The organism is Pseudomonas sp. PDM27 (assembly GCF_019219205.1).
Taxonomy (GTDB): domain Bacteria; phylum Pseudomonadota; class Gammaproteobacteria; order Pseudomonadales; family Pseudomonadaceae; genus Aquipseudomonas; species Aquipseudomonas laurylsulfatiphila.
Window position 1 is genome coordinate 1 of record NZ_JAHUWF010000012.1, and the last position, 57,671, is coordinate 57,671.

The following is a 57,671-nucleotide window of genomic DNA, read 5'->3' on the forward strand; positions in this document are numbered from 1 at the left end:
TGTAGGCGCCATTGGCGCCGATGACCAGGGTGCCGACGTTGGCGATGGTCGCGGTCTGGCCCGCAGTGAAGGTGCCAGGAACGCCGTCGATGGTGAAGTTAACCACGCTGACCGGGCCGTCGACGCTCGAAGTGCCCGTCAACACACTGCCGGTCACCGGGGCATCTTCAGCGGTGGTCACACTTTCGCTGGCATCGATAAAGCTGTCGTCGACCGGGGTGACGTTGATGTTCAGGGTCGAGGTGACATTGCTTCCCGAGCCGTCGGTGACGGTGTAGCTGACGGTCGGCACCGTGCCGTTGTAGTTGGCGTCCGGCGTAAAGGTGTAGGCGCCATTGGCGCCGATGACCAGGGTGCCGACGTTGGAAATGGTCGCGGTCTGGCCGGCGTTGAAAGTCCCAGGAACGCCGTCGATGGTGAAATTCACCACGCTGACTGGACCGTCGACGCTCGAGGTGCCCGTCAACACGCTGCCGGTTATGGCCGTGTCTTCAGCGGTGGTCACGCTTTCGCTGATGTCGGTAAAGCTGTCGTCAACCGGGGTGACGTTGATGGTCAGGGTCGAGGTGACGTTGCTGCCGGAACCGTCGGTGACGGTGTAGCTGACGGTTGGCACGCTGCCGTTGTAGTTATCGGCCGGGGTGAAGGTGTAAGCGCCGTTGGCGCCGATGACCAGGGTGCCGACATTGGCGATGACCGCGGTCTGGCCCGCAGTGAAGGAGCCAGGAACGCCGTCGATGGCGAAATTAACCACGCTGACTGGGCCGTCGACGCTACTCGTGCCAGTGAGGACGCTGCCGGTCACAGCCGTGTCTTCGGCGGTGGTCACGCTTTCGCTGAGGTCGGTAAAGCTGTCGTCAACCGGCGTCACGTTGATGTTAAGGGTCGAAGTGACGTTGCTGCCGGAACCGTCAGTGACTGTGTAGCTCACCGTTGGCACCGTGCCGTTGTAATTGACGTCCGGGGTAAAGGTGTAGGCGCCATTGGCGCCGATCACCAGGGTGCCGACGTTGGCGATGGTCGCGGTGCTGCCGGCGGCGTAGGTGGTATCACCGATGGTGAAGTTGACCACGCTGACCGGGCCATCGACGCTCGAAGTGCCGGTGAGGACGCTGCCGCTGACGGCGGTGTCTTCACTGGTGGTCACGTTTTCACTGAGGTCGGTGAAGCTGTCGTCGACCGGCGTCACGTCGATGTTCAGGGTCGAGGTGACATTGCTGCCCGAGCCGTCGGTGACGGTGTAGCTGACGGTTGGCACGCTGCCGTTGTAGTTGGCGTCCGGGGTGAAGGTGTAGGCGCCATTGGCGCCGATGACCAGGGTGCCGACATTGGCGATGGTCGCGGTCTGGCCCGCTGTGAAGGTGCCAGGTACGCCGTCGATGGTGAAATTCACCACGCTGACCGGGCCGTCGACGCTGCTCGTGCCGGTGAGGACGCTGCCAGTCACCGGGGCGTCTTCGGTCGTGGTCACGTTTTCATTGAGGTCGGTGAAACTGTCGTCAACCGGGGTGACACTGATGTTCAAGGTCGAGGTGACGTTGCTGCCGGAGCCGTCGGTGACGGTGTAGCTCACGGTTGGCACGCTGCCGTTGTAGTTATCGGCCGGGGTGAAGGTGTAAGCGCCGTTGGCCCCGATCACCAGGGTGCCGACATTGGCGATGGCCGCGGTCTGGCCCGCGTTGAAAGTGCCAGTCACACCGTCGATGCTGAAATTAACCACGCTGACTGGACCGTCGACGCTCGAGGTGCCCGTCAACACGCTGCCGGTCACGGCGGTGTCTTCAGCGGTGGTCACGCTTTCGCTGAGGTCGGTGAAGCTGTCGTCGACCGGGGTGACGCTGATGGTCAGGGTCGAGGTGACATTGCTGCCGGAACCGTCGGTGACGGTGTAGCTGACGGTCGGCACTGTGCCGTTGTAGTTGGTATCCGGGGTAAAGGTGTAGGCGCCGTTGGCTCCGATCACCAGGGTGCCGACGTTGGTAATGGTCGCGGTGCTGCCGGCGGCGTAGGTGGTTTCACCGATGGTGAAGTTGACCACGCTGACCGGACCGTCGACGCTCGAGGTGCCCGTCAACACACTGCCGGTCACGGCGGTGTCTTCAGCGGTGGTCACACTTTCGCTGAGGTCGGTGAAGCTGTCATCGACCGGCGTGACGTCGATGGTCAGGGTCGAGGTGACATTGCTGCCCGAGCCGTCGGTGACGGTGTAGCTCACGGTCGGTACTGTGCCGTTGTAGTTGGCGTCTGGGGTGAAGGTGTAGGCGCCATTGGCTCCGATCACCAGGGTGCCGACGTTGGTAATGGTCGCGGTGCTGCCGGCGGCGTAGGTGGTTTCACCGATGGTGAAGTTGACCACGCTGACCGGACCATCGACGCTCGAGGTGCCCGTCAACACACTGCCGGTCACGGCGGTGTCTTCGGCGGTGGTCACACTTTCACTGAGGTCGGTGAAGCTGTCATCAACCGGCGTGACGTCGATGGTCAGGGTCGAGGTGACATTGCTGCCCGAACCGTCAGTGACAGTGTAACTCACGGTCGGCACGCTGCCGTTGTAATTTTCGGCTGGCGTGAAGGTATAAGCGCCGTTGGCGCCGATGACCAGGGTGCCGACATTGGCGATGGTCGCGGTCTGGCCGGCGACGTAGGTGGTATCACCGATGGTGAAATTCACCACGCTGACCGGACCATCGACACTCGAAGTACCGGTGAGGACACTGCCGGTTACCGGGGCATCTTCAGCGGTGGTCACGCTTTCGCTGAGGTCGGTGAAGCTGTCGTCGACCGGGGTGACACTGATGTTCAGGGTCGAGGTGACATTGCTGCCGGAACCGTCAGTGACGGTGTAACTCACGGTCGGCACGCTGCCGTTGTAGTTGGCGTCCGGGGTGAAGGTGTAGGCGCCATTGGCGCCGATGACCAGGGTGCCGACATTGGCGATGGTCGCGGTCTGGCCCGCTGTGAAGGTGCCAGGTACGCCGTCGATGGTGAAATTCACTACGCTGACTGGACCGTCGACGCTGCTCGTACCAGTGAGGACGCTGCCGGTCACGGCCGTGTCTTCGGCGGTGGTCACGCTTTCGCTGAGGTCGGTAAAGCTGTCGTCGACCGGGGTCACGTCGATGGTCAGGGTCGAAGTGACATTGCTGCCCGAGCCGTCGGTGACGGTGTAGCTGACGGTTGGCACGCTGCCGTTGTAGTTATCGGCCGGGGTGAAGGTGTAAGCGCCGTTGGCGCCGATGACCAGGGTGCCGACATTGGCGATGGTCGCGGTCTGGCCGGCGTTGAAAGTGCCAGGAACGCCGTCGATGGCGAAGTTCACCACGCTGACTGGACCGTCGACACTCGAGGTACCCGTCAACACACTGCCGGTCACGGCGGTGTCTTCGGCGGTGGTCACACTTTCGCTGAGGTCGGTGAAGCTGTCGTCGACCGGGGTGACGCTGATGTTCAAGGTCGAAGTGACATTGCTGCCGGAGCCGTCGGTGACGGTGTAGCTGACGGTCGGCACCGTGCCGTTGTAATTGGCGTCTGGCGTGAAGGTATAGGCGCCGTTCGCTCCGATCACCAGGGTGCCGACGTTGGCGATGGTCGCGGAGGTGCCAGCGGTGTAGGTAGTTTCACCGATGGTGAAATTGACCACACTGACCGGGCCGTCGACGCTCGAGGTGCCGGTGAGAACGCTGCCGGTCACCGGGGCATCTTCAGTGGTGGTCACGTTTTCACTGAGGTCGGTGAAGCTGTCATCGACCGGCGTGACATCGATGGTCAGGGTCGAAGTGACATCGCTGCCGGAACCGTCGGTCACGGTGTAGCTGACGGTCGGTACTGTGCCGTTGTAATTGGCGTCCGGGGTGAAGGTATAGGCGCCGTTCGTTCCGATCACCAGGGTGCCGACGTTGGCGATGGTCGCGGAGGTGCCAGCGGTGTAGGTAGTTTCACCGATGGTGAAATTGACCACACTGACCGGGCCGTCGACGCTCGAGGTGCCGGTGAGAACGCTGCCGCTGATGGCGGTGTCTTCGCTGGTGGTCACGCTTTCGCTGAGGTCAGTAAAGCTGTCGTCGACCGGGGTGACGTTGATGGTCAGGGTCGAGGTGACATTGCTGCCGGAACCGTCAGTGACGGTGTAGCTCACCGTCGGCACCGCGCCGTTGTAGTTGGCGTCTGGGGTGAAGGTATAGGCGCCGTTGGCCCCGATGACCAGGGTGCCGACATTGGCGATAGTCGCGGTTTGGCCGGCGTTGAAAGTGCCAGTAACACCGTCGATGGTGAAGTTCACCACGCTGACTGGACCGTCGACGCTCGAGGTGCCGGTGAGGACGCTGCCGCTGACGGCGGTGTCTTCAGCGGTGGTTACGTTTTCACTTAGGTCGGTGAAGCTGTCATCAACCGGAGTGACGTCGATGGTCAGGGTCGAGGTGACATTGCTGCCCGAACCGTCGGTGACGGTGTAGCTCACCGTCGGCACCGCGCCGTTGTAGTTGGCGTCTGGGGTGAAGGTATAGGCGCCGTTGGCCCCGATGACCAGGGTGCCGACATTGGCGATAGTCGCGGTTTGGCCGGCGTTGAAAGTGCCAGTAACACCGTCGATGGTGAAGTTCACCACGCTGACTGGACCGTCGACGCTCGAGGTGCCGGTGAGGACGCTGCCGCTGACGGCGGTGTCTTCAGCGGTGGTTACGTTTTCACTTAGGTCGGTGAAGCTGTCATCAACCGGAGTGACGTCGATGGTCAGGGTCGAGGTGACATTGCTGCCCGAACCGTCAGTGACGGTGTAACTCACGGTCGGCACGCTGCCGTTGTAATTTTCGGCTGGCGTGAAGGTATAAGCGCCATTTGCGCCGATCACCAGAGTACCGACATTGGCGATGGTCGCGGTCTGGCCGGCGACGTAGGTGGTATCACCGATGGTGAAATTCACCACGCTGACCGGACCATCGACACTCGAAGTACCGGTGAGGACACTGCCGGTTACCGGGGCATCTTCAGCGGTGGTCACGCTTTCGCTGAGGTCGGTGAAGCTGTCGTCGACCGGGGTCACGTCGATGGTCAGGGTCGAAGTGACATTGCTGCCGGAACCGTCAGTGACGGTGTAGCTGACGGTCGGCACGCTGCCGTTGTAGTTGGCGGCTGGCGTGAAGGTGTAGGCGCCGTTGGCTGCGATCACCAGGGTGCCGACATTGGCGATGGTCGCGGTGCTGCCGGCGGCGTAGGTGGTTTCACCGATGGTGAAGTTCACCACGCTGACTGGGCCGTCGACGCTGCTCGTGCCGGTGAGGACGCTGCCGCTGACGGCAGTGTCTTCCTGGGTGGAGACCGTCTCGCCGATGTCGGTGAAGCTGTCGTCGACCGGGGTGACGCTGATGGTCAGGGTCGAAGTGACGTCCGTGCCCGAACCATCGGTCACGGTGTAACTCACGGTCGGCACGCTGCCGTTGTAATTGGCGTCCGGGGTAAAGGTGTAGGCGCCGTTGGCGCCGATCACCAGGGTGCCAACGTTGGCGATGGTCGCGGTGCTGCCGGCGGCGTAGGTGGTATCACCGATGGTGAAGTTCACCACGCTGACCGGGCCGTCGACGCTCGAGGTGCCCGTCAACACACTGCCAGTCACCGGGGCATCTTCAGCGGTGGTCACGCTTTCACTGGCATCGATAAAGTTGTCGTCGACAGGGGTGACGTTGATGTTCAGCGTCGAGGTTGAGCCGTCGGTGACGGTGTAGCTGACGGTCGGCACCGTGCCGTTGTAATTGGCGTCCGGTGTGAAGGTGTAAGCACCGTCGGCCCCGATCACCAGGGTGCCAACGTTGGCGATGGTCGCCGTCTGGCCCGCGGTGAAGGTGCCAGGAACACCGTCGATGGTGAAGGTGACCACGCTCAGGGCGTTATCGATGTCGCTGTCGTTGCTCAGCACATTGCCGATCGCGGTGGTGTCTTCAGCAATGGTTTGGGTGTCGGCAGTCAAAACGCTCGGATCATCGACCGCTGTCACGGTGAGGTCCAGCGTGCTGCTCGAGCCGGTGTTGGTGGTGTACGTGACTTGCGGTACGGCACCGTTGTAGTTGGCATCCGGAGTAAAGGTGTAGTTGCCATTGGCACCGATGGTCAACGTACCGACGCCGACGATGGTCGCTGTCTGGCCTGCGGTGAAACTGCCGGTCACGCCGGCGATGGTGAAGCTGGTGACGCTGAGCGGTGTCTCGGCATCGCTATCGTTGTTCAGTACGTTGCCCGTCGCGACGCTGTCTTCGGCCAGAGTGCCCGTATCCGCGGTCAGTACACTCGGAGCGTTGAAGGTCGTGATGGTCGTGGTGTTCTGGTTGCCAGTATCGAGCGTAGTGGGAGCAGCCGTGGACTCAAGACCGGTGGTTGGGAAGCCGATGGTCGGGTCGACGCGGCCAGCCGTGGCGTCGAGCATGACGAAGCTGTGACCGCCCCCGGCGGCACCACCCGAACCTGCGGCAGTCGGGCCCGCGGCGGTGGCTTCAAGGTCTTTGGTCGGGTCGGCACCGGCGGCAATGGCCTGTTGCAGCTCTTCAACGGACGGCGCGGCTTGTGCGGTGGCGGCTGCCAGGTCAGCACTGGAGTCCGGCGCGTCAGCGCTCCATTGGGTGTCGCGGCCCAGGTCCAGGGTGCGGCCATCGGCCAGTTCCAGGGACACGGCACCGGAAAGGCCAGTGTCGATCTGGTCCCCGGCGAACAGTTTGTCGCCTTCAACGAGAACGCGGCGGATGCCCTCTGGGGACACCACGAAAACTTGACCGACAATGCTTTTGACGATGGCAACAACACTGCTCATTGAAGACTCTCCGGGGTGTCACGTTCAGTTGACTTCCATAGACCTGATGGCGCCTACGCCGACCAGACTGGACGTTCATTGCAAAATAGATGCACAAGTTTGACGCTGCAATTCGTCAATATTTTGGCTATATTTTTTCGCTATTAACTTTATGCCAAACTATTGACCTTCTTGGAGCCATCCTAAACAATCGTCCCAGTAATGTCACATTGATATTTGAGCTGTGACCCTGTCTTCGGTATGTGATCCAGTTCCGCTTTTGAGCTTTCCGACATACGGTCACTCCGCTTGCCATCTTCCGACACCGCGCGCTTTTCAGCCGTGATTCAAGACAAGAAGTCCTGGGAAATTCCTACAATGCGTTCGCCTTTGTTCATGGCTCTACCTTTCGCCCTCGCCGCGTCTTTCGTCCAGGCGCAATCCTTACCAGAAGCCATGCAACAAGCGCTGGATGTCCATCCGGAGGTCCAGGCCGGCGTCAACAGCCGGCTGGCGGCTGATTATCAGTTGAAGGCGGCGAAAGGCGGGTACTTGCCACGGGTCGACCTGCTGGGCGGATATGGTCGTGAAGGCACCGATAGCGTGACGACGCGAGACGGCAGCAACAATCACTTCGAAACCCTGAATCGCAGTGAATCGAGCTTGCGACTGACCCAAATGGTTTTTGACGGTTTTGCGACGACCAGCGAAGTCGGGCGTCAACAAGCCACCGTCAACTCCCGTGCCTATTCGCTGCTGAGTACTTCCGAGCGTACCGGCTTGACCGTGGCCCAGGTCTATCTCGACGTGCTGACCCGTCGCGAATTCGTGCGCCTGGCCGAGGACAACCTCAAGAGCCACCAACGCATTTACGACCAGATCCAGCTGCGCACCCAGCGTGGCGTCGGCAGCGGCGCCGACCTCGATCAGGCGGAGGCGCGGATGGCCCAGGCGCGCAACAACCTGATCACCGAGCAGACCAACCTGGCTGATGCCGAGACCAACTACCTGTCCGCTGTCGGCCAGATGCCCGATCAACTGGAGCGCCCGGCGAGTTTCCTGGCGCTGATGCCGGCCAACCTGAATGAAGCGCGCGCGCAGATGCTGGAAAACAGCCCGATCCTGCGCTCGGCCGAATCCGACATCGCCGCCGCCGAAAAGCAGTACGACACAGCCAAGTCGACCTTCTACCCACGCTTCGATGCTGAGCTGGGTCGCACCGCCGACAACGATATCGATGGTCAGAACGGCCACAACAACGAATGGCAGGCCATGCTGCGCATGCGCTTCAACCTGTATGCCGGCGGCAGCAACAAGGCCGACCTGGAATCCAAGTCCTACCTGTCGAACCAGGCGCTGGACATCCGCAACAACTCCCTGCGCCAGTTGAATGAAGAACTTGGCCTGGCCTGGAACGCCCTGAACAACGCCAATGCCCAGGTGCCGATCGCCCAGCAGTACGTTGATCACAGCACCGCCGTGCGTACCGCTTACCAGCGTCAGTTCACCCTCGGCGAGCGCTCCCTGCTCGATTTGCTCGACAGCGAGAACGAGTTGTTCTCCTCTTCTCGCCGTCTGGCGGAGATCAAGAACATTCAGTTATTTACTCAGTACCGAATCAAGGCGACCATGGGCGAGTTGCTCAAGAGCCAGGGAGTGGTCGCACCATTGGCATCCGTTGTGCAGAACGACGTGAAGCCCAAGGTCCAATTGCCCGGTATGAATTGAGCAGGACCTTCATTGTTCAATTGTTAGCCAAGAGTGCCGAGCGTGGAATCAGAAGTCAGTCGGGTTCAACTCATTCATGATCCGCGCGCGTTGCATGACGATCCGTTGCTGGATGGTCTGCTCGCTCTTTGCATGCTGCACCAGAAACCGGCCAGCGCGGCCATGCTCACCACCGGCCTGCCACTGCCCGAGCAGCGTTTGAGTGTCGAGCTGCTGCCACGTGCGGCGGCTCGCGCGGGGCTGCAAGGTCGGGTGCTGCAGCGCAAGCTGGAGGATATTCCAGCGATTGCCATGCCGGCATTGTTGCTGCTCAAGGACGGTCGCAGTGCCGTCCTGCTCGGCTGGCAAGGCGAAGATCAGGTACGGGTGCTGCTCAGCGAAAGCGATGGCGGTGAGTCCCTGGTCAGCCGCGAGCTGCTGGCCGACGACTACACCGGCAAGGTCTTTTTTGCCCAACCGCAGCACAAATTCGACGTCAATCACGGCACGCTGATTCCGCGTGCGCGCTCGTGGTTTCGCGACACTCTCAAGCGTTCGCGCTGGTTGTACGCCGACGCCATTGCCGCCAGCTTCCTGATCAACATCATTGCCATGGCCGCGCCGTTGTTCGTGATGAACGTCTACGACCGTGTCGTGCCGAACCAGGCCGAAGCGACGCTATGGGTGCTGGCCGTCGGCATCTCTGGTGCGTATCTCTTCGACCTGATCCTGAAAAGCCTGCGCAGCCTGTGCCTGGACCTGGCCGGCAAGAAAACCGACCTGATTATCTCGGCCACGCTGTTCGAGCGCATCGTCGGCATGACCATGAAGTACCGGCCGGCACGGGTCGGCAGTTTTGCCCAGAACATCCATGAATTTCAGAGTCTGCGCGATTTCCTCGCCTCGCTGACTCTCACCAGCCTGATCGACCTGCCGTTCACCCTGCTGATATTCATGGTTATCGCGATCCTCGGCGGCCATCTGGTGTGGATACCGGTGCTGGCATTCCCGATCGCCCTGGCCATCGGCTATGCGTTGCAGAAACCTCTGGTAGCGACCATGGAGCGGACCATGGCGCTGGGGGCCGAGCGTCAGTCGAGCCTGATCGAAACCCTGGCCGGGCTGGATGCGGTAAAGGTCAACAACGCCGAAAGCGAGCGCCAGTATCAGTGGGAACAGACCATCGGCACCCTCAGTCGCCTTGAATTGCGGGTGAAGATGCTGTCCGGCCTGGCGATGAATATCACCTTGCTGATCCAGCAACTGGCCGGGGTGATCATGATCGTCTTCGGTGTGTACCAGATCATCGACGGTCACCTGAGCATGGGCGGCCTGATTGCCTGCTACATGCTCAGTGGCCGTGCGCTCAGCCCGCTGGCGTCGCTCTCAGGATTGCTGACCCGCTATCAGCAGGCACGGGTGACCATGACGTCCGTCGATCAAATGATGGAACTGCCCCAGGAACGCAATTTCGAAGAGCGCCCGCTCAGCCGCAAGATATTGCAGGGCGCCATTGAATGCCGCCAGCTCAATTTCACCTACCCCCAACAGCAGAACCTGGCGCTGAAGAACATCAATCTGTCGATTCAGCCCGGTGAGAAAATCGGCATCATTGGCCGAAGTGGCTCGGGCAAGAGCTCGCTGGCCAAACTGCTGGTAGGGCTCTATCAGCCCGATGATGGCTCGCTGTTGGTCGATGGTGTGGATATCCGCCAGATCGACGTCAGCGAGCTGCGCTACAACATCGGCTATGTGCCCCAGGACATTCAGCTGCTTGCCGGCACCTTGCGCGACAACCTGGTTTCCGGTGCGCGGTATGTCGAGGATGAACTGGTGCTGCAAGCGGCAGAGCTGGCCGGTGTCCACGAATATGCGCGCCTGCATCCGCAGGGTTATGAGCTGCAAGTGGGCGAGCGCGGGCAGAACCTCTCCGGCGGCCAGCGGCAGAACGTGGCCCTGGCCCGTGCGCTACTGCTCAATCCGCCGATCCTGCTGCTCGACGAACCGACCAGTGCCATGGATAACACCGGTGAAGAGCGCCTCAAGCAGCGTCTGGCAGCCGTGATCGAAAACAAGACCGTGGTGCTGGTGACACACCGGGCATCGCTGTTGTCGCTGGTGGATCGGCTGATCGTGATCGACCGCGGGCAGATACTCGCCGACGGCCCGAAAGCTGCGGTGATGGAAGCGTTGAAGAAGGGGCAGATCAGTGTTGCTTAAGTCGGGTAAGGGTTCGATCCTTCGCTACTTCAAGGGCTCCTCTTCGCTCCAGGGCCAGCCGCTGCCGGAGGTCAACAAGGCGTTGATCGAAGATGCGCCGCGTGTGGTGCGGCTGACGATCTGGGCGATCATCGCGTTCTTCGTCTTCCTGATGCTCTGGGCCAACTTCGCGGTCATCGACGAAGTGACCAAGGGCGATGGCAAGGCGATTCCATCGTCGAAGATCCAGAAAATCCAGAACCTTGAGGGCGGTATCATTTCCGAGCTGTTCGTCAAGGAAGGCCAGATCGTCGACGCCGGTGCACCGCTGCTTCGCCTGGACGACACGCGATTTGCGTCGAACGTTGGTGAAACCGAGGCCGATCGGTTGTCGATGGTGCTGCGGGTCGAGCGCCTGAGTGCCGAGGTCGACGATCGTCCGCTGAACTTCCCCGAGGATGTACTCAAGGCTGTGCCAGGTCAGGCCAAGAGCGAAGAGTCGCTCTATATCAGCCGCCGCCAGCAGTTGCACGACGAAATTGGCGGCTTGCAGGAGCAGTTGATCCAGCGCCAGCAAGAGCTGCGCGAGTTCACCTCCAAGCAGGCGCAATACCGCCAGCAGTTGGGCTTCCAGCGTCAGGAAATCAGCATGTCCGAGCCATTGGTGGCCCAGGGCGCGGTATCACCGGTGGAAGTCCTGCGCCTCAGGCGTGCCGAAGCGGAGACCCGTGGCCAACTCGACGCTACCACCCTGGCTATACCCCGAGCCGAGTCGGCGATCAAGGAAGTACAGCGCAAGATCGACGAAACTCGCGGCAAGTTCCGTAGCGAAGCCCTGACCCAACTCAATGAAGCACGCACCGATCTGAACAAGGCCCAGGCCACCGGCAAGGCCCTGGAAGACCGGGTCAGCCGGACGCTGGTCACCTCGCCGGTGCGGGGTATCGTCAACAAGCTGCTGGTCAATACCATCGGCGGGGTTATCCAGCCAGGCAGCGACCTGGTGGAAATCGTGCCGCTGGACGACACCTTGCTGGTCGAGGCGAAGATCCGCCCGCAGGACATCGCGTTCCTGCACCCGGGGCAGGAAGCGACGGTGAAATTCACTGCCTATGACTACACCATCTACGGCGGTCTGAAGGCCAAGCTGGAACAGATCGGTGCCGACACCATTACCGACGAAGACAAGAAAACCACCTACTACATCATCAAGCTGCGCACCGACCGCAGCCACTTGGGCACCGACGAAAAGCCCTTGCTGATCATTCCGGGGATGGTGGCTTCCGTGGACATCATCACCGGCAAGAAAACCGTCCTCAGCTACCTGCTCAAGCCGATCATCCGCGCGCGGGCCGAGGCGCTGCACGAGCGCTAGATCTTTAGTGGATTCACTGGCCCCATCGCGGGCAAGCCCGGCTCCCACAAGGTTCGTTGTTGAAACACGATCATGTGTTTGACAAAAAAACCTGTGGGAGCCGGGCTTGCCCGCGATGGGGCCAGTAAAAACACCACAACCCTGTCAGTAAGTGACAAATAACGTCACTCCGCAATCCACACAGTCCCTTAGCAATCGCCATATCGTTATTCATTAACGGTATTTAAAATTCAATTCTTATACCTATAAAGTCAACCTCCTGCGTACCTGCCGACCAATCGGCGCGCCGCACGACACGAACCAACACGGGACCTCCGTGAGTTTCTGATCGACGCGCGCGCCATTGAGCGTGCCGTGCGTGGGAGTGATTTATGTCTGCAGCCTCAGCTTCGCCAAGCATCGCGCCACAATTCTTTGAAATCCGCCCGTTCAGCGGAGCGGTGGGCGCCGAAATCCTCGGCCTCGATTTGTCCCGCCCGATCAATGATCAGGACTTCGCACGCATTCACCGCGCGCACCTCGACCATCATGTGGTGGTGTTCCGCGACCAACGCATCACCCCCGAACAGCACATCGACTTCAGCCGTCGTTTTGGCGTATTGCAGATCCACGTGCTCAAGCAGTTCCTGCTGGCAGGGCATCCGGAAATCCTCATCGTTTCCAACATCGTCGAAAACGGCCAGAACATCGGCCTGGGTGATGCCGGCAAGTTCTGGCATTCCGATCTCTCCTACAAACAACTGCCGAGCCTGGGCTCGATGCTGCATGCCCAGGAGCTGCCCTCGGAGGGCGGCGACACCTTGTTCGCCGACATGCACAAGGCCTGGGACAACCTGCCCGAGGCGCTGCGCAAAGCGGTGGAAGGCCGCTCGGCCGCGCACTCCTACACGGCGCGTTACAGCGAAACCAAATTCGAAGGCAACTGGCGCCCGACCCTGACCCCGGAGCAACTGGCCCAGGTCGCGGAAGTCGTCCACCCGGTCGTGCGGACACACCCGGAAAACGGCCGCAAGGCCTTGTTCGTCAGCGAGGGGTTCACCACCCGCATCGTTGGCCTGCCGGAGGACGAGAGCCAGCAACTGCTGGCCGAGCTCTACGCCCACAGCGTGTTGCCGCAAAACATCTACCGCCATCAATGGCAGCCCCATGACCTGGTGTTCTGGGACAACCGTTCGCTGATCCACCTTGCTGCCGGATGCCCTAGCCATCTGCGCCGCAAGCTGTATCGCACCACCATCCAGGGCGACGCGCCTTTCTGAATTGCCGGAGAATTGATCATGTCCAAACGTCTGCCCTTTGCACCCCTGGCCGCCGCCATCGGCCTGGGTTTCAGTCTGATCGCCGGTAGCCTGGTGGCGCCGACCGTGGCCCATGCCGAAGGTGAAATCCGCATCGCCGAACAGTTCGGCATCGTCTACCTGCTGCTCAACGTGGTGCGCGATCAGAACCTGATCGAGAAGTACGGCAAGCAGGAAGGTATCGACATCAAGGTCGACTGGACCCAGCTCTCGGGCGGCGCGGCGGTCAACGATGCGCTGCTGTCCGGCTCGATCGACATTGCCGGTGCCGGTGTCGGCCCGCTGCTGACCATCTGGGACCGCACCCACGGCAAGCAGAACGTCAAGGCCGTGGCTTCCCTCGGTAACTTCCCGTACTACCTGGTGAGCAACAACCCCAAGGTCAAGACCATTGCCGATTTCACCGAGAAGGACCGCATCGCGGTGCCGGCGGTGGGTGTTTCGGTGCAGTCGCGCTTCCTGCAGTACGCGGCGGCCAAACAGTGGGGTGACAAGGAATTCAACCGCCTCGACAAGTACACCATCGCCGTTCCGCATCCCGACGCCACGGCGGCGCTGGTGGCTGGCGGCACGGAGCTGAGTGGGCACTTCTCCAACCCGCCGTTCCAGGATCAGGCGCTGGAAAACCCCAATGTACACGTGGTGCTGAACACTTATGACCTGCTCGGCCCGAACTCACCGACGGTGCTGTTCGCCACCGAGAAATTCCGCAACGAGAACCCGAAAACCTACAAAGCCTTCATCGAAGCGCTGACCGAGGCCGCACAGTTTGCGCAGAACGATAAAGGCGCAGCAGCGGACACTTACATCCGCGTGACCAAGGCCAAAATCGACCGCGCCGCGTTGCTGAAAATCATCGACAACCCGCAGTTCGAGTTCAGCGTCACGCCGAAGAACACTTACCCGTTGGCCGAGTTCCTCTACCGTGTCGGCGCGATCAAAAACAAACCGGACTCGTGGAAGGATTATTTCTTCCAGGACGCCAAGCCGCTGCAAGGGAGCTGACCGAAATGAACGCCCCTTTGCAAGGCCACACGGTCAGCAATCCGATCGCGGCAGCCCAGGCGCTGCTATCGGTCGATAACGTCAGCCTCGAGTACCGCACGCCGCAGCGGGTGGTGCGGGCGACCCATCAAGTCAGCTTCGAGATCGACCCGGCGGATCGTTTTGTCCTGCTCGGGCCTTCCGGTTGCGGCAAGTCGACCTTGCTCAAGGCCGCTGCCGGCTTCATCCAGCCCGTGGAAGGCGAGATCCGTCTGCAAGGTCAGCGCGTCGATGCGCCGGGGCCGGACCGGATCGTGGTGTTCCAGGAGTTCGATCAACTGCCACCGTGGAAAACCGTCAAACAGAACGTGATGTTTCCGCTGCTGGCCTCGAAAACCCTCAAGCGCAAAGAGGCTGAAGCGCGGGCGTTGCACTATCTGGAGAAGGTCGGTCTGGCGGCGTTTGCCGATGCCTATCCGCACACCTTGTCCGGTGGCATGAAGGCTCGGGTTGCCATCGCCCGGGCGCTGGCGATGCAGCCGAAAATCCTCCTGATGGACGAACCCTTCGCCGCCCTCGATGCGCTGACCCGACGCAAGATGCAGGAAGAACTGCTGCTGCTCTGGGAAGAGGTGCGCTTCACGCTGCTGTTCGTCACGCATTCCATCGAAGAGGCGCTGGTGGTGGGTAACCGCATTCTGTTGCTGTCACCGCATCCGGGGCGAGTGCGGGCGGAAGTGCACAGCCACCAATACGATTTGCACAGCCTCGGCGGTGTGGCGTTTCAGGAGTCGGCGCGCCGCATTCATCGGCTGTTGTTCGACGAAGGTCAATCGCCGCAAGCCGAGCATGAGCTGGATTTCGCTGACATCCGCATCGCGTATTGATCCCGTTGAGAGGAGGGCCCGATGAGCCATTTATCATCCCCGCGTGAAGCGTTCGAAACGGTTTTGCAGCCACTGACCAGCGTGCCGCTGGAGCGTGAACTACCCCTTGGGCAACGCCTGTGGCAACAGGGTTGGTTGCGTAAAAGCCTGATCCTGGTGTTGCTCGCTGTGCTCTGGGAGGCTGTTGCGCGCTATCAGAACAACGATCTGCTGCTGCCAAGCTTCTTGCAGACCGCTCACGCGCTGTACGACGGCCTGCTCAGTGGCGAGTTGCTGGGCAAGGTGTGGATCTCGTTGGTGGTGTTGCTCAAGGGTTACCTGATCGGCATCGTCCTGGCGTTTGGCCTGACGACGCTGGCGGTGTCGACACAATTCGGTCGCGACTTGCTCAGTACCCTGACTTCGATGTTCAACCCGTTGCCCGCTATCGCGCTATTGCCGCTGGCGCTGTTGTGGTTCGGCCTGGGGCAGAACAGTCTGATTTTCGTGCTGGTGCACTCGGTGCTTTGGGCCTTGGCGCTGAACACCTACGCCGGGTTTCTCGGCGTCTCGGAAACACTGCGCATGGCCGGGCGCAACTATGGTCTCAAGGGCATGCGTTTTGTGCTGTTCATCCTGATCCCGGCGGCGCTGCCGTCGATCCTCGCCGGGTTGAAAATCGGCTGGGCGTTTGCCTGGCGGACGTTGATTGCTGCCGAGTTGGTGTTTGGCGCGACCAGCGGCAAGGGTGGGTTGGGCTGGTATATCTTTCAGAATCGCAATGAGCTGTACACCGACAAGGTGTTTGCCGGCCTGGCGGTGGTGATTCTGATTGGGTTGCTGGTGGAGAACCTGGTGTTTGATTCGTTGGAGCGGGTGACGGTGAAGCGCTGGGGGATGCAGCGCTGATCGCATGCCTCTGTAGGAGCTGCCGAAGGCTGCGATCTCTTGATCTGCTAGCATTGCACCTGGATCAATCCTGATCGGCCATGAGTGCCCTGCATGCAACTCCCGGACATGAACCTGTTGGTCGCCCTCGACGCCTTGCTCGACGAGGGCAGTGTGGTGGGGGCGGCGCGGCGGATGAACCTGAGCCCGGCGGCCATGAGCCGGACGCTGACGCGCATCCGCGAGGCCATTGGCGACCCAATCCTGGTGCGCGCCGGCCGCGGCCTGGTGCCCACACCCAAGGCGCTGGAATTGCGCGAGCAAGTGCGCAGCGTGGTGGAGCAGGCCGGGTTGCTGTTTCGGTCGGCCGATGCGGTGGAGCTGAGTTCGCTGCGGCGGCGGTTCAGTATTCGGGCCAATGACTTCTTTGTCGGTGTCTACGGCGGCAGGTTGTTCGACACCCTCGACCGGCAGGCGCCGCACTGCGAATTGCGTTTCGTCCCGGAAGGCGATGGCGATGATGAGGCCTTGCGCGAAGGGCGGATCGATCTGAGCGTCAGCAACACACGGCCGTTGACCCCGGAAGTGAAGGTTCAGAACCTGTTTTCCACCCACTTCGTCGGCCTGGTGCGCGAGGATCATCCGCTGCTGGACGAAGAGATCACGGCTGAGCGCTATGCCGGTTATTCCCATATCAGCATGTCCCGGCGCGGCATTGCCCGGGGGCCGATCGATACCGCGCTCAATGCCCTGGGCCTGGAGCGGCGGGTGGCGGTGATCGCGCCAAGCTTTCATGCGGCGATGTTTGCCTTGCCCGATTCCGACCTGATCCTGCCGGTGCCCAAGGAAGCCTTGCTGAGTGTGCGGCGGCTGGGGTTGAAACTGCGCTCATTCAACCTGCCGATTCCGTTGCCGACCCTGATGCTGACCCAGGCCTGGCACCCGCGCTTCGACAAGGACCCGGCGCACCGCTGGCTGCGTGAAACCCTGAAAACCTGCTGCGATGAGACGTGGCTGGCGGCTCAACCTGAAGGTCACCACTGAACCCCTGTGGGAGCGAGCCTGCTCGCGAAGGCGTTGGGTCAGTCAGTATCAATGTTGAATGATAAACCGCATTCGCGAGCAGGCTCGCTCCCACAGAGGTCCTTCATCATTGCGTCTGGCGCACTTATAACCTGCCAATAAGTTGATTTTCGTCAGGCATCACGCTTTTTAGAATGCTTCGGTCTTTCCACGCCGGAGCTCGCAGTACATGACTTCCCTTACGGTCACGGCACCCGTTGCTGCAGCCGCACCGCCGGTCTTCGGCCCACGGATCATCATCGGCCTGGTGGGCGTGCTGCTGGCGGTGCTGGTGTCGGGCCTGAACGAGATGGTGACCAAGGTCGCGCTCGCCGACATCCGCGGTGCATTGGCCATCGGCTACGACGAAGGCACCTGGCTGGTCGCCTGTTACACCGCGACGTCGGTGGCGGCCATGGCGTTTGCGCCGTGGTGTGCGGTGACGTTCTCGTTGCGGCGTTTCACCCTGTGCGCCATCAGCCTGTTCACCCTGTTGGGTGTGTTGTGCCCCTTCGCCCCGAATTACGAAAGCCTGCTGTTGCTGCGCACCTTGCAAGGCCTGGCGGGCGGCGCACTGCCCCCCATGTTGATGACCGTGGCCCTGCGGTTTCTGCCCGCCAACGTGAAATTGTATGGCCTGGCCGGTTATGCCCTGACGGCGACGTTCGGCCCGGGCCTGGGCACGCCATTGGCCGGGCTGTGGACCGAATACGTCGGCTGGCAATGGACCTTCTGGCAAATCATCGCACCGTGCCTGATTGCCATGGCCGCGGTAGCGTATGGCCTGCCCCAGGACCCGCTGCGCCTGGAGCGCTTCAAGTCCTTCAACTGGCGCGGATTGCTGTTGGGCTTTCCCGCCATCTGCATGCTGGTGATCGGCATCCTGCAGGGCAACCGTCTGGACTGGTTCGAGTCGAACCTGATCTGCGGATTGCTCGGTGGCGGGCTGTTGCTGCTGGTGCTGTTTTTGAGCGGCGAGTGGTCGCAGCCGATACCGTTTTTCAAGATGCAAATGCTCGGCATCCGCAACCTGTCTTTCGCCCTGCTGACCCTGGCGGGCGTGCTGGTGGTGTTGCAGGCGGTGATCATCATTCCGTCCAGTTACCTGGCGCAGGTCCAGGGTTATCGCCCGGTACAGACCGCACCGATCATGCTGCTGGCGGCGCTGCCGCAATTGATCGCACTGCCGTTGGTGGCGGCCCTGTGCAACTTTCGCTGGGTTGATTGCCGCTGGGTGTTGGGCATCGGCCTGGGCATGCTGGCGTTGTCGTGCGTCGGCGGCTCACAACTGACGTCCGCGTGGATTCGCGACGATTTCTATGTGCTGCAATGGCTGCAGATTTTCGGTCAGCCCATGGCGGTGTTGCCGCTGCTGATGTTGTCCACCGGTAGCATCAACCCAATGGAAGGGCCGTTCGCATCGGCCTGGTTCAACACCGTCAAAGGCCTGTCGGCAGTCATCGCCACCGGGGTGATCGAAGCGCTGACCACGGCCCGTCTGCATTTTCACTCGACCATGCTGGTCGATCGCCTCGGCAACTCGCCGCTGGCCGAGCGCGACAGCGCAAGTCTCGCTCATCGTCTGCATGAGCAAGCGCTGGTGCTCACGTCCTCTGATCTTTACCTGTGCATGGCCGGTCTCGCCGTGACCTTGATCCTGCTGATTTTCTGGCTGCCGACGCGGATCTATCCGCCGCGCACACCGACCTGAATGCTCCACTGAAACAGAAGGTTTTTATGAACACCCAAGCAAAGCAGAAAGTCGCGGTGGCCGTGGCCGTCGCATTGGCCGTCGGTGGGGCGCTGTACCTGGCAATGCCCGGCCTGTTCGGTAAGCGTACCCAGCAGAACACCAACGATGCTTACGTCTCGGCGGATTTCACCTTGGTCGTGCCGCGGGTCGCCGGGTTTATCAAGGAAGTGCTGGTCGAGGACAACCAGCAGGTCAAGGCGGGGCAGTTGCTGGCGCTGATCGACGACCGGGATTTGCGCGCCGCCGCCCAGGCCGCCGACGCCGAAACGCTGGTGGCCAGGGCGCAACTGCAAAACGCCCGGGCGACTCTGGAGCGCCAGGCATCGGTGATTGCCCAGGCGCAATCTTCGGTGGTTTCGGCCAAGGCGGAAATGGCCTTTGCCGAGCATGAATTGAACCGCTACAAACACCTCGCCGGGGTGGGCGCCGGCACGGTGCAAAATGCGCAACAGGCGCAAACGCGCATCGACCAGGCCGGCGCACGTCTGGCTAACGCCACGGCAGTGCTGGCGGCGGAGCGCAAGCAGGTGGAGATCCTGACGGCCCAGCGCGATGCGGCGCAAGGCGGTCTGAAGCGGGCGCAAGCGAAGCTGGAAATGGCCAGCTACGAGTTGTCCTATACGCGGATCGTGGCGCCACAGGACGGCATGGTCGGAGAACGCGCGGTGCGGGTCGGTGCCTACGTGACGCCGGGCAGCAAGATCCTCGCCGTGGTGCCGCTGGCGCAGGCTTATGTGATGGCCAATTTCCAGGAAACGCAACTGACGGATGTGCAGCCGGGGCAGGCGGTGCAGGTGCGCGTCGACAGCCTGGGCGGTGCGGCACTCAACGGTCGTGTCGAAAGCATTGCACCGGCCACCGGGGTGACGTTCGCCGCGATCAAACCGGACAATGCCACCGGCAACTTCACCAAGGTGGTGCAGCGGATACCGGTGAAGATCGTGCTGGAGCCGGGGCAGTCGCTGGCCGAGCGCTTGCGGGTGGGGATGTCGGTGGAGGCGAGTATTGATACGGCCACCGCCGAGGCGAAAGAGGTTGTTCAGCGATGAAGATATTCGTTGATCGCGCTGACGCCTTCGCGAGCAGGCTCGCTCCCACATTCAAACGCATTCCCCTGTGGGAGCGAGCCTGCTCGCGAAGAGGCCTGTGGCAGCCACTCACCTTCAGTGCCTTGCTCGTCATGAGCCTCAGCGCCTGTACCGTCGGCCCCGATTTCCAAAAGCCCGAAACCCCACAAATCACCGAATGGACAAAACCATCAAAGGCAGCCACCAGCCAGGCCATCGCCGAAACAATGGCCGAGCGCTGGTGGGAAGTGTTCCACGACCCGAAACTCTCGGCCTTGAGCCAGCGCGCCCTGACCGACAACCTCGACCTGAAGCTGGCCGGCAGCCGTTTGCAGCAAAGTCGTGCGGTCCGCCGGGTCATCACTGCCAACCGCTACCCCAACACGGCCGCCAGTGGCAGTTACGGGCGCAATCGCAGCAGTGCTGAAGGCTTGAACGACCCGTCGGGACACAACGGCCAATCCGCTTTCAACCTGTGGAATGCCGGCTTTTCCGCTTCCTGGGAGCTCGACTTCTGGGGCCGCGTGCGTCGGGAAACCGAAGCAGCCGACGCCACCTTGGAGGTCGCCGAGAACGACCGGCGTGGTGTGCTGCTGTCGGTGCTGGCCGAAACCGCCCAGGACTACATTCAATTGCGCGGTGTGCAGAACACCCGGCTCGTCACCGAACAGAACCTCGACGTCGCCCGCCATAGCCTGAAGCTCTCGCAACTGCGCCTGGCCGACGGCGTCGCGACGGATCTGGATGTCGCCGAAGCCGCCGCGCAGGTGGCGGCCATCGAATCGCGCCTGCCCGCGCTGGAGCAGCGCCAGTGGCAACTGATCAATGCCTTGAGCCTGTTGATGGGCGAAGCACCCCAGGCATTGGCGGCGGAGTTATCCACAGACGCCCCGGTGCCACAAACGCCCCGCCAGGTCGCCATTGGCTTGCCCTCGCAACTGGCTGAGCGTCGACCGGACATTCGCCAGGCCGAAGCGCGACTGCATGCCGCCACGGCCAGCATTGGCGTGGCCAAGGGGGATTTCTATCCGCGAATCATCCTGTCGGGGAACATCGGCTCCCAGGCCATGCAGCTGAGCGATTTTGGCTCCTGGGGTTCGCGTTCATTCGGGATCGGCCCGCAATTGAGCTTGCCGTTGTTCGACGGGGGCCGATTGCGTGGTGTGCTCCAATTGCGTGAAGCACAACAACAGGAAGCGGCCATTGCCTATCAGCAAACCGTGTTGCGCGCCTGGCATGAAATCGATGACCAACTGACCGCCTACAACGCCAGCCAATTACGCCGCGACAGCCTCGCCGAAGCCGTGCGTCAGAACCGCATTGCGCTGGACACCGCGCAACAGCAGTACGTGGAGGGCGTGGTGGATTTCGTCACCGTACTCACCGTGCAAGGGGCGTTGCTGGCCACCCAGGAGCAGTGGGTCGAGAGCTCGACCGGCGTGTCGCTGGCGGCCGTCGGGTTGTACAAGGCGTTGGGTGGGGGGTGGGAGTCGGTGTATCCGTTGAGCGAGACGGCGCAGCGTTAATACACAGGCAATGATGGCCATCTGCTTGACGCTAGTCACCGCTGTCGTAGACTCCGTGGATCCGAAAGGGAGTGCGGTCATGCGGATTTTCTGTGTGTTGGGGTTGGGATGGGTCCTTGTCGCGAGCGTTGCCCAGGCGCAAACGCCTGGGGTAGACGATCCGCTTGCACAAATGGATGCAGGCGCCAGTGCTGCGACCAGCACCGAGGCCCGTGGTGTATTGCGCGCCAGGGACCAGGCTGTACTGGCCAGTGAGGTGCCCGGGCGGATTGTCGAATTGCCATTCAGCGAGGGGGAGTCGTTCAAGAAGGGCGATACTCTGGCGCGGTTCGATTGCTCGGCCTATCAGGCGCAGCTCAATGCCGCTCAAGCGGCCAGCCGTGGCGCAGGTGAAGAACTGGCGCACAACCGGCAACTGGCCGCGCTGAATTCGGTCGGGCGTTTCGAAGTGGCACGTGCCGAGGCCAAGGTCAGCGAAACCCAGGCGCAGTCCCAGGTGTATCAAGTGCAGGTCAAGCGTTGCAGCGTGCTGGCGCCGTTCGATGGCCAGGTCGTCGAGCGCAAGGTACAGCGCTATGAAAGCGTTCCTGCCGGCGCGCCATTGCTGGACGTGGTCGATAATCGCACCCTGGAAATCCACCTGCTGGTGCCCTCGCGCTGGATGGCCCGACTCAAGCCCGGCCAGACCTTCAGTTTTGTTCCCGATGAAACCGGCAAGCCGTTGGACGCGACGGTCAAGCGCCTGGGCGCGCGAATCGATGAAGGCAGTCAGACCTTGCTGCTGGTGGCCAGCGTGCCCGATGCCAGTGGGTTGCTGGCGGGCATGAGCGGCACAGCGCATTTCGCGGAGTTCAAGTGAACGCGCCGGTGAGCGGCGGTGCCGAACAGGTGTTCGCACGTTTTCTTGATCTGGAGCGCCAGACCCGCGCAGCCCGAACGCCCGCCCAATTGGCCTACAGCCTGGTCAATGATGGCCAGGCACTGTTTGGCTTTCGCCATGCGGCCCTGTTGATCGCCGGGAAGGTGCAGGCCGTGACCGGTGTCAGCGCGGTGGAACCGAATTCGCCGTTTGTCGCGTTCGTCGAGCAGGCGGTGGCGCAATTGTTCAAAGGCGAGCAGTTGCAGCAAGCGCGGGTCATTGCCGCCGACCTCCTCAGCGAATCGCTGCAGATGGAATGGCAAAGCCTGTCGGCTGCGCAGGTGTTCTGGCTACCGCTGATCGATCGCCAGGGCGCAGTGTTCGGCGGATTGTGGCTGGCCCGGGATGTTCCGTGGAACCCTGGCGAACAAGTGCTGCTGTCGCAATTGGGCGATACCTACAGCCACGCCTGGCAGGCGTTGCAACCGCGCAAGCCGTGGCGCCTGCGCTGGACGCGCAAACGCCAGGCATTGCTGGTGGCAATGCTATTGCTCGGGCTGTTGATCCCGGTGCGCCAATCCGTTTTGGCGCCAGCCGAAGTGGTGCCGCTCGGTGGTCGGGTGGTGGCGGCGCCGCTGGACGGTGTGATAGCCGAATTCCTGGTCAAACCCAACCAGACGGTGAAGGCCGGCGACCTGTTGCTGCGCTTCGAAAGCACCACGCTCAAGGCTCAGGCCGATGTCGCCGGACGCGCCCTCGGGGTTGCCGAGGCGGAACTCAAGGCCAACTCCCAGCGCTCGTTCGCCGATGCCGAGTCCAGCTCGAAACTGGATTTGCTGGCCGCCCGGGTCGAACAGAAACGCGCCGAGCGTGACTACGCCCGTGAGCTGCTCAAACGCAGCGAAGTGCGCGCCGAGCGCGATGGCATCGCGGTATTTGCCGATGCCGAGCGCTGGACCGGCAAGCCCGTGCAGACGGGCGAGCGGTTGATGGAAATCGCCGATCCGGCTCAGGCGCAATTGCGTATCGAACTGGCCGTGGGCGATGCGATTTCCCTGGAGCCCGGTGCCGAGGTCGCCTTGTTCCTCGACAGTGACCCGCTGCAACGGCATCTGGCCAGGCTCGAACGTTCGGCTTATGAAGCGCAGCCCACGGCGGGCGGGCAATTGGCCTATCGCCTGGATGCGATTTTCGACGCGGTACCCCCGCGCATCGGTTTGCGCGGCACGGCGAAAATCTTCGGTGACCGGGCGCCGCTGGCGTTGTACCTGCTGCGTCGACCCCTGGCCGGTTTGCGTCAGAGCGTGGGCCTGTAAATGAGCCTGCCCGGCCTGCGTGCCGACCTGCAATTATCCCCGGCAGCGCCGGCACTGGACGGCGCGCCCTGCTGGACGCTGGCCGACCCGGTGCGGGGGCGTTACTTCAAGCTCGGTACCACGGCCATGCGATTGTTGCGCCACTGGTCACTGGGTGAGCCCGAGCAAGTCCTGCAAGCGGCCAATCGCGAGCCGGGACTGGCGCTGGACGCTGCAGATCTTGAGCAGTTGCTGGTGTTCTTGCGCGGCCACGACCTGATTACCGCCCTCGATCCCCAGCAGCGAGCCAGTTACAGCCTTAAAGCGGCTGCCCAGCACCAGAGTCTGTGGCAGCAGCTGCTGCATCAATACCTGTTTTTTCGTATTCCGCTGTGGCGTCCCGAGCGTTTTCTCAACCGTGCCTGGCCATGGCTGGAGCGCTTTGGCCCGCGGGCGCTGCGCTACGGATTGCCCGCTGTGCTGGGGTTGGGGGTGTTTCTGGTGTCGCGGGACTGGCAGCGGTTTATCGCGACCTTTCCGCATTTGTTCAGCCTTGGCGGAGCATTGGCGTTTGGCGTGGCCCTGTTCTTCGCCAAGCTCTGCCACGAATTCGGTCATGCGTTCATGGCCAAGCGCGCCGGGTGCCGGGTTCAGAGCATGGGCGTGGCGTTCATGGTGCTGCTGCCGATGTTCTATACCGATGTCAGCGATGCCTGGCGGGTCAATGATCGCAAGGCCCGGTTGCTGATTGGCGCGGGCGGTGTGCTGGCCGAGTTGCTGTTGGCGTGCATGGCCTTGCTGGCGTGGTCGTTGCTGCCCGACGGGCCGGCTCGCACCGCGGCGTTCATGCTCGCCAGTGCTACGTGGATCACGACGTTGGTGGTCAACCTCAACCCGTTCATGCGCTTTGACGGTTATTTTTTGCTCAGCGATTTCTGGCAGGTCGATAACCTGCAAGGCCGGGCGTTTGCCTTGTGCCGTTGGCGCCTTCGCGAGTTTTTGTTCGGCTACGGTGCCACGGCGCCGGAGCCTTGGTCGCCGACGATGCAACGGCGTTTGCTGATCTGGGGGTATGGCTCGTGGTTATGGCGCGCGGCATTGTTTTTCGGGATCGCTCTGGCGGTCTACCACCTGTTCTTCAAGGTGTTGGGGATCTTCCTGATGCTGGTGGAACTGGTGTGGTTCATCTTTCTGCCCATCATGAGTGAATGGCGCCAGTGGTGGAGCCGCCGCGAGCAGGCGCATGGGCCGCGGGTGCTGCTCAGCAGCCTGGTGGTGTTCGGGCTGTTGCTGCTGCTCATCCTGCCGTGGCGCAGTGCCGTCGAGGTGCCGGCCATGCTCGAAGCGGGACGGGTCAGCACCTTGCATGCGCCAGTGGCAGCACGGATCAAGGCTGTGAATGTCTATGACGGGCAGGCGGTGGCGCAGGGCGATGTCCTGATCGAACTGGAGTCTCCGGATCTCGATTCGCGCCAGGCCATCGCGCGCCGGGAGATCGAGATTCAGCAGTTGCAGATGCGTCGTCAGGCCGGCCGCAGCGAAACGGCTTCCGATGCCGGGATCGTCGAGCAGCGCCTGGCCGAAGCGGTCGCGGAATACCGGGGGCTGGCGGCTCAGCGCGAGCGTTTGCTATTGCGCGCGCCCCATGCCGGCACCGTGCGTGACCTGCTGCCGCAATGGGCGGTGGGGCGCTGGCTGTCGACCCGGGAGCCGCTGGCCCGGGTTGTCGAGCGGGGTGTGCGCTTGCGCGGCTATCTGGCCGAGGCAGAGCTCTGGCGCGTGGCACCGGGTGCTACCGGACGGTTTATCGCGGACGATCCGATGCACCCGGCGATTGCCGTGCAGTTGAGCGAAATCGATACCAATGGTGCGGCGTTTGTCGATCAGGAGGCGCTGACGTCCGATCACCACGGGCCGATTGCCGTGCGCCGCGATCAGTATCAACGGGCCGAGCCGGTACAGGCGCAGTACGGTGCGCGGTTGATGACCCTCGAACCGGCGCCGACGCCGGTGCAGCCATTGCGTGGCGTGGCAGTGTTGCAGGGCAGCGGCGAGTCGTTATTGGGGGTCGCCTGGCGGCGCATGGCGGCGCTGGGGGTCAGGGAAAGCGGTTTTTAAGGAGAGCGACGATGGCGAACAACAGTGCTGTGGCAGCCGAAGGCTTGGTGGTACGGCCTTCGCTAGCCAGTGACGGGCCTTTTTTGCAGCGCCTGTATCAATCGGCCCGACCGGACCTGCAATGGATCGACGACAGCGTGGAGGTGGTCGAGCAGGTTGTGGCCCAGCAGTTCCAGGTGCAGGAGCAAGGTCTGGGTGAAAACTTCCCCAATGCGATGCATTACGTGGTTGAGAAGCTTGGCACTGCGATCGGCGCGTTGAGCACTGATTTCGGGGCGAACGAGATCCGCGTGCTGTATCTGGCCTTTATCCCGGCGGCGCGGGGGCAGGGGTATGGGCGGGCGGTACTGCAGGGGGTGCAGAAAGCCGCCCAACAGATTCGTTGCCCGGTGGCGACGGTGGTCTGGGCCAGCAATCCCCATGCGCTTGGGCATTACCTGGCCCTGGGCTTTGCCGTGCAGGAATACAACGTCGCGGCAAAACGACTGGTGTGGTATCCGCAAGGCTGAAGGCACTGCGAGCCAGAATAGGGTCAGTTGAAGGCGATGTAGAAGTAGCCTCGCTGCGGATCACGTCCCATCGACGGCACCCGGGAAACGAAAATGTTTTCCACTTTGCCCAGTTCCGGCAATTGCAGCGTGCATAACCCGTCCACAAAATCGGTCGGGACCAGGCTGTTGAGCTCGACACTGAATGGCATGCGCTCACTGTTGCGCATGCGGGCGCGGGGTGAGTCCTCAAGGTGTTCGATCTGCACCGACAATTCGCTGCCGTCGGGCAGGCGTAGGGCGACGGTCTGACCCAGCAGGGTCTGGAAATGATGGCTTTGAACCGCTTGCAACATGATCAGGCTCCGAAAAGTGAACAGTGCCGGGGGCGCGCGGCCCCCGGCGAACCCTCAGCCACGCGATGGAAAATACCCTTGCAGAGCGATGCTGAAGTTGATGACCAGGAACGGGTTCATCACGCTCATGGGCTGGGTCCCGCCAGTGGAGGCAATCTCACCGGTGACGGTGGTGCTCACGCCCTGGAGTGCCACTGCCGTTGCTCCTTGTTGATCCGAATAGATATTCGCCGTCCCCGGTCCGCCACTTGAAGCGCCGATGAACGAGTTGGTTGCCGTTGGCACGTTCACGGGATTGCTCGCAGGGTTGGCCAGTTGCAGGGTCGTGGTGGCGGTCAGTCCGGACATCTGGTGGGTGTGGTTGGGCATGTTGGCGATGGTCGCGGTGACGTTTTCGGTGCCGGAAATCTCGCCAATGGTGCGCGTGCTGAGATTGGTGCCGGTGCCTTGGGCCATCGGTAATCGACCTTGCAGGTTGGGTAGCATGAAGGTGGTCTGGCCGTTGCCGCCGTAGTTCACGCCAATCAGCGAGAACAATGCACTCCATTGCGAAATGCTTAACGTCTGGCCATTGCAAAGGGCCCAGTTCTGGGGGGCGAAATCAAAGGCGAAAGGCTGGATAGTGCCGATAAATACTTCCATGAATCCTCATCCTTCAGGTTGGTGGTTGGCGCGCCACGCGGCTGCCAGACACTGGGGTGTCGACTCCTTTTCCTTTACGTGGCTCGGTCACGCCACGCCACAGCGTAGACGCAGATTATGGGTGTCGTGGCGAGGCTGTGTTTGCCCGATGGACGCATGGGTTGCGCAAAGCTCTGTATCAAGCTGGTTTAGCTTCAAATTGATATCAAAACACCACTAGTCGAAACTTCAGCGATCGACTACGCTTTGTCCTACAAAAAGGACTTAATGCCATGGTGAAGGAATTGCACCAGTTCCACTTTATTTCCGGTTTGCCACGCTCAGGCTCGACGCTACTTTCTGCCATTCTTTTGCAGAACCCGCGTTTCCATGCCGGAATGACCAGCCCCGTGGGTTCCCTGTTTTCCGGTGTTCTGGACCAGTGCAGCGCTGGCAGCGAGTTCGGCGCGGTGATCGACATCGACATGCGCCGCCGCCTGTTGCGCGGTCTGTTTGATTCCTTCTACGCCGACAAGGCCGACAAACCGGTGGTGTTCGACACCAATCGCCTTTGGAGCGCCAAGCTGCCGGCCATCAACGATCTGTTTCCCAAGGCCAAGGTGATTGCCTGTGTGCGCAATGTCGCCTGGATCATGGACAGCATCGAGCGTCTTTACCGCGCCAATCCCTATGAAAACACCAAGCTCTTCGGCGATGCCGTCGAGCGCAACACCGTCTACAGCCGTTGCGAAACCCTGGCCCAACGCAATCGCCTGGTGGGTTTTGCCTGGGCGGCGCTCAAGGAAGCCTATTACGGCGAACACGCCGACTCCTTGCTGATCATCGACTATGACCTGCTGACCCAGGCACCGGAGCGGGTGTTGCGGCTGGTCTATGACTTTATCGACGAGCCCTGGTTCGAGCACGACTTTGAGCACCTGGCGTACGACGCCCCGGAATTCGACCAGGCCCTCGGGGTAACCGGCCTGCACAAGGTCAGACCCAAGGTTGCCGTACAGGCCCGGCGCACCATTCTGCCGCCGGATCTGTTCAAGCAATACTCAGATTTGTCCTTTTGGCTCGATGGCTCTGCCAGCGCCGCCAACGTCATTCGTATGAAGTCCGACGCCGCGAACATTTGATCGCGGCGTTTTTCATTGATGCGTTACGTACATTCGTTCGAATTCGGGTGAGCAGCATGTGGTGGAGCATTTTTGGCGGAGCAAAGGCAAAGTCGCGGGTAACCGAAGGCCAGCGGACGCCAGCGGCGCCCATGATCATGTCCCTGGAACCGCGCATGCTGTTCGACGGTGCCGTCGCCGCCACAGTGGCCGATACCGCCGCCCAGGCCGACAGCCATTCCACAGCCGATGCCGCCAAGGCGCCGACCGCCGAGCGCCCGACGGCGAGCAAGGATACCCACGGCCAGGCCGATGCCACGCCGGCGGCCAGTCCCGTTGCGGTGCCGGGGCAGAGCGTGGTGTTCGTCGACTCCCGGGTGAAAGATGCCGACAGCCTGCTTACAGGCGTCGCCCCCGGGACCCAGGTCGTGAAACTGGACGCGGGCAAGGATGGGCTGCAACAGATTGCCCAATACCTGGATCAGCATCAGGGCATCAGCTCGGTGCAGATCATCGCCCACGGTAACGCCGGCGACCTGTGGCTGGGCAACAGCTATCTGTCGGCCGACAACGTCGCCGCCCGCAGCGCGGTGCTGGCGGAAATCGGCAAGGACATCAACGCCGGCGGCGACATCCTGATCTACGGCTGCTACACCGCCGAAGGCGAGCGTGGCCTGAGTTTCGTCGATTCGCTGGCGCAAATGACCGGCCGCGATGTAGCGGCTTCGAACAACCGCACGGGTATTGGCGGTGACTGGGATCTGGAAATCGCCACCGGCAACATCGAGAGCGCCAACGTCCTCTCGACCATGGCCATGAGCGACTATCAGTGGGGCCTGGCCACCTGGACCGCCACCAACAACGCCAACACCGGAGTCGGTTCGTTGCGCGCAGCGCTGGCCTCGGCGCAGAACGGCGATATCGTCACCTTCAACAGCAGCATGACGGTGCAGTTGACGTCCGAGTTGCTGATCAACAAGAACATCACCGTTGATGGCGACTTGAACAACGACGGTGCGGCCGACGTGATTCTTGACGGCCAGTACAGGACTCGAGTGATTGAAGTGGCGTCCGGCAGCACCGTGACCCTCGATGGCCTGGTGATCACCCGTGGCCTGGTGTCGGGTACGGGCGGCAACGGTGGCTACGGTGCCTCGGGCGCGATGGCCGGGGGGATTTTCAACGCAGGGATTCTGACCCTGAACAACGTTACCGTGACCTCCAACGCCGCTTCTGGTGGCGGTGGCGGCGGCGGTGTCACCGGCGCTTTTTACGGCGGTGGTGGGGGCGGTGGCGGCGGTTTGGGCGGCCAGGGCGGCGGGCATGGCGGTTCGGCAGGGCCGGGTACCGGCACATTGGGCGGCCAGGCGGGCGGCGGCGGTGCCGGGGGTTACGGCGGCGGTTATGACGCCACCCACATGGGCGGTCGCGGCGGTACCACCACTGGCGGGGCTGGCGGCGTAGGCGTTTCCTATTACAGCAACGGCGGTAACGGTGCGACGGCCACCAATGGCACGATTTCCATTGGCGGTGGTGGCGGCGGAGCCGGTTGGGACAAGGTGGGTGGCGCCGGTGGCAATGCGGTGGGCGGGATCTACAACGCCAGCAGCGGCACCATGACCATCATTGGTACGTCGACCATCACCAACAACATTGGTGCCGGCGGTGGCGGCGGTGGTGGTGGTGGCCAGGGCAGCAATGCCTCCAATGGCGGCGCGGGCGGCAGGGGCGTCGGTGCGGTCTGGAACAAAGGCACGCTGCTGATCACGGCCGCCAACTTTGCGGCCCTGGCGGGTAATGCTGCGGCGAGCGGTTCCGGTGGCGTTGCCCTGGGTGGTGGGACCACCGGCACCTCGCCAACCTCCGTAGCGACAATCTACAACGATGGCGGCACACTCAACACCGCCTATGCACCGCCACCGACCGCGACCATTGTGGTGTCGGACAATGCACTGAAAATCGGCGAAACCTCGCTGGTGACGATCACCTTCAGTGAAGCGGTGACCGGTTTCACCAATGCCGATCTGACCATCGCCAACGGCACCTTGACCGCGGTAAGCAGTAGTGATGGCGGCATCACCTGGACAGCAACGTTCACGCCGTCCGCCAGTATTTCCGATACGACCAACGTCATCACCCTGGACAACACCGGGGTGATAAACGGTCTGGGCACTGCCGGCGTCGGCACCACCAACTCCAACAACTACACGGTCGACACCGTACGCCCGACCGCCAGCATCGTGTTTACCGACACGGCGCTGAGAGTCGGCGAAACCTCTCTGGTGACCATCACCTTCAACGAAGCGGTCAGCGGTTTCACCAATGCCGACCTGACCATTGCCAACGGCACCTTGACCTCGGTGAGCAGCAGCGATGGCGGCATCACCTGGACGGGGACTTTCACGCCGAGCGCGAGCATCACCGACACGACCAACCTGATCACCCTGGACAACACCGGGGTCAGTGACCTGGCGGGCAACGCCGGCAGCGGCACCACCGATTCGAACAATTACGCCATCGATACCGTGCGGCCAACGGCGACCATCGTGGTGGCGGACAACGCGCTGAAAATCGGCGAAACCTCGCTGGTGACGATCACCTTCAGTGAAGCGGTCAGCGGTTTCACCAACGCCGACCTGAGCATTGCCAACGGCACCTTGAGCGCGGTCAGCAGCAGCGACGGCGGGATCACCTGGACCGCGACCTTCACACCTTCCGCAAGCATCAACGACTCGACCAACCTGATCACCCTGAACAACACCGGGGTCAGCGATCTGGCGGGCAATGCCGGTAGCGGCACCACCGATTCGAACAACTATGCGATTGATACGCTTCGTCCGACCGCCACCATCGTGGTGGCGGACAATGCGCTGAGAATCGGCGAAACCTCGCTGGTGACCATCACCTTCAGTGAAGCGGTCAGCGGTTTCACCAACGCCGACCTGACCATTGCCAACGGGACTCTGACAGCGGTGAGCAGCGGCGATGGCGGCATCACCTGGACCGCGACTTTTACCCCCACCGCCAGCATCACCGACACGACCAACCTGATCACCCTGGACAACACCGGGGTCAGCGATGTGGCGGGCAACGCCGGTAGCGGCACCACTGATTCGAACAATTACGCCATCGATACCGTGCGACCAACGGCAACCATCGTGGTGACGGACAATGCGCTGAGAATCGGCGAAACCTCGCTGGTGACCATCACCTTCAGTGAAGCGGTCAGCGGATTCACCAACGCCGACCTGACCATCGCCAACGGCACCCTGTCTGCGGTGAGCAGCAGCGACGGCGGCATCACCTGGACGGCGACCTTCACACCTTCCGCGAGCATCAATGACACGACCAACCTGATCACCCTGGCCAACACCGGCATCGCGGATCTGGCGGGCAACGCCGGCAGTGGCACCACCGATTCCAACAACTATGCGATCGACACGGTGCGTCCGACCGCCACGATTGTGCTGGCCGACACAACACTGACAGCAGGTGAAACTTCGCTGGTGACCATCACCTTCAGCGAAGCGGTGAGCGGATTCACCAACGCCGACCTGACCATTGCCAACGGCACCCTGACTGCGGTGAGCAGCAGTGACGGCGGTATCACCTGGACCGCGACCTTCACGCCAACCGTCGGCGTGAGTGACCCGAGCAACGTCATCACCCTGAACAATACCGGTGTGGCCGACATCGCCGGCAACACCGGCAGCGGCACCACGAGTTCCGGCAACTACACTATCGATACGGTGCTGCCGACAGCCACCATCGTGGTCGCCGACAATGCGTTGAAAATCGGTGAAACGTCGTTGGTGACCATCACTTTCAGCGAAGCGGTCAGCGGCTTCAGCAACGCCGACCTGACCATCGCCAACGGCACGTTGAGCGCGGTGAGCAGCAGTGATGGCGGCATCACCTGGATCGCCACCTTCACCCCGACTGTCAGCATTACCGACGCTACCAACCTGATCACATTGGACAACACCGGTGTGCAGGCTGCCGGCACCGGTAACGTGGGCAGCGGCACCACCGACTCCAACAACTATGCGATCGACACCGTGCGGCCAACGGCAACCATCGTGGTGGCGGACACGGCGCTGAGAATCGGTGAAACCTCGCTGGTGACCATCACCTTCAGTGAAGCGGTCAGCGGTTTCACCAACGCCGACCTGACCATCGCCAACGGCACCCTGTCTGCGGTGAGCAGCAGCGACGGCGGCATCACCTGGACGGCGACCTTCACACCTTCCGCGAGTATCAATGACACGACCAACCTGATCACCCTGGACAACACCGGCATCGCGGATCTGGCGGGCAACGCCGGCAGCGGCACCACTGATTCCAACAACTACGCCATCGACACCGTGCGTCCGACCGCCACGATTGTGCTGGCGGATACAACACTGGCAGCGGGCGAAACCTCGCTGGTGACCATCACGTTCTCCGAGGCGGTGAGCGGATTCACCAACGCCGACCTGACCATTGCCAACGGCACCCTGACTGCGGTGAGCAGCAGTGACGGCGGTATCACCTGGACCGCGACCTTCACGCCAACCGTCGGCGTGAGTGACCCGAGCAACGTCATCACCCTGAACAATACCGGTGTGGCCGACATCGCCGGCAACACCGGCAGCGGCACCACGAGTTCCGGCAACTACACCATCGATACGGTGCTGCCGACAGCCACCATCGTGGTCGCCGACAATGCGTTGAAAATCGGTGAAACGTCGTTGGTGACCATCACTTTCAGCGAAGCCGTGACCGGTTTCACCAATGCCGACCTGACCATTGCCAACGGCACCTTGACCTCCGTCAGCAGCAGCGACGGCGGCATCACCTGGACCGCGACCTTCACCCCGACCAGCGCCATCACTGACACCAGCAACGTCATCACCCTGGACAACAGCGGTGTGCAAAACGCCTCGGGCAATGCCGGCAGCGGCACCACCGATTCCAACAACTACGCCATCGACACCGTGCGTCCAACGGCGACCATCGTGGTGACTGACTCGGCACTGGCGGTGGGTCAGACATCGGTGGTGACTATCACGTTCTCCGAGGCGGTGACTGGCTTTACCACGGCCGACCTGACGGTGAGCAACGGTACTCTGAGCAATCTCAGCACCAGCGATAACATCACTTATACCGCGACCCTGACGCCGACGGCGGGCATCACTGATGCAACCAACCTGGTCACACTGGACAACAGCGGTGTGCAGGATGCAGCGGGTAACACCGGCAGCGGCACCACCGACTCCAACAACTACGCCATCGACAGCCAGCGCCCGACGGCCACCATCGTCCTGGCGGACGCGACCCTGAGTGCCGGCGAAACTTCACTGGTGACGATCACCTTCAGCGAGGCGGTGACCGGTTTTGACAACAGTGACTTGAGCATCGCCAACGGCACGCTCAGCGTAGTCAGCAGCAGCGACGGCGGGATTACCTGGACCGCGACGTTTACGCCAACCGCAGGCATAAGTGACGCCAGCAATATCATCACCCTGGCCAATACCGGCGTGACCGACATAGCCGGCAACACCGGCAGCGGCACCACCAATTCCGGCAACTACACCATCGATACGGTGCTGCCGACGGCGACCATCGTGGTCGCCGACAATGCGTTGAAAATCGGTGAAACGTCGTTGGTGACCATCACCTTCAGCGAAGCCGTCAGCGGTTTCTCCAATGCCGACCTGACCATCGCCAACGGCACCTTGACCTCCGTCAGCAGCAGCGACGGCGGCATCACCTGGACCGCGACCTTCACCCCGACCAGCGCCATCACCGACACCAGCAACGTCATCACCCTGGACAACAGCGGTGTGCAAAACGCCTCGGGCAATGCCGGCAGCGGCACCACCGATTCCAACAACTACGCCATCGACACCGTGCGCCCGACGGCGACCATCGTGGTGACGGACTCGGCGTTGAGCATTGGCGAAACCTCATTGGTGACGATCACCTTCAGTGAGGCGGTCAGCGGTTTCACCAACGCCGACCTGACCATTGCCAACGGCACGTTGACCTCGGTGAGCAGCAGCGACGGCGGCATCACCTGGACGGCAACCTTCACGCCTTCGGCGAGCATCAACGACACGACCAACCTGATCACCCTGGACAATACCGGGGTCAGCGACCTGTCGGGCAACGCCGGCAGCGGCACTACCGACTCCAACAACTATGCCATCGACATGGTCCGCCCGACCGCCACGATTGTGCTGGCCGACGCGACGCTGAGTGCCGGTGAAACCTCGTTGGTAACCATCACCTTCTCCGAGGCGGTGAGCGGATTCGACAATGCCGACCTGTCCGTTCCCAACGGCACGTTGAGCGCGGTGAGCAGCAGCGACGGCGGCATTACCTGGACGGCGACGTTCACGCCGAACGTTGCGATCAACGACACGACCAACCTGATCATCCTGGACAACAGCGGCGTCACCGATCTGGCCGGCAACGCCGGCACCGGCACGACAATTTCCGCCAACTTCACCATCGACACCGTGCTGCCGACGGCCACCATCGTGGTCGCCGACAACGCCTTGAACGTTGGCGAAACCTCGCTGGTGACCATCACGTTCAGCGAAGCCGTCAGCGGTTTCACCAATGCCGACCTGACCATCGCCAACGGCACCTTGACCTCCGTCAGCAGCAGCGACGGCGGCATCACCTGGACCGCGACCTTCACCCCGACCAGCGCCATCACCGACACCAGCAACGTCATCACCCTGGACAACAGCGGTGTGCAAAACGCCTCGGGCAACGCGGGCAGCGGCACCACCGATTCCAACAACTACGCCATCGACACCCAGCGCCCGACGGCGACCATCGTGGTGACGGACACGGCACTGAGCATCGGCGAAACCTCGCTGGTGACGATCACCTTCAGTGAAGCGGTCAGCGGTTTCACCAACGCCGACCTGACCATTGCCAACGGCACGTTGACCTCGGTAAGCAGCAGCGACGGCGGCATTACCTGGACTGCAACCTTCACGCCTTCGGCGAGCATCCACGACACGACCAACCTGATCACCCTGGACAATACCGGGGTCAGCGACCTGTCGGGCAACACCGGCAGCGGCACCACCGACTCCAACAACTACGCCATCGACACGGTTCGCCCGACGGCCACCATCGTCCTGGCCGACCCGACGCTGAGTGCCGGTGAAACCTCGTTGGTAACCATCACCTTCTCCGAGGCGGTGAGCGGTTTCGACAACGCCGACCTGTCCGTTCCCAACGGCACGTTGAGCGCGGTGAGCAGCAGCGATGGCGGCATCACCTGGACTGCGACGTTCACGCCGAACGTTGCGATCAACGACACGACCAACCTGATCATCCTGGACAACAGCGGCATCGCCGACCTGGCCGGCAACGCCGGTACCGGTACGACCAATTCCGCCAATTTCACCATTGACACCGTACTGCCGACAGCCACCATCGTGGTCGCCGACAACGCCCTGAACGTCGGCGAAACCACGGTGGTGACCATCACGTTCAGCGAGGCAGTGACCGGCTTCAGCAACGCTGACCTGAGCATCGCCAACGGCACCTTGAGCGCTGTGAGCAGCAGCGACGGCGGCGTCACCTGGACGGCGACCTTTACGCCCACCGCCAACATCACCGACGCCAGCAACCTGATCATCCTGGACAACAGCGGCGTGCAAAACGCCTCCGGCAATGCCGGCAGCGGCACCACCGATTCCAACACCTACGCCATCGACACCCAGCGCCCGACCGCCACCATCGTGGTCGCCGACACTGCCCTGAACGTCGGCGAAACCTCGCTGGTGACCATTACCTTCAGCGAAGCGGTGAGTGGTTTCAGCAACGCCGACCTGACCATCGCCAATGGCACCCTGAGCGCGGTGAGCAGCAGCGACGGCGGCATCACCTGGACGGCCACCCTGACACCGTTGGCTGCTATCACCGGCACCAGCAACCTCATCCAGCTCGATAACAGCGGTGTTCAGGATGCGGCGGGCAACGCCGGCAGCGGCACCACGGACTCGAACAACTACACGATCGACAGCCAACGCCCGACCGCGACCATTGTCATGGCCGACACCGACCTTCGTCCCGGCGAAACAACCCTGGTGACCATCACCTTCAGCGAAGCGGTCAGTGGTCTGGACAGTTCCGATCTGAGCGTCGCCAATGGCAGCTTGAGCGGGTTGAGCAGCAGTGACGGCGGCGTCACCTGGACGGCGACCTTTACGCCCACCGCCAGCATCACCGACACCACCAACCTCATCACTCTGGACAACACCGGTGTCACCGACGCGGCAGGCAACGCCGGGAGCGGGGTGACCAACTCGGCGAATTACCTGGTGCAAACCAGTGTGCCGACCGCCAGCATTGTGATCGCCGACACGGCGCTCAAGGCCGGCGAAACGACGCTGGTGACCATCACCTTCAGCGAGGCGGTGAGCGGTTTCAGCAACGCCGACCTGGCCATCGTCAACGGTACATTGAGCAACGTCAGCAGCAGCGACGGCGGCATCACCTGGACAGCGGTCTTTACGCCAACCTCGAACGTTACCGACGCCAGCAACCTGATTACGCTCGACAATAGCGGCGTGGCCAATGGGTCGGGCAACATCGGATCGGGCACCACCGATTCGAACGGTTTTGCCATCGACACCGCACTGCCCACCGCGACCATCGTGGTTGCCGACTCGCAGCTCGGCATCGGCGAAACCACCACTGTGACCATCACCTTCAGCGAAGCGGTGAGCGGTTTCGACCTGTCGGACATCAGTGTTGCCAATGGCACGCTGTCGAACCTGAGCAGCAGCGATGGCGGCGTGACCTGGACCGCGACCCTGACACCGACCGCCAATGTCAGCGATGCAACCAACCTGATCGTGCTCGACACCGGTCGCGTGCAGGACGTTGCCGGCAACTTCGGTGCGAGTATCGCCATCTCCAACAACTTCGCGCTCGATGCGACCCGGCCGACGGTGAGCATCGTGGTTGCCAACCCGAACCTCGGTATCGGCCAGACCACTACGGTAACCTTCACCTTCAGCGAGGCCGTCAGCAACTTCGATCTGACTGATTTGAGCGTGACCAATGGCGACCTGAGCAATCTCGCCAGCAGCGATGGCGGCAAGACCTGGACCGCGACGTTCACACCAACGGCCAATGTCACCGACCCAAGCAACTTCATCGCCCTGGACACCCGCAACGTCACCGATCTGGTGGGCAACACCGGCAACACGGTCGCGGTGTCGAACAATTACACCCTCGACAGCGAACTGCCGACCGCCACCGTCGTGGTCGCCAATCCGAACCTGGGCGTGGGCCAGACCTCGCAGGTGACCATCACCTTCAGTGAAGCGGTCAGCGGTTTTGATTTGTCCGACATCAGTATTGCCAACGGCACCTTGTCCGACCTGCGCAGCAGCGATGGCGGCAAGACCTGGACCGCGATGCTGACGCCGACCGCCAACGTCAATATCGCCAGCAATGCGATCAGCATCAACCGCGCCGGTATCAGCGACATGGCCGGCAACAGTGGCAGCGGCGTCAGCCAGTCCGGCAACTTTGTCATCAACACGGTGCCGACCTCGTCGGTTGTCGTCGTAACGGTAGACCCCGAGTTCCAAAGCAGCACCCCGGTGACGCTGCCCGATGTGCCTAACGTGCCGCTGCAACCGACCATTTTCACGCCTCCGACGGGCAACCTCACTTCACCATTGACCTTCCAGCCGTTGTTCGAACAACGGGTGATCGGCAACGGCATCCGGCCGTTGGGCGATATCTTCATGAACCACGGCGCATTGACCCCGAGTTTCATTGCACAGGTTTTCACCAGCAGTGACAGCGGAGGCGATGGCTCGGGGCATGGTTTCCTCGGTTTCGGTGGCGGCGACGGCGGTGTGTTCGGCACCAGCACGCTGTCGAGCCTGTTCAATCAGGACAGCAGTGCAGAGCGCGATTCGTTGAACGCCTTTGGCAGTCAGTCGATCAAGTCCGGCGATGTTTCCCAAGGCCTGCGTGGGGTATTTGGCGCACCGACCCTGGGTCAGCAATTGCAACAACTCAAAGACAACGAGCAGCAGCAGGTCGACAAGCTGGCCGCCGCTCTGAAGCTGGCCGGCATCAGCGAAATGCAGGCCTGATGAAAACTTTCACTTTTGATGCGGCACCCAGGGGCGATGCAAGGATGAAAAAAAGTCATAAGTTGTTCGGCGCCAGCCTGCTGTCGCTGGCGATCAGCGGATGCGCAGTCACCAGTGAGCCGATCGAACGCAGTGTCAGTGAGCAGCGGGCCAAAAGTGACCTGCAAGCCATGTACAAGGGGCAGGAGCCCCTTGGTGGCCCGTTGACCCTGCACCAGGCCATGGCCCGCGCGGTGAAATACAACCTCGAAGGCCGGTTGAAAATCATGGAAGAGGCCCTGGCCAAGCGTCAGCTCGACCTCGCCAGTTTCGACATGCTGCCGCGCATGGCGCTGGACGCCGGATACGTGGGGCGCAACAACGTCAACGCCTCCAGCAGCCAGAGTGTGCGCACCGGCACGCAGTCCCTGGAACCTTCGACCTCCCAGGACCGCGACCGTGATGTAGCGGACCTGACCATGGTCTGGAACGTGCTCGATTTTGGTGTCAGTTACATCAGCGCCAAGCAGCAGGGCGACCAGCGCCTGATCGTTCAGGAGCGTCGGCGCAAGGTGATCAATACCATCGTCCAGGACGTGCGCTCGGCGTACTGGCGGGCCATGGCCGCCGAACGCCTGCTCACACAGATCGACAGCCTGATGGCGCGGGTTGAAACCGCGCGCAACAACAGCCAGAGCATGAGCCAGCAACGCATTGGCGACCCGGTGCAGGCCCTCGGTTATCAGCGCTCGCTGATCGAGGCGACCCGCCAGCTGGAAGAGCAGCGCCGTGCGTTGTCACTGGCCAAGACCGAACTGGCAACCCTGATCAACCTGCCGATGGGCACGGAGCTGACCCTGGCGACCGATAACGGTTATGAGATTCCCGAGCTCAAGGTCGATCTGGCCAGCCTCGAACAGGAAGCCTTGACCAGTCGTCCGGAACTGCGCGAACAGGATTATCAGACCCGTATCAGTGCGGCCGAGACCCGCAAGGCCATGTTGCGCCTGCTGCCGGGCCTGGAGTTCTCCGCCGGCGGACATTACGACAGCAACTCGTTCCTGGTGGAGCAAGGCTGGGCCGATTACGGCGTCAAAGTCACCTGGAACCTGTTCAACGTGATCTCGGCTCCGGCGGCGATTGACGTAGCCAAGGCTGGTGAAGAAGTCGCCACGGCGCGCCGTCAGGCGATGTCGATTGCGGTGCTGGCGCAGTTGTATGTGGCCAATGCCAACTACCGCGAGGCCTTGCGCCAGTTCAAGACCAATCAGCAATTGTCGGACATCGACGGGCAAATCGTCGGTCAGTTGCGCAACCGTCACCAGGCGGACGGTATCGGCGAGCTCGATCTGATCCAGGGGGAACTCAACACCTTACAGGCCGATCTGCGTCGTGACCTGTCCTACGCCGACCTGCGCAACGCCTATGGGCAGATTTTCGCCAGCGCCGGTCTCGACCCGCTGCCGGATCAGGTGCAATCGACGCAAGTCCAGTCCATCGCCACGGCCCTGGCCAACCGCGAAGCGGCCTGGGCGGCAGGTGATATTACAGTGCCGGTGACGCATGCCCCGGTGCGCTGACGTGAAGGCCCCGACCGCCAGCGTCAGCCGGGCTCAGCGCGAGCGACGCAACGGTCATCGCGGCGCGGCCATCCTGCTGACCGGCCTGCCGGCGGCAGGCAAGTCGACCCTTGCGCAAGCGCTGCACGCCGAGTTGTTTGCCCGCGGACTGCAAAGCGTGGTGCTCGATGGTGATGGGCTGCGGGTGGGGCTCAACCGAGACCTGGGCTTTGGCGACAGCGATCGTCAGGAGAACATCCGCCGCGCCAGCGAACTGGCATCGTTGCTGGTGGAGAACGGACACATCGTGATCATGGCGATGATCGCGCCCTTGGTGGAATTGCGTGATGTGTTCGCCCGGCGACTCGGTGACGACTACCGGGAAGTCTGGTGCAGCGCGGCCCTGGCGGTGTGCGAGCAACGTGATCCGAAAGGTCACTATGCCCGTGCCCGACGTGGAGAGCTGACCGGCTTTACCGGGGTGTCTGCGCCGTATCAGGCGCCCGTCGATGCGGCGCTGGTGCTCGACACCGGGGTACAAACGGTCGAGGCCTGCCTTGATCGACTGCTGACCTGGCTCGCTGAATCCGAAGTGCTGCCCAGGTCCTGACCGATCGGCGTTCAGGGTTTCGACGACAAGTCAGCCATGCCCTTGAGCAACTCGATCGGCAACGGAAAGACGATGGTCGAGCTCTTGTCGCCGGCAATCGAACTCAGGGTCTGCATGTAGCGCAGTTGCATGGCCCCCGGTTGGCGGCCCAGCATTTCGGCGGCCTGCATGAGTTTTTCCGAGGCCTGCAATTCGCCTTCGGCGTGGATCACCTTGGCGCGCCGTTCCCGCTCGGCTTCGGCCTGCTTGGCAATAGCGCGGACCATCGACTCGTTGAGGTCCACGTGCTTGATCTCGACGTTGGCGACCTTGATGCCCCAGGCGTCGGTCTGGGCGTCGAGCACTTGCTGGATGTCCAGGTTCAACCGTTCGCGTTCGGCCAGCAGTTCGTCCAGTTCGTGTTTACCCAGCACCGCCCGCAACGTGGTTTGCGCCAATTGGCTGGTGGCGGCCAGGAAATCCTCGACCTGGATGATGGCCTTCTGCGGGTCGAGCACGCGGAAATACAGCACCGCGTTGACCTTGACCGACACGTTGTCGCGGGTGATCACGTCTTGCGGCGGCACGTCCAGCACCACGGTGCGCAAGTCGACCCTGACCATTTGCTGGACCACCGGAATCAGCAGGATCAGGCCGGGACCCTTGACCTGCCAGAAGCGCCCGAGCTGGAACACCACCCCGCGCTCGTACTCGCGCAGGATGCGGAACGTCGACCCCGCCAGTGCGATGAGCAACAGCAGCAGCGCGACAAGACCCAATTGCAAACCCATGACTATTCTCCGCCCGGCGCCGCGTCAGCCGCGGCCACTTGCAGCAGCAAGCCCTTGCGCCCCACCACCCGCACCTGTTGTCCGGGTTGCAGCGGCGTCGCGCTGAGCACTTGCCATCGTTCTCCTTGCAGATGAATCCAGCCGCCATAGGCGTTGCCGGCCTGCAAAGACGTCACTGCCGTCACGCTGCCGAGCAGCCCGGCATCACCACTGACGATGTGGCGCGGTCGGGTTTTCAAGGCGTGTATCACCAGGTAGATCAGTAGCAGCGCGCTGACCACTGCCAGGCCGATCATCAACGGCACGGGCACTTCGGTGTTGGACAGGATCACCGCGCCGATCACGAACATCACGATGCCGCCCAGGCCGATCACGCCGTAATTGGGCAGGGCCGCTTCGGCGATCAGGAACGCGATGCCGAAGGTGATCAGCCAGATCCCCACGGGATTTGGCACCAGCAACACAACCGTGTCGGCAGCGAAGGCCGATCCGCTCAACGCCAACAGCAACGCAATTGCACAACAACGCGTGTTCACCTGACCCTCCGGGAGAGTCGTGGAGTGGCTCTGAGTACAGTTTAGTTGAGCCTCGACCTGTATGAATTTTGCTCAATTGTCGTCGTCGGCCGATGGGCGGATTTCCCGCCGGATCACGCCGGTGGGCCTAGACTTTTACTACGCAAGCAACGCTTTAACCATCGTCTGCCAGCGATCACGGCGGACACCGAGGTGCATCATGCGTATGGCAAGAACCGTGCAGCGAAGCCTGGAAAAGGCTCAATGCGAATATGACATCGTCAGCCACCCCCACTCGGCCAGCAGCCTCGAAACGGCGCGGGTCGCCGGTATTCCTGCCGAACGGGTGGCCAAATCGGTGATCCTCGACGATCACCATGGGCACTACCTGATGGCCGTGCTGCCCGCCAGCCGTCACCTTGACCTGAGCAAGGTCCGCAGCAGCGGTGAGTGGCAGGTTTCCCGGGAAAGCAACCTGGCGCACCTGTTCGACGATTGCGAACGCGGTGCCGTACCGGCGCTGGGTGAGTCCTATGGGTTGGAGGTGGTCATCGACCCGCTGCTGACCCGGCAGAAAGACATCTATCTGGAGGCCGGCAACCACGTCAACCTGGTGCGCATGGACATGCCCGAGTTCCTGAAAATGGTGCCCCATGCGGAGGTGCGGGAGTTGAGTCATTAGGTCTGCAGCGTCTTCGCTGCCGTCATCGCGAGCAAGCTCGCTCCCACAAGGGTCTGTGTCGATCACAAAACCTGTGGGAGCGAGCTTGCTCGCGATGACCGCGTAGCGGTCCCTAAATTGGTCCCCAGGAGTTCGACATGGAAAACCCAACCCACAACCTCCCTTCGCTGTTCAAGCAACTCGGCCTGCCGGACGACGCCGAAAGCATCGATAAATTCATCGCCACCCATTCACCGCTCAAACCGGAACTGCACCTTGCGGATGCATTTTTCTGGAGCCCGAGCCAGGCGGAGCTTCTGCGTGAGGAGATACTCGATGACGCAGATTGGGCGGAGGTGGTGGATCAATTGGATGTGATGTTGAGGAAGGGGCGGGGGGTGTGAACCGTCATCGTCCGGGCGGCCACTGTCGAGAAGTATGGACCAGGGCGAGTATCCAGATGGCGTCCAGTCCCTGTTCATAAACAATGCGGTAACTCTGATGTGGAATCAGCTCGCGAGTGCCTGAAATGATCCCGGCAGGGCCGCTTTCCGGGTTTTGGGCAAGCCGGGATAGTGCATCGCTGAACCGGTTGTCCATGTCGATGGCTGCTTTCGGGTTAACGGCATGCAGGTAATCCCAAATGTCTGCACGGTCCTGTGCTGCTTCTTTCGTCCATATTATTTTCATTCTTGTCGCTCGGCCCGCCTGCGCCTGGCAGCGAACTCTGCCTCGATTTCATCATTTGTCAGCCCGTCGCCGGCGCGCATCGAAGCGCGTGCGGTGTCGACCTTGCGCTGCAGGAATGCTTCGTACTCGCGAGCCTCCCGTTGGGTTTGAACAAACTGACGCATCATTTCCCGGACGATTTGCGAGGCGGGGCGATGAGCGGCGTCTGCCTCTGCCATGAACTGTTCACGCAATTCAGACTCAAGTTTCATTGTAAAAACGGCTTGTTTAGACATGGCTGCCTTCTCGGTTGTCGTAATGACAAAGTATATACATCTTCAGTACGTTGGCTGATTCACCTCTATGGCTTCGCGACGGATGGCAGCCAATTTGTTTCAAAACTTGACGGAAAATCCTCTCCAATGCAATATTGATAGTTAGCAAACTAACAGTGTGTATTTTCCCTCGTGCCGAACAACCTCGACGTTCTCCAGATGAACATCAGCAGTGCCATGGTGGTGGCCGCCAGGCATTGGCGCAAAATCTGCCAGACCACGCTGGTCAACTATGGAATCTCCGAAGCCTGCGCCGTTCCGCTGTTGATGATCGGGCGCCTGGGCGAGGGCGTGCGCCAGGTGACGGTGGCGCAAGCCGCAGGGATGGAGAGCCCATCGCTGGTGCGCCTGCTGGATCAACTGTGCCATTCCGGATACGTCTGCCGGACCGAAGATACCCAGGACCGCCGCGCCAAATGCCTGAGCCTGACCGAAACCGGCCGGGAGCTGGTGCAGGCGGTTGAAGTGGAACTGGTGCGCTTGCGCCAGGAAGTCCTGGAAGGCATTGACCAGAGTGATCTGGAAGCTACGCTGCGGGTACTGAGAGCTTTTGAAGCGGCCACGCCGCCATCGGTGGCCAACTCTTGAACGGATTTTTTGCTGGCATGCCCCCGGCGCGAGACTGGTTCTATGGGGTCCGCACCTTCGCCGCCTCGATGATCGCGCTGTACATCGCCTTGCTCATGCAAATGCCGCGTCCGTACTGGGCGATGGCCACGGTGTACATCGTTTCCAGCCCGTTTCTCGGCCCTACCAGTTCCAAGGCGTTGTACCGGGCAGTCGGCACCTTTATCGGCGCTGCGGCGGCGGTGCTGTTCGTGCCGATGTTCGTGCAGAGCCCCTACGTGCTGGTGGTGGTGATTGCGCTGTGGACCGGCACGCTGCTGTTTCTGTCCCTGCATTTGCGCACTGCGAACAACTACGCCTTGATGCTTGCCGGTTATACCTTGCCGTTGATTGCCCTGCCGGTGGTGAACAACCCGCTGGGGGTGTGGGACGTGGCCGAGGCGCGGACCGAAGAAATCTTTCTCGGCATCGCCGTGGCGGCAGTGGTCGGTGCCATGTTCTGGCCGCGGCGCCTGGCGCCGGTGTTCAATGATTCGGTGAGCAAATGGTTTACCGATGCATCGACCTACAGCCTGCGTTTCCTCAGTCGCAACGTGCAGCCTGAAGAAGTCAGTGCGTTGCGCGCATCGATGGTCGCCACCTTCAACTCCCTGGAGTTGATGATCGGTCAGTTGCCACACGAAGGTTCGCGTCCGCAGACGGTGCGCAATACCAAGGAGTTGCGTGGGCGGATGATTCATCTGCTGCCGGTAGTCGATGCCCTCGACGATGCGCTTTATGCCCTGGAACGACGTACGCCCGAGCTTGTGGACAAGTTCGCGCCGTTGCTGACGGCCACCACCGAATGGCTCGCGCACAAGGATGCCGACCTCGACCGCTGGCAAGCACTCAAGGATCAACTGGAAGCCCTGCAACCCGCCCCCGAAGCGCTGGATGACCGCAAGCAGCTGCTGTTCTCCAATGCCATCTACCGTCTCGGCGAGTGGATCGATTTGTGGCAGGACTGCCGCAGCCTGCAATACGCCATCCAGTGCGAAAGCCAGGACAGCTGGCGCGCGGTGTATCGGCACTGGCGGCTGGGGCGGCTGTCCCCGTTTCTGGATCGCGGCCTGATGTTGTATTCCGCGGCCTCCACCGTCACCGCGATCATCGTGGCCTCGGTGTTGTGGATACTGCTCGGCTGGACCGATGGCGGCAGCGCCGTGATCCTGGCAGCGGTGGCGTGCAGCTTCTTCGCCTCGATGGACGACCCGGCGCCGCAGATTTACCGGTTCTTTTTCTGGACGGCGATGTCGGTGGTGTTCGCCAGCCTTTATCTGTTTCTGGTGCTGCCCAACCTGCATGACTTTCCGATGCTGGTGCTGGCGTTTGCCGTGCCGTTCATTTGCGTCGGCACCCTGACGGTCAAGCCGCAGTTTTACCTGGGCATGCTGCTGACCCTGGTCAACACATCGTCCTTCATCAGCATCCAGGGGGCCTACGACGCCGACTTCCTCAGTTTCGCCAACTCCAACCTGGCCGGTCCGATGGGGCTGCTGTTCGCGTTCATCTGGACCCTGATCGCCCGGCCGTTCGGGGCCGAGCTGGCAGCCAAGCGCCTGACCCGTTTCAGCTGGCGTGACATTGTCGGCCTCTCCGAGCCGGCCACGTTGTCCGAACATCGGCTGCTGGGCATAAAGATGCTCGATCGGCTGATGCAGCACCTGCCGCGCCTGGCCATGACCGGCCAGGACTCCGGCGTGGCGCTGCGGGAAGTGCGGGTGGCGCTGAATCTGCTGGACCTGCTCGCCCATACGCCGCGGGTCCTCGGTGTGCCGCAGGTGCTGCTGCGCCAGGTAGTCGCCGAGGTTGGCGAGTACTTCAAGGCCTGTCTCAAGGCCGGTGAGCGCTTGCCGGCACCGAGCCCGCTGCTGATGACCCTCGACCGCACGCGTCGCGCCCTCAGCGGTGCCGGCGATGACGAAACCCGTCGGCATCTGCTGCACGCCCTGAGCGGCCTGCGCCTGGCACTGTTGCCAGGTGTCGAATTCGTCGGTGCCGCCGAGCCCGAAGAACCGCTTCCCCATGGCATTGATGGAGCGCCTTTATGATCGGTGACCTGGATCTCAGCGGGGTGTTTCTGCCCACGCTGCTGGTGCTGATGGGCATTACCTATGTGTTGTACCTGTTGGTGCACGGGGTGCTGACGCGCCTGCACTTTTACCGTCTGGTCTGGCACCGGGCATTGTTCAACGTGGCCCTCTACGCCCTGCTGCTTGGCGCCGTGGACTCACTCAGTCGATACCTGATGACATGAAAAAACCCTTTCTAACCCTTGGTCGCGTGGTGTTGACCCTGCTGATCGTGAGCTTCGCCGTGGTCGTGGTCTGGCGCATGGTGATGTATTACATGTTCGCGCCCTGGACCCGCGATGGGCACATCCGTGCCGACATCGTGCAAATCGCGCCGGATGTTTCCGGGTTGATCCAGCAAGTGGAGGTGCGCGACAACCAGTTGGTCAAGCGCGGCCAGGTGCTGTTCAGCATCGATCCGGACCGCTTCAAGCTGGCACTGCGCCAAGCGAAAGCGGCTGTCGCCGACCGCGAAGAAACCCTGGCCCAGGCCCAGCGCGAGGCCAAGCGAAACAAGGGCCTCGGTAACCTGGTGCCGGGTGAGCAACTGGAAGAAAGCCAGTCGAAAGTGGCCCGCGCCCAGGTGGCCTTGATGGAAGCCCAGGTGGCGGTGGACAGCGCGCAGCTCAACCTCGACCGCTCGGTGATCCGCAGCCCGGTGGACGGCTACGTCAACGACCGTGCGCCACGGACCCAGGAGTTCGTCAGCGCCGGGCGTCCGGTGTTGTCGGTGGTCGACAGCAATTCGTTCCACATCGACGGCTATTTCGAAGAAACCAAACTGAACGGCATCCATATCGGCCAGAACGTCGACATCCGGGTGATCGGCGACAATGCACGCTTGCGCGGGCACGTAGAAAGCATCGTTGCCGGCATCGAAGACCGCGACCGCACCAGCGGCAACAACCTGCTGCCCAACGTCAACCCGGCCTTCAGCTGGGTGCGCCTGGCCCAGCGGATTCCGGTGCGCATCGCTTTCGATGACGTGCCGGAAGATTTCCGCATGATCGCCGGGCGCACCGCCACGGTATCGATCATCGACGATCAGCAACGGGAGCCGGCGCAATGAGCAAGGCCTCGGGTTTGGCGGTCGCCGGTTTAGGTTTGCTGCTGTCGGCGTGTCAGATGGTCGGGCCGGATTATCACTTGCCCGAAGAGGCGGCTGTCCATCGTCCAGATATCCAGGGCGATCTGGCGGTCGACGGCAAAACGGTGGTGTCCGCACCGGTGCCGGCCGATTGGTGGCGCCTGTACAAGGACCCGCGACTCGACCAGCTGGTACAGCAGGCCATGGCCTCCAACACCGATTTGCGTGTGGCGGCGGCCAGCCTGTCGCGGTCTCGCGCTCAGGTGGATGAGGCCGAAGCGGCAGGTGGCTGGAGCGGCGGCGTGCAGATGGGCGCCCAGCGCTTGCAGGAGTCCGGCCAAGCGTTCCTGCTACCGGAAAAAGTGCCGGTGGCCAACATTGGCGACATCGGCATCAGCGCGTCCTACCAGTTCGACCTGTTCGGGACCTTGCAACGCGGTATCGAAGCGGCCAAGGCCAATGCCGATGCGACGCAGGCCGCCGCCGATACGGCACGCATCACCGTGGTGGCCGACGTGGTACGGGCCTACACCCAGGTGTGCGCGGCCAATGAAGAGCGGGAAATCGCCCAGCACTCCCTCGACCTGCAAGCGCAAAGCACCACACTGATCCAGCGCCTGCGCGATGCCGGGCGTGGCGACGAAACCCAGGTCACCCGCTCGCAAACCCAATTCAAATCCCTGCGCGCCGACATGCCGCGCTATGAGGCCTCACGTCAGGCCGGGCTGTATCGCCTGTCGATGTTGCTGGCCAAGCCGGTGGACCAACTGCCGGCTGGCACCGCGACCTGCGACGAGCTGCCGAAAATCGCGCAATTGGTCCCGGTGGGCGATGGCGCCGCGCTACTCAAGCGTCGCCCGGATGTGCGGCAGGCCGAGCGGCGGCTGGCGGCCGCGACGGCCGGTATCGGTGTCGCCACGGGTGAGCTGTACCCGAATATCAGCATCGGCGCGACCATCGGTACCGTCGGTATCCTCGACGATCTCGGCGACCCGTCGACCAACCGCTGGGGCTTCGGCCCGTCGCTGACCTGGAAGGTGCCGACCAACGGCGCCCGGGCGCGCATCCGCGAAGCCGAAGCGGTGACCCAGGCAACGCTGGCGCATTTCGATGGGGTGGTGCTCAACGCGATTCGTGAAACCCAGACCAGCCTTGCCCAATACACGGCCTTGCTGCAACGCCGCGACGCCCTGGCCGATGCCGAGCAATCGGCAAAACTGGCGGCTGAACAGACCCATCGCTTCTTCCAGGCCGGTCGCGAATCGTTCCTGGCGGACCTGCAAGCGACCCGCACTTACACGGATGTCACGGCGCAATTGGCCGCTGCCAACACCCAGGTAGCCGCCAGCCAGATCGATTTGTTCCTTGCGTTGGGCGGCGGCTGGGAAAGCGGACGAACGCAAGCGTCGAACTCCGGCAAACCCTGAGGCCGTTGCTATGCTTTGAAGTGTTGGAGGGGCGCCTCGTGCAAAGCGCCCTTTCTTCGCACAAGGCTCGCGCAGATCAGGGGGAAACCAATAATGAAAAACCCTTATGCTCTCGGCTTCTGGTGCGCCATCGTGGCGTTGGTGCTGCTGTCGGCCACCTATTTCTACGGCGTCATGCTGGCCCACCAGATCGACAAGGCTCTGGTGTTCCTCGACAGTGCCGTCGCGTTGATAGCCGTGATGTCCGTTGCGGTGGTGGCCTGGGCGTCGGTCCAGAATCAGCGCATCAAAAAAAGACAACTCGAACAAGGCAAGACCCTGGTCCTGATCTGGGATACCAAGGTGGCGTTGCGTCGTGTCGAAACGGTGTTCGACCGTTATTTCTGGGGCAGTTACTGGCAACCGGGGCGCACGTTCCAGGAAGTCATGGGCGAATTGACCGGCACGCCGCTGGAAAAAAGCCTCGAAACCCTGAAAAAACAATGCCTGGCACTGGATCGGCAAGTGGCTGACGACGGTCGGCACTGGCTCAGCAATGCCCGGGAGCTGGCCGATGTCGCCACGGCCATGGCCCGTGAACGTTATCAACTGGACGTCTGCGACCCCCGCGCGGAAGTGACGGGCGGAGCGGTGATCAACCGCGACTTCGAAGTGCTGGTGTACACCTGGACGGCGCGGCTTAAAAGCTTTGATCATCAACTGGACGAGATCGAAGTCCAGTATTCCTGATTCTGTGTTGGCTGTTCTGACGCCTTCGCGAGCAAGCCCGCTCCCACATTGGAATGCATTCCCCTGTGGGAGCGGGCTTGCTCGCGAAGGCGATTGAATGCACAGCGAAAATTTCGAACCCTGCGCCCCCCCCAAGACACTCTTTCACCTTTAATCATTGGGCCGTTCGTCGCGCCTGATGCTAATCTGCATTCCACTTTCAGCACAGTCGAGCCGCAACCCGTCATGGGTTCAGGGAAGACGACCACACTTTCAACAACGGACATTGAACGGGTCATACATGAACAAATCAGCAGGCGTGCTACTGGGAATTGTTGTCGCAATCGGTGCCATCAGCGCAGGCGGAGCCTGGTTTACCGGCACCAAGCTCGAAGGTGTGTTGAACTCTTCGATTGCCGATGCCAACAAGGAGCTGCAAGCGGCCATGGTCGGTTCCAACGGCACCGCGTCGCTGGAGCTGGTGTCGCTGGAGCGTCATGTATTCAGCAGCACCGCGCACTATCGCCTCAAGGGCGAAGGTGAAATGTTCGGCGAAGCACCGGTCGAGTTGCTGTTTGTCGATCACATCGAACACGGCCCGTTGCCGTTCTCGCGGTTGATGTCGCTGAAGTGGCTGCCGGTCCTGGCGACCAGTCACTACGAACTGGAAAAGACCCCGTTCACCGAGAAGTGGTTTGCCGCCGCCAAGGACAAATCCCCACTGACCGGCGTGGTCAACATCGGCTATGACAACGCCACCAATGGCACCTTCGAGTTGCAGCCGCTGGAAATGGCGCTGGATGACAAGTCGAGCATGAAATTCTCCGGCCTGAGCATGGACGTCGACGCCAGCGCCAAGGCGCAGAAGGTCAAGGCCAGCGGCTACATGGACAGCCTGAAAGTGACCACCGTTTCCGAAGACCAGGCACCGGTGCAGGTTGAGTTCAACGGCCTGACCCTGGCCAGCAACCTGACCAAAAGTACCTACGGTTTCTATGTCGGCGAGAACGTCCTTGAGCTGGCAAGCGGCAAATCGACTTTTGGCGTCAAGCAGTCGGTGCTGGACTTCAAGAAATTCGAGATGAAAAACCTGACGGAAGAAAAGGGCAGCAACGCTTCCGGTCGTGCGGACTACAAGGTCGGCGAAGTGTCCCTGAATGGCAAGGCCATCGGTTCCGGTGCGCTGACCATGAGCGTGAAGAACCTCGACATTCCGGCCACGATGTCGTTGATGCAGGTCTACCAGAGCAAGCTGCAGCCGTATGAGCGTGAGGCGGCCGAAGCGACGGCAGCGGGCCTGCCGGCACCGGAGCTGAAACTGACCGAAGCCGAAGAGGCATTGCTCAAATCCAGCCTGGAAAAACTGCTGGCGGCCGGTCCGCAGGTAGCCCTGGAAAACCTGTCGTTCAACACCGCCAACGGTGAGAGCCGGGCCAACATGGTGCTCGACCTGACCAAGCCACAAACCATCGACCTGCCGACCGATCAGTTGGTCAGGCAGTTGATCGCGTTGCTGGACTTCAAACTGAAAGTGTCCAAACCCATGCTGGTCGATGTGCTCACCGTGCAGTCGCAAATCGACGGTCAGACCGACGCCAAGCTGATTGCCGATCAGGCCACCGCCACCGCGGACATGTTCAGCAGCATGGCGGTCGGCAGCCAACTGGCAAAACTGGACGGCAACAACATCGTCACCAACCTGCGTTACGCCAACAATCAGGTGGACTTCAACGGCCAGAAAATGACCGTCGAAGAGTTTGCCGGTTTTGTCATGAGCAAGTTTGCGGAAACTGGCGCCACCGAATAACGGCGGCTGTTTACCCGGTAACGCCCGGCCTCTGCATCGCGCAGGCGCCGGGCGTTTTGCTGTCCAGTATCGCTAGGGAACGTCACGGATCAGGCGCCATGCCTCTTCCCAGGGCAAGGGTTGCTTCATCCGCTCGGCAAGCATCGCCATGGCCCGGTCCATCTCGCAGGCTAGCGCCGCCGACACCACGCCATTTTTTCCGAACAGGCCGATGAAAGGCGGATCGTAAGGGTCACCCTTGAACTCGACTTCGTCCCAGGCCTCGGCGTGCCCGAGGTAGTCGTAGGTCTTGCCGAAATGCCAGGTCCAGAAAAACGGCACGTCGAGGTAATGCTCGTCCCCGCCCAGCATATTGGCCGCTGCGATCCGCGCCTGCTGTTGGGCCAGTCGCCAGTGTTCGATGCGCACGTATTGGTTGTTCAGCGGGAAGGTGGCGATATCGCCAGCCGCCCAGAGGCCGTCGGCCACGCGCATTGCGCCGTCGACACGCAGCGACTGATCCTGCTCTTTCGCCAACCCGGTGAAGGCGGCGGTGGCTGGAGTGACGCCAATGCCGACCAGCACCAGATCGGCCGCCAGGCGTTGGCCGTTGTCCAAGTGTACGGCTTCGACCTTGTCGGTTCCTTCGATCTGTACCGCATTGCCCTGGGTATGAAACACGACGCCATTGGCTTCATGCCGCGCGCGGATAGCCTTGCCGACCGTTTCGCCGAACTGTTTGGCAAAAGGCACTGCGTGGCGGGCCAGCACGGTCACGTCCAGGCCAAGCTGGCGCAGGGACGAGGCGGACTCCATGGCAATGAAACTGTCGCCGATGATCACCACCCGTTGGCCGGCGCTGGCGCTGTTCAGAATCTGCTGCGCATGGGCTCTGGAGCGTAAAACGAACACCTGCGGCAAGTCGGCGCCGGGCAGCGTCAACAGCTTGGGTTCGCCGCCGGTGGCCAGCAGCGCGGCGTCGTAGGTCAGTGATTGGCCGTCAGTCAGCCGCAGTGTGCGGTTTGATGCGTCCAGGCTGGCCACTTCGCCCTGCAGGCGCTCGATCCGCTGCTCGCGGTAAAACGCCTCGTCGCGCAGCGGCGGGACTTCCTGCGGCGGCATTTCCCCGGCGATCACGTATTTGCTGAGCGCGGTGCGGTCGTATCCGGCCTCGGCTTCGCGGTCGATCAACAGCACCCGGCCACCGAAGCCTTTCTCGCGCAACGCCGCCGCTGCCGCCGTACCTGCTGCGCCAGCGCCGATAATAATGAAGGTTCGTGGATCGTCGGCCGGTGGCGTGTGGGCGTCCGATAATGGCTGGTCGCCGACCCAGATTTCGCCGTCACGGATTTCGAGGGGATAGCGCTTGAGACTGTCCAGGGCTGGCGGTTCGCACAGGCCGCCATCCTCGATCCGAAACTGCGCCTTGTGCCACGGACAGGTCAGGCGTCCGTTGCATACCGCACCATCAGCCAGCGGGGCGCCGGCATGCGGGCATTCGGCCTGATAAGCGCGAAGTTGCTCACCGGCCCGCAACAGTAGAATCTTGCTGCCCTGGACTTGCACTTCCAGTCCCCGGTCTTCGGGCACATTGGTGACACGCGCAACGCGATGCAGAGTCATGATTGCTCTCCAGACAGACGTTTACTTATGAGTCTGGCGCTTATCGCGAGGTTCAGCCAACTCCCCCTGCCACGGCGTGAACGGTCCGGCTATAGTTTGCACGCCGACGACGGCCCAACACGCACAAGGTGCTCCGGAATGACCCGATTGACCTCAATCAACGCTTGGCTCGCAGCCGCCGCTGTCGCCCTTTGCGTGCAGTTCCCGGCGCAGGCCCAGGAACGCTTCACCCTGAACATTCCCGGAGTTTCCGATGACCGTCTGTTCACGTCGGCCGCTGCGAGCGATTCCGCGGGCTGTGGCGGACACAACATTTCCCCGGCATTGAACTGGAACACCGGCCCGGCCGCCACCCAAAGCTACGCCATCGTCATGCACGACCCGGACGGCCAGAAAGGCCAGGGCATCGATCAGTGGGTGCATTACGGCATCAAGGCCGGTACCCACCAAATCCCGGCCGGTGCCGGGAGCAAACCCGGCCTCGAGGGCGTTGGCGGTACCAACAGCCAGAACACCACCGGCTACATCGGCCCTTGCCCGCCCGTTGGCGACAGCGCGCACCACTACATCATCCAGATCTACGCCCTGGACCTGGCCCCGGACGCCTTGCCCGCCGGCCTGACCCGTGCGCAACTGCTGGAAAAAATCAAAGGCCACGTCCTGAGAAACAGCAGCGTGGTGCGGCGCTATCACCGCTAAAGGCGGATTTACAGAAAACTGAAGTGCGCAGCATGGCTGGGATTTGGCATCCGCCCCCGAAAGCGCGCACTATCAGGCCATAGCCGATGCGTTGGAGGATGCCGTGGCAAAAAAAATCGACCGCATCGCCCAAATGCTCAACTGCCCGCAAAAGGGTGAAGAACTGCGGCGAGCGATTACCGAGAGTCGCAAGGATTTTCTGCTGAACCAGCCGGAAGAAGAGGTTGTTGAAGACGACGACCTTGAAGAGGAGCTTTTCGAGGACGACGAGGATGATGATGAGTACGACGAGTTCGACTGGACCACAGAATGAAAAAAACCGCCTTTGGCGGTTTTTTTTGGGTCCAGGCAAAAGCCCTGAAGTGCTGTGACTGGCGTACTTACAAGTGTTACAGCCCGTTGGGGAGAAACTTGGTTGCGCCGCTGACATCATCGATTTTCTTGATGCGAAAGGCTTTCAGGCAAGTGTCGTCGCGGGTGTTGGTGTCGGAGCAATATTGCTTGATGAAATCGGCAAAGATCATCTCCTGGCCATTAACGGTGAGGACGCGCTTGTAATATTCACCATTGATACCCTGGGCTTGACGACTGTCAGTCATCTCCTGATCCACCACCAGGCGTCCGTGCAGGTCGACAGCTGGAACCTGGGCTTTGGGATCTTCTTTGGAGCAGGCGCTCAGGAGCAGGCCTGCGGCAATCAGCGTACATAAACGCAGCATAGGAATTCATCTCTGATAACGGATGCCCCGGACCTGGGTCCGGGGCAGATCGATAGGAGGATTACTCGCCGAACAAGCGGCTGGAGCGATTGACTTCAGCCTTGCCGGCATCTTCCAGCAGGGACTTGGTGCCGGAGGTCACATTGCGTGCCGAGTCGGCTTCAGACTGGATCACGTCGGTGCGTGCCGCGCTGTCACGCAACTCCGCATCGATGTAGTCGTTGGCGCGTGCGGTGCGCGCGCGCTTCGCCTGCAGTGCCAGGCGGCGCTCTTCCAGCTCCAGTGCGCGCAACTCGTCTTCGTAGCCTTCTTCTCGGGTTTGAACACGCTTGTGTTCAAGTTCCTGTGACTTGCGCTGCTCAAGGGCCTTTTGCTGCGCAGCTTGCTGTGCCGCTGCCCGTTGCCGACGATCAGCCGCGATACGAGCATCCTCGCGTGCCCGTTCGGCTGCCGCCTGGCGGACGCGTTCGGCCTGAGCGGCTGCTTCAGTCTGTTTGGTCTGCTGTTCGACTTGATACAGGCTGTCGAACTGGTTTGCCAATGCCGGCAGGGTGAGCAGTGCGAGGGCGGAGCCCAGAACAATATGTTTCATGTCCGACCCCTTAGCTCTTCTTGGGTTCTGGACAGGTCGCATTCGGCTGAATGCGTGTTTCGTTGGAGACCGTCATCACCATCAGGGAGATTTCGCCAACCTTGAACTCACAAGGGCGACCCACCTGGGCAGACGTGTAGATCTTGCCGCTTTCGGAATAACCGATCAGCACACCCGGTACCAGGGTGGTGTCATTGACCAGCGAGCCTGCCATGGCGCCTGCAGCGCCACCGGCTACACCGCCGACGATGGCCGTGTCAGTGTTCTTCGTGTTGCCCAGTGCGGCACCACCGATCAGACCCAGTACCCCACCCGCCATCATCGCGGCTTTTTTGTTCTTCTCGTTGCTGACTTTTATCTTGCTCGGCGAAATCGTCAGGATTTTTACGGTTTTAGCTTCCTGCTGGCTGTTTACCTGACTGGCGTCGAATACATCTGCTTGATACTCCTCACCGGACGTTTGGCAGCCAGCAAGAACAGCAGCGATCGAAAGCACCAGGCAGCGTTTTAACATCATCATTTCCAATATCTCTATGAGCGTAAGAAATCCCGAGCGGGACAATCCATTGTGATTTGAGGCAATGTGCCACCATTCTAATCAAACTGAAGAAGGTAAGGCCAAGAAAACTTTGGAGCGAGGGAGGATCGGGGGGTACCAGCCAGGAGCCGGGCAGCGCGTTATTAAGCGCAACGTTCGGGGGGGAGTTTTTCTAGAAGGGTGACTGCATCCATGACGGCGAACACACGCCCACAAAAAAGCCCCAGGCCCATAAGGCCTGAGGCTTTCTCGTTACAACGTATGGTGCACCAGGCGGGATTCGAACCCACGACCCCTGCCTTCGGAGGGCAGTACTCTATCCAGCTGAGCTACTGGTGCAGCGGGCGCCATGATACTCATATGCACTGCGGGCGTCCATGCTGCTGAATCGCCTGCGTTTTTTTAAAGCTGTAACGCGCGTTTGCTACGTTGATCAGAAAATACAGGCAAAAGCGTCGTTTTCGTTCTTTTTTTCGAACAGCCTATTGTCCTTTACCCCCTTTGATCCTAGGATTCGTTTGAGATTTCAAACGCTCTTGTCTGGGTGCTGAACCGCACGATTTGAATCAGTGCGCTATTTATGTGCTTCAGCCCGGTGAATGATTTCCCTGACGGCAGCCTATCGAGGCGCCTTTCTACAATCATAATTTGCTCCGCGCGTGCGCGGTGCTGTTAAGGAAAGCCGACATGCAGCTTAAAGACACCCAGTTGTTCCGCCAGCAAGCCTTTATCGATGGCGCGTGGGTTGATGCGGACAATGGTCAGACGATCAAGGTCAACAACCCGGCAACGGGCGAAATTCTGGGCACCGTGCCGAAAATGGGCGCTGCCGAAACCCGCCGTGCGATCGAAGCCGCTGACAAAGCGCTGCCGGCCTGGCGTGCACTGACCGCCAAAGAGCGTGCAGGCAAACTGCGTCGCTGGTACGAGCTGATCATCGAGAACCAGGACGACCTGGCTCGCCTGATGACCCTGGAACAGGGCAAGCCATTGGCCGAAGCCAAGGGCGAAATCGTTTACGCCGCTTCCTTCATCGAGTGGTTCGCCGAAGAAGCCAAGCGCATCTACGGTGACGTGATTCCGGGCCACCAGCCAGACAAGCGCCTGATCGTGATCAAGCAGCCAATCGGCGTGACCGCTGCAATCACCCCGTGGAACTTCCCGGCTGCCATGATCACCCGTAAAGCCGGCCCGGCCCTGGCCGCCGGTTGCACCATGGTGCTCAAGCCTGCTTCGCAAACCCCGTTCTCCGCTTTCGCCCTGGCCGAACTGGCCCAGCGTGCCGGCATCCCGGCTGGCGTGTTCAGCGTTGTTTCCGGCAGCGCCGGCGACATCGGCAGCGAACTGACCAGCAACCCGATCGTACGCAAGCTGTCCTTCACCGGTTCGACCGAAATCGGTCGTCAACTGATGTCGGAATGCGCCAAGGACATCAAGAAAGTGTCCCTGGAACTGGGCGGCAACGCGCCGTTCATCGTGTTCGACGACGCGGACCTGGATAAGGCCGTCGAAGGCGCGATCATTTCCAAGTACCGCAACAACGGTCAGACCTGCGTCTGCGCCAACCGCCTGTACATTCAGGATTCGGTCTACGACGCGTTCGCCGAGAAGCTGAAAGTGGCTGTGGCCAAGCTCAAGATCGGTAACGGTCTGGAAGACGGCACCACCACTGGCCCGCTGATCGACGAAAAAGCCGTGGCCAAGGTGCAAGAGCACATTGCTGACGCTGTTTCCAAAGGCGCTACCGTGCTGTCCGGCGGCAAGTCGATGGAAGGCAACTTCTTCGAGCCGACCATCCTGACCAACGTGCCGAACAACGCTGCCGTGGCCAAGGAAGAAACCTTCGGTCCATTGGCTCCACTGTTCCGTTTCAAAGACGAAGCCGATGTGATCGCGATGTCCAACGACACCGAGTTCGGTCTGGCCTCGTACTTCTATGCTCGCGACCTGGGCCGGGTGTTCCGTGTGGCTGAAGCCCTGGAGTACGGCATGGTCGGCGTCAACACCGGGTTGATCTCCAACGAAGTCGCGCCATTCGGTGGCATCAAGGCTTCGGGCCTGGGCCGTGAAGGCTCCAAGTACGGCATCGAAGATTACCTGGAAATCAAATACCTCTGCCTGGGCATCTAAGCCGGGAAGAGCATTGCTTCAAGCGCAAAGGGCACGAGAGCGCTGTCCCTTTGCGCCGCTTCAAACCGGAATTTTCTCTGTGGTCGGGAAAGCTGTGGCAG

At 61.7% G+C, this 57,671-nt stretch carries 42 protein-coding genes and 1 tRNA gene; 31 read left to right on the forward strand and 12 right to left on the reverse strand.

The window, feature by feature from the left end; translation table 11 throughout:
• Positions 1 to 6,796 (reverse strand): retention module-containing protein (locus KW838_RS22470; RefSeq protein WP_218503637.1); only part of this gene is annotated, 6,796 nt, incomplete at its 3' end.
• 357 nt (positions 6,797 to 7,153) lie between these two features.
• Here KW838_RS22470 and KW838_RS22475 point away from each other — a divergent pair.
• The 15 genes from KW838_RS22475 (at position 7,154) to KW838_RS22545 (ending at position 26,281) form a co-directional block, all read left to right on the forward strand.
• Entirely contained in the window at positions 7,154 to 8,503 is a 1,350-nt protein-coding gene (locus KW838_RS22475) for a TolC family outer membrane protein (protein ID WP_218503638.1), read from the forward strand.
• Between the two features lie 42 nt (positions 8,504 to 8,545).
• A complete protein-coding gene (locus KW838_RS22480) occupies positions 8,546 to 10,702 on the forward strand; it encodes a type I secretion system permease/ATPase (protein ID WP_102702432.1) in 2,157 nt (718 codons plus the stop codon).
• Complete coding sequence (locus KW838_RS22485; RefSeq protein WP_102702431.1) at positions 10,692 to 12,056, forward strand: HlyD family type I secretion periplasmic adaptor subunit; 1,365 nt, start codon at positions 10,692 to 10,694, stop codon at positions 12,054 to 12,056. Before KW838_RS22480 ends, KW838_RS22485 begins: the two co-directional genes overlap by 11 nt.
• A 371-nt stretch (positions 12,057 to 12,427) precedes the next feature.
• A complete protein-coding gene (locus tag KW838_RS22490) occupies positions 12,428 to 13,315 on the forward strand; it encodes a TauD/TfdA family dioxygenase (protein ID WP_218503639.1) in 888 nt (295 codons plus the stop codon).
• An 18-nt stretch (positions 13,316 to 13,333) separates the two neighbouring features.
• Positions 13,334 to 14,359 carry an ABC transporter substrate-binding protein gene (locus KW838_RS22495; protein ID WP_218503640.1) on the forward strand — a complete coding sequence of 342 codons (1,026 nt, stop codon included), beginning with the start codon at positions 13,334 to 13,336 and terminating at the stop codon, positions 14,357 to 14,359.
• A 5-nt stretch (positions 14,360 to 14,364) separates the two neighbouring features.
• Positions 14,365 to 15,225 (forward strand): ABC transporter ATP-binding protein, encoded by an 861-nt coding sequence (locus KW838_RS22500; RefSeq protein WP_102675794.1) that lies wholly within the window; start codon positions 14,365 to 14,367, stop codon positions 15,223 to 15,225.
• A gap of 21 nt (positions 15,226 to 15,246) precedes the next feature.
• Positions 15,247 to 16,113, forward strand: coding sequence for an ABC transporter permease (locus KW838_RS22505; protein ID WP_007977620.1), 867 nt, complete (start codon positions 15,247 to 15,249; stop codon positions 16,111 to 16,113).
• A gap of 93 nt (positions 16,114 to 16,206) precedes the next feature.
• Positions 16,207 to 17,136 carry a LysR family transcriptional regulator gene (locus tag KW838_RS22510; RefSeq protein WP_218503641.1) on the forward strand — a complete coding sequence of 310 codons (930 nt, stop codon included), beginning with the start codon at positions 16,207 to 16,209 and terminating at the stop codon, positions 17,134 to 17,136.
• Positions 17,137 to 17,344: 208 nt separating this feature from the next.
• A complete protein-coding gene (locus KW838_RS22515; protein ID WP_218503642.1) occupies positions 17,345 to 18,865 on the forward strand; it encodes an MFS transporter in 1,521 nt (506 codons plus the stop codon).
• Between the two features lie 26 nt (positions 18,866 to 18,891).
• Positions 18,892 to 19,956: an HlyD family secretion protein gene (locus KW838_RS22520; protein WP_218503643.1), complete on the forward strand. Its 1,065-nt coding sequence runs from the start codon at positions 18,892 to 18,894 to the stop codon at positions 19,954 to 19,956.
• Entirely contained in the window at positions 19,953 to 21,500 is a 1,548-nt protein-coding gene (locus KW838_RS22525) for an efflux transporter outer membrane subunit (protein WP_218503644.1), read from the forward strand. Before KW838_RS22520 ends, KW838_RS22525 begins: the two co-directional genes overlap by 4 nt.
• Positions 21,501 to 21,579: 79 nt before the next feature.
• A complete protein-coding gene (locus KW838_RS22530) occupies positions 21,580 to 22,359 on the forward strand; it encodes an efflux RND transporter periplasmic adaptor subunit (RefSeq protein ID WP_218503645.1) in 780 nt (259 codons plus the stop codon).
• Positions 22,356 to 23,675, forward strand: a complete 1,320-nt coding sequence (locus KW838_RS22535; protein WP_218503646.1) for an HlyD family efflux transporter periplasmic adaptor subunit — start codon at positions 22,356 to 22,358, stop codon at positions 23,673 to 23,675. Before KW838_RS22530 ends, KW838_RS22535 begins: the two co-directional genes overlap by 4 nt.
• Positions 23,676 to 25,772 (forward strand): biotin/lipoyl-binding protein, encoded by a 2,097-nt coding sequence (locus KW838_RS22540; RefSeq protein ID WP_218503647.1) that lies wholly within the window; start codon positions 23,676 to 23,678, stop codon positions 25,770 to 25,772. It begins immediately after the preceding gene.
• Positions 25,773 to 25,783: 11 nt separating this feature from the next.
• Positions 25,784 to 26,281 carry an N-acetyltransferase gene (locus KW838_RS22545; protein WP_218503648.1) on the forward strand — a complete coding sequence of 166 codons (498 nt, stop codon included), beginning with the start codon at positions 25,784 to 25,786 and terminating at the stop codon, positions 26,279 to 26,281.
• 23 nt (positions 26,282 to 26,304) lie between these two features.
• On the opposite strand, the gene KW838_RS22550 is transcribed toward KW838_RS22545, so the two are convergent.
• The gene (locus tag KW838_RS22550; protein ID WP_102702420.1) at positions 26,305 to 26,616 is read right to left on the reverse strand and encodes a hypothetical protein; all 312 of its coding nucleotides are present in this window, start codon (positions 26,614 to 26,616) and stop codon (positions 26,305 to 26,307) included.
• Positions 26,617 to 26,670: 54 nt separating this feature from the next.
• Positions 26,671 to 27,258: a phage tail protein gene (locus KW838_RS22555; protein ID WP_218503649.1), complete on the reverse strand. Its 588-nt coding sequence runs from the start codon at positions 27,256 to 27,258 to the stop codon at positions 26,671 to 26,673.
• 275 nt (positions 27,259 to 27,533) lie between these two features.
• Between KW838_RS22555 and KW838_RS22560 the strand changes: the two genes are divergently transcribed.
• The 4 genes from KW838_RS22560 to cysC are packed head-to-tail and all read left to right on the forward strand — an operon-like array spanning position 27,534 to position 40,633.
• Complete coding sequence (locus KW838_RS22560) at positions 27,534 to 28,379, forward strand: sulfotransferase (protein ID WP_102702434.1); 846 nt, start codon at positions 27,534 to 27,536, stop codon at positions 28,377 to 28,379.
• A 56-nt stretch (positions 28,380 to 28,435) separates the two neighbouring features.
• On the forward strand, positions 28,436 to 38,485 hold the full coding sequence (locus tag KW838_RS22565; protein ID WP_218503650.1) for an Ig-like domain-containing protein: 10,050 nt from the start codon (positions 28,436 to 28,438) through the stop codon (positions 38,483 to 38,485).
• A 44-nt stretch (positions 38,486 to 38,529) separates the two neighbouring features.
• Positions 38,530 to 40,044, forward strand: coding sequence for a TolC family protein (locus KW838_RS22570; protein WP_102702595.1), 1,515 nt, complete (start codon positions 38,530 to 38,532; stop codon positions 40,042 to 40,044).
• The gene (cysC, locus tag KW838_RS22575) at positions 40,028 to 40,633 is read left to right on the forward strand and encodes an adenylyl-sulfate kinase (protein ID WP_102702594.1); all 606 of its coding nucleotides are present in this window, start codon (positions 40,028 to 40,030) and stop codon (positions 40,631 to 40,633) included. Before KW838_RS22570 ends, cysC begins: the two co-directional genes overlap by 17 nt.
• Before the next feature lie 11 nt (positions 40,634 to 40,644).
• On the opposite strand, the gene KW838_RS22580 is transcribed toward cysC, so the two are convergent.
• Together KW838_RS22580 and KW838_RS22585 are read right to left on the reverse strand one after the other, a co-directional pair.
• Positions 40,645 to 41,403, reverse strand: coding sequence for a slipin family protein (locus KW838_RS22580; protein WP_007975649.1), 759 nt, complete (start codon positions 41,401 to 41,403; stop codon positions 40,645 to 40,647).
• A 2-nt stretch (positions 41,404 to 41,405) separates the two neighbouring features.
• Positions 41,406 to 41,939 carry an NfeD family protein gene (locus KW838_RS22585; RefSeq protein ID WP_218503651.1) on the reverse strand — a complete coding sequence of 178 codons (534 nt, stop codon included), beginning with the start codon at positions 41,937 to 41,939 and terminating at the stop codon, positions 41,406 to 41,408.
• Between the two features lie 199 nt (positions 41,940 to 42,138).
• On the opposite strand from KW838_RS22585, the gene KW838_RS22590 reads away from it, so the two are divergent.
• Both KW838_RS22590 and KW838_RS22595 read left to right on the forward strand, forming a co-directional pair.
• On the forward strand, positions 42,139 to 42,600 hold the full coding sequence (locus tag KW838_RS22590; RefSeq protein WP_007975646.1) for an aminoacyl-tRNA deacylase: 462 nt from the start codon (positions 42,139 to 42,141) through the stop codon (positions 42,598 to 42,600).
• Between the two features lie 137 nt (positions 42,601 to 42,737).
• On the forward strand, positions 42,738 to 42,983 hold the full coding sequence (locus KW838_RS22595) for a DUF2789 domain-containing protein (RefSeq protein ID WP_046040688.1): 246 nt from the start codon (positions 42,738 to 42,740) through the stop codon (positions 42,981 to 42,983).
• Between the two features lie 4 nt (positions 42,984 to 42,987).
• Here the strand turns inward: KW838_RS22595 and KW838_RS22600 are convergent, their stop codons facing one another.
• Complete coding sequence (locus tag KW838_RS22600) at positions 42,988 to 43,269, reverse strand: type II toxin-antitoxin system RelE/ParE family toxin (RefSeq protein WP_102702592.1); 282 nt, start codon at positions 43,267 to 43,269, stop codon at positions 42,988 to 42,990.
• Entirely contained in the window at positions 43,266 to 43,544 is a 279-nt protein-coding gene (locus KW838_RS22605; protein ID WP_102702591.1) for an antitoxin of toxin-antitoxin stability system, read from the reverse strand. The genes KW838_RS22600 and KW838_RS22605 overlap by 4 nt, the downstream gene beginning before the upstream one ends.
• A gap of 198 nt (positions 43,545 to 43,742) precedes the next feature.
• Between KW838_RS22605 and KW838_RS22610 the strand changes: the two genes are divergently transcribed.
• The 7 genes from KW838_RS22610 (at position 43,743) to KW838_RS22640 (ending at position 51,290) form a co-directional block, all read left to right on the forward strand.
• Positions 43,743 to 44,171 carry a MarR family winged helix-turn-helix transcriptional regulator gene (locus KW838_RS22610; RefSeq protein ID WP_218503652.1) on the forward strand — a complete coding sequence of 143 codons (429 nt, stop codon included), beginning with the start codon at positions 43,743 to 43,745 and terminating at the stop codon, positions 44,169 to 44,171.
• Positions 44,168 to 46,240, forward strand: coding sequence for an FUSC family protein (locus KW838_RS22615; protein WP_218475554.1), 2,073 nt, complete (start codon positions 44,168 to 44,170; stop codon positions 46,238 to 46,240). The genes KW838_RS22610 and KW838_RS22615 overlap by 4 nt, the downstream gene beginning before the upstream one ends.
• The gene (locus tag KW838_RS22620) at positions 46,237 to 46,446 is read left to right on the forward strand and encodes a DUF1656 domain-containing protein (RefSeq protein WP_007987399.1); all 210 of its coding nucleotides are present in this window, start codon (positions 46,237 to 46,239) and stop codon (positions 46,444 to 46,446) included. Before KW838_RS22615 ends, KW838_RS22620 begins: the two co-directional genes overlap by 4 nt.
• Positions 46,443 to 47,330: an HlyD family secretion protein gene (locus KW838_RS22625; RefSeq protein ID WP_218503653.1), complete on the forward strand. Its 888-nt coding sequence runs from the start codon at positions 46,443 to 46,445 to the stop codon at positions 47,328 to 47,330. Before KW838_RS22620 ends, KW838_RS22625 begins: the two co-directional genes overlap by 4 nt.
• A complete protein-coding gene (locus KW838_RS22630; RefSeq protein WP_102675672.1) occupies positions 47,327 to 48,775 on the forward strand; it encodes an efflux transporter outer membrane subunit in 1,449 nt (482 codons plus the stop codon). The genes KW838_RS22625 and KW838_RS22630 overlap by 4 nt, the downstream gene beginning before the upstream one ends.
• 93 nt (positions 48,776 to 48,868) lie before the next feature.
• Positions 48,869 to 49,504 (forward strand): NADH:ubiquinone oxidoreductase subunit N, encoded by a 636-nt coding sequence (locus KW838_RS22635; RefSeq protein WP_102702586.1) that lies wholly within the window; start codon positions 48,869 to 48,871, stop codon positions 49,502 to 49,504.
• A gap of 280 nt (positions 49,505 to 49,784) precedes the next feature.
• Entirely contained in the window at positions 49,785 to 51,290 is a 1,506-nt protein-coding gene (locus KW838_RS22640; RefSeq protein WP_218503654.1) for a YdgA family protein, read from the forward strand.
• A gap of 72 nt (positions 51,291 to 51,362) precedes the next feature.
• On the opposite strand, the gene KW838_RS22645 is transcribed toward KW838_RS22640, so the two are convergent.
• Positions 51,363 to 52,892 (reverse strand): apoptosis inducing factor family protein, encoded by a 1,530-nt coding sequence (locus tag KW838_RS22645; protein ID WP_218503655.1) that lies wholly within the window; start codon positions 52,890 to 52,892, stop codon positions 51,363 to 51,365.
• A 138-nt stretch (positions 52,893 to 53,030) separates the two neighbouring features.
• Between KW838_RS22645 and KW838_RS22650 the strand changes: the two genes are divergently transcribed.
• Positions 53,031 to 53,591: a YbhB/YbcL family Raf kinase inhibitor-like protein gene (locus KW838_RS22650; RefSeq protein ID WP_102700138.1), complete on the forward strand. Its 561-nt coding sequence runs from the start codon at positions 53,031 to 53,033 to the stop codon at positions 53,589 to 53,591.
• A gap of 43 nt (positions 53,592 to 53,634) precedes the next feature.
• On the forward strand, positions 53,635 to 53,904 hold the full coding sequence (locus tag KW838_RS22655; RefSeq protein WP_256358945.1) for a hypothetical protein: 270 nt from the start codon (positions 53,635 to 53,637) through the stop codon (positions 53,902 to 53,904).
• Positions 53,905 to 53,980: 76 nt separating this feature from the next.
• Here KW838_RS22655 and KW838_RS22660 read toward each other — a convergent pair whose 3' ends face one another.
• The 4 genes from KW838_RS22660 to KW838_RS22675 form a co-directional block, all read right to left on the reverse strand.
• A complete protein-coding gene (locus tag KW838_RS22660; protein ID WP_102700140.1) occupies positions 53,981 to 54,310 on the reverse strand; it encodes a hypothetical protein in 330 nt (109 codons plus the stop codon).
• A gap of 61 nt (positions 54,311 to 54,371) precedes the next feature.
• Positions 54,372 to 54,902: a DUF5384 family protein gene (locus KW838_RS22665; RefSeq protein WP_102700141.1), complete on the reverse strand. Its 531-nt coding sequence runs from the start codon at positions 54,900 to 54,902 to the stop codon at positions 54,372 to 54,374.
• Between the two features lie 10 nt (positions 54,903 to 54,912).
• Positions 54,913 to 55,422, reverse strand: coding sequence for a hypothetical protein (locus tag KW838_RS22670; RefSeq protein ID WP_102700142.1), 510 nt, complete (start codon positions 55,420 to 55,422; stop codon positions 54,913 to 54,915).
• Between the two features lie 280 nt (positions 55,423 to 55,702).
• Positions 55,703 to 55,779, reverse strand: a tRNA-Arg gene (locus KW838_RS22675).
• A 348-nt stretch (positions 55,780 to 56,127) separates the two neighbouring features.
• Here KW838_RS22675 and gabD point away from each other — a divergent pair.
• Positions 56,128 to 57,570 carry an NADP-dependent succinate-semialdehyde dehydrogenase gene (gabD, locus tag KW838_RS22680; RefSeq protein WP_218503656.1) on the forward strand — a complete coding sequence of 481 codons (1,443 nt, stop codon included), beginning with the start codon at positions 56,128 to 56,130 and terminating at the stop codon, positions 57,568 to 57,570.
• Positions 57,571 to 57,671: the final 101 nt, after the last annotated feature.

Coding starts and splice junctions, on each gene's coding strand:
- KW838_RS22490 (WP_218503639.1), top strand. CDS start 12,428: ATGTCTGCAGCCTCAGCTTCGCCAAGCATCGCGCCACAATTCTTTGAA.
- KW838_RS22640 (WP_218503654.1), top strand. CDS start 49,785: ATGAACAAATCAGCAGGCGTGCTACTGGGAATTGTTGTCGCAATCGGT.
- KW838_RS22515 (WP_218503642.1), top strand. CDS start 17,345: ATGACTTCCCTTACGGTCACGGCACCCGTTGCTGCAGCCGCACCGCCG.
- KW838_RS22630 (WP_102675672.1), top strand. CDS start 47,327: ATGAGCAAGGCCTCGGGTTTGGCGGTCGCCGGTTTAGGTTTGCTGCTG.
- cysC (WP_102702594.1), top strand. CDS start 40,028: ATGCCCCGGTGCGCTGACGTGAAGGCCCCGACCGCCAGCGTCAGCCGG.
- KW838_RS22545 (WP_218503648.1), top strand. CDS start 25,784: ATGGCGAACAACAGTGCTGTGGCAGCCGAAGGCTTGGTGGTACGGCCT.
- KW838_RS22520 (WP_218503643.1), top strand. CDS start 18,892: ATGAACACCCAAGCAAAGCAGAAAGTCGCGGTGGCCGTGGCCGTCGCA.
- KW838_RS22620 (WP_007987399.1), top strand. CDS start 46,237: ATGATCGGTGACCTGGATCTCAGCGGGGTGTTTCTGCCCACGCTGCTG.
- KW838_RS22635 (WP_102702586.1), top strand. CDS start 48,869: ATGAAAAACCCTTATGCTCTCGGCTTCTGGTGCGCCATCGTGGCGTTG.
- KW838_RS22645 (WP_218503655.1), bottom strand. CDS start 52,892: ATGACTCTGCATCGCGTTGCGCGTGTCACCAATGTGCCCGAAGACCGG.
- KW838_RS22570 (WP_102702595.1), top strand. CDS start 38,530: ATGAAAAAAAGTCATAAGTTGTTCGGCGCCAGCCTGCTGTCGCTGGCG.
- KW838_RS22505 (WP_007977620.1), top strand. CDS start 15,247: ATGAGCCATTTATCATCCCCGCGTGAAGCGTTCGAAACGGTTTTGCAG.
- KW838_RS22530 (WP_218503645.1), top strand. CDS start 21,580: ATGCGGATTTTCTGTGTGTTGGGGTTGGGATGGGTCCTTGTCGCGAGC.
- KW838_RS22475 (WP_218503638.1), top strand. CDS start 7,154: ATGCGTTCGCCTTTGTTCATGGCTCTACCTTTCGCCCTCGCCGCGTCT.
- KW838_RS22510 (WP_218503641.1), top strand. CDS start 16,207: ATGCAACTCCCGGACATGAACCTGTTGGTCGCCCTCGACGCCTTGCTC.
- gabD (WP_218503656.1), top strand. CDS start 56,128: ATGCAGCTTAAAGACACCCAGTTGTTCCGCCAGCAAGCCTTTATCGAT.
- KW838_RS22660 (WP_102700140.1), bottom strand. CDS start 54,310: ATGCTGCGTTTATGTACGCTGATTGCCGCAGGCCTGCTCCTGAGCGCC.
- KW838_RS22610 (WP_218503652.1), top strand. CDS start 43,743: ATGAACATCAGCAGTGCCATGGTGGTGGCCGCCAGGCATTGGCGCAAA.
- KW838_RS22580 (WP_007975649.1), bottom strand. CDS start 41,403: ATGGGTTTGCAATTGGGTCTTGTCGCGCTGCTGCTGTTGCTCATCGCA.
- KW838_RS22600 (WP_102702592.1), bottom strand. CDS start 43,269: ATGAAAATAATATGGACGAAAGAAGCAGCACAGGACCGTGCAGACATT.
- KW838_RS22500 (WP_102675794.1), top strand. CDS start 14,365: ATGAACGCCCCTTTGCAAGGCCACACGGTCAGCAATCCGATCGCGGCA.
- KW838_RS22555 (WP_218503649.1), bottom strand. CDS start 27,258: ATGGAAGTATTTATCGGCACTATCCAGCCTTTCGCCTTTGATTTCGCC.
- KW838_RS22525 (WP_218503644.1), top strand. CDS start 19,953: ATGAAGATATTCGTTGATCGCGCTGACGCCTTCGCGAGCAGGCTCGCT.
- KW838_RS22550 (WP_102702420.1), bottom strand. CDS start 26,616: ATGTTGCAAGCGGTTCAAAGCCATCATTTCCAGACCCTGCTGGGTCAG.
- KW838_RS22595 (WP_046040688.1), top strand. CDS start 42,738: ATGGAAAACCCAACCCACAACCTCCCTTCGCTGTTCAAGCAACTCGGC.
- KW838_RS22665 (WP_102700141.1), bottom strand. CDS start 54,902: ATGAAACATATTGTTCTGGGCTCCGCCCTCGCACTGCTCACCCTGCCG.
- KW838_RS22590 (WP_007975646.1), top strand. CDS start 42,139: ATGCGTATGGCAAGAACCGTGCAGCGAAGCCTGGAAAAGGCTCAATGC.
- KW838_RS22650 (WP_102700138.1), top strand. CDS start 53,031: ATGACCCGATTGACCTCAATCAACGCTTGGCTCGCAGCCGCCGCTGTC.
- KW838_RS22565 (WP_218503650.1), top strand. CDS start 28,436: ATGTGGTGGAGCATTTTTGGCGGAGCAAAGGCAAAGTCGCGGGTAACC.
- KW838_RS22625 (WP_218503653.1), top strand. CDS start 46,443: ATGAAAAAACCCTTTCTAACCCTTGGTCGCGTGGTGTTGACCCTGCTG.
- KW838_RS22605 (WP_102702591.1), bottom strand. CDS start 43,544: ATGTCTAAACAAGCCGTTTTTACAATGAAACTTGAGTCTGAATTGCGT.
- KW838_RS22670 (WP_102700142.1), bottom strand. CDS start 55,422: ATGATGATGTTAAAACGCTGCCTGGTGCTTTCGATCGCTGCTGTTCTT.
- KW838_RS22495 (WP_218503640.1), top strand. CDS start 13,334: ATGTCCAAACGTCTGCCCTTTGCACCCCTGGCCGCCGCCATCGGCCTG.
- KW838_RS22540 (WP_218503647.1), top strand. CDS start 23,676: ATGAGCCTGCCCGGCCTGCGTGCCGACCTGCAATTATCCCCGGCAGCG.